48 protein-coding genes and 1 pseudogene (2 of these 49 only partly in view) are annotated in these 57,671 nt (G+C 58.7%); 18 read left to right on the forward strand and 31 right to left on the reverse strand.

Annotated features, from left to right (window positions below):
• The 15 genes from ybgF to HU754_RS23300 all read right to left on the reverse strand — a co-directional run.
• Positions 1 to 825: the 5' portion of a tol-pal system protein YbgF gene (ybgF, locus tag HU754_RS23230; RefSeq protein WP_186623892.1), read on the reverse strand. Its footprint begins 6 nt before the window's first position; 825 of the gene's 831 nt are visible here — the first part of the coding sequence; the start codon lies at positions 823 to 825; the stop codon falls past the left edge of the window.
• 6 nt (positions 826 to 831) lie between these two features.
• Complete coding sequence (gene pal / locus HU754_RS23235; RefSeq protein ID WP_003178634.1) at positions 832 to 1,329, reverse strand: peptidoglycan-associated lipoprotein Pal; 498 nt, start codon at positions 1,327 to 1,329, stop codon at positions 832 to 834.
• A 52-nt stretch (positions 1,330 to 1,381) separates the two neighbouring features.
• Positions 1,382 to 2,662 (reverse strand): Tol-Pal system beta propeller repeat protein TolB, encoded by a 1,281-nt coding sequence (gene tolB, locus HU754_RS23240; RefSeq protein WP_172828178.1) that lies wholly within the window; start codon positions 2,660 to 2,662, stop codon positions 1,382 to 1,384.
• A gap of 17 nt (positions 2,663 to 2,679) precedes the next feature.
• The gene (tolA, locus tag HU754_RS23245; protein WP_093430487.1) at positions 2,680 to 3,762 is read right to left on the reverse strand and encodes a cell envelope integrity protein TolA; all 1,083 of its coding nucleotides are present in this window, start codon (positions 3,760 to 3,762) and stop codon (positions 2,680 to 2,682) included.
• Entirely contained in the window at positions 3,762 to 4,214 is a 453-nt protein-coding gene (gene tolR / locus HU754_RS23250; protein WP_161806672.1) for a protein TolR, read from the reverse strand. The genes tolA and tolR overlap by 1 nt, the downstream gene beginning before the upstream one ends.
• Positions 4,215 to 4,237: 23 nt before the next feature.
• On the reverse strand, positions 4,238 to 4,933 hold the full coding sequence (gene tolQ, locus HU754_RS23255) for a protein TolQ (RefSeq protein ID WP_008080223.1): 696 nt from the start codon (positions 4,931 to 4,933) through the stop codon (positions 4,238 to 4,240).
• The gene (ybgC, locus tag HU754_RS23260; RefSeq protein ID WP_093430488.1) at positions 4,923 to 5,390 is read right to left on the reverse strand and encodes a tol-pal system-associated acyl-CoA thioesterase; all 468 of its coding nucleotides are present in this window, start codon (positions 5,388 to 5,390) and stop codon (positions 4,923 to 4,925) included. Before ybgC ends, tolQ begins: the two co-directional genes overlap by 11 nt.
• A gap of 127 nt (positions 5,391 to 5,517) precedes the next feature.
• Positions 5,518 to 6,579 (reverse strand): Holliday junction branch migration DNA helicase RuvB, encoded by a 1,062-nt coding sequence (ruvB, locus tag HU754_RS23265; RefSeq protein ID WP_007912736.1) that lies wholly within the window; start codon positions 6,577 to 6,579, stop codon positions 5,518 to 5,520.
• Entirely contained in the window at positions 6,580 to 7,188 is a 609-nt protein-coding gene (gene ruvA, locus HU754_RS23270; RefSeq protein ID WP_034153418.1) for a Holliday junction branch migration protein RuvA, read from the reverse strand.
• 114 nt (positions 7,189 to 7,302) lie between these two features.
• A complete protein-coding gene (gene ruvC, locus HU754_RS23275; protein ID WP_007962095.1) occupies positions 7,303 to 7,830 on the reverse strand; it encodes a crossover junction endodeoxyribonuclease RuvC in 528 nt (175 codons plus the stop codon).
• A 158-nt stretch (positions 7,831 to 7,988) separates the two neighbouring features.
• Positions 7,989 to 8,735 (reverse strand): YebC/PmpR family DNA-binding transcriptional regulator, encoded by a 747-nt coding sequence (locus tag HU754_RS23280; RefSeq protein WP_007912738.1) that lies wholly within the window; start codon positions 8,733 to 8,735, stop codon positions 7,989 to 7,991.
• Positions 8,736 to 8,864: 129 nt separating this feature from the next.
• Complete coding sequence (gene aspS, locus HU754_RS23285) at positions 8,865 to 10,640, reverse strand: aspartate--tRNA ligase (protein WP_186623890.1); 1,776 nt, start codon at positions 10,638 to 10,640, stop codon at positions 8,865 to 8,867.
• Positions 10,641 to 10,740: 100 nt separating this feature from the next.
• The gene (locus HU754_RS23290) at positions 10,741 to 10,962 is read right to left on the reverse strand and encodes an FmdB family zinc ribbon protein (RefSeq protein WP_093430491.1); all 222 of its coding nucleotides are present in this window, start codon (positions 10,960 to 10,962) and stop codon (positions 10,741 to 10,743) included.
• Positions 10,963 to 11,093: 131 nt separating this feature from the next.
• Positions 11,094 to 11,432: a ribbon-helix-helix domain-containing protein gene (locus tag HU754_RS23295; RefSeq protein ID WP_186623888.1), complete on the reverse strand. Its 339-nt coding sequence runs from the start codon at positions 11,430 to 11,432 to the stop codon at positions 11,094 to 11,096.
• A gap of 184 nt (positions 11,433 to 11,616) precedes the next feature.
• Positions 11,617 to 12,087 (reverse strand): Dps family protein, encoded by a 471-nt coding sequence (locus HU754_RS23300; protein ID WP_038366640.1) that lies wholly within the window; start codon positions 12,085 to 12,087, stop codon positions 11,617 to 11,619.
• Positions 12,088 to 12,399: 312 nt separating this feature from the next.
• Between HU754_RS23300 and HU754_RS29640 the strand changes: the two genes are divergently transcribed.
• A complete protein-coding gene (locus HU754_RS29640; RefSeq protein WP_007912746.1) occupies positions 12,400 to 13,002 on the forward strand; it encodes a cold-shock protein in 603 nt (200 codons plus the stop codon).
• A 71-nt stretch (positions 13,003 to 13,073) separates the two neighbouring features.
• Here HU754_RS29640 and HU754_RS23310 read toward each other — a convergent pair whose 3' ends face one another.
• Both HU754_RS23310 and HU754_RS23315 read right to left on the reverse strand, forming a co-directional pair.
• The gene (locus HU754_RS23310) at positions 13,074 to 13,280 is read right to left on the reverse strand and encodes a SlyX family protein (protein ID WP_123453616.1); all 207 of its coding nucleotides are present in this window, start codon (positions 13,278 to 13,280) and stop codon (positions 13,074 to 13,076) included.
• Positions 13,281 to 13,283: 3 nt separating this feature from the next.
• Positions 13,284 to 13,709: an HIT domain-containing protein gene (locus HU754_RS23315; protein WP_123453618.1), complete on the reverse strand. Its 426-nt coding sequence runs from the start codon at positions 13,707 to 13,709 to the stop codon at positions 13,284 to 13,286.
• Positions 13,710 to 14,604: 895 nt separating this feature from the next.
• Here HU754_RS23315 and HU754_RS23320 point away from each other — a divergent pair.
• On the forward strand, positions 14,605 to 15,900 hold the full coding sequence (locus HU754_RS23320) for an OprD family porin (RefSeq protein WP_186623886.1): 1,296 nt from the start codon (positions 14,605 to 14,607) through the stop codon (positions 15,898 to 15,900).
• 229 nt (positions 15,901 to 16,129) lie between these two features.
• On the opposite strand, the gene HU754_RS23325 is transcribed toward HU754_RS23320, so the two are convergent.
• Positions 16,130 to 16,972 (reverse strand): mechanosensitive ion channel family protein, encoded by an 843-nt coding sequence (locus tag HU754_RS23325; RefSeq protein ID WP_186623884.1) that lies wholly within the window; start codon positions 16,970 to 16,972, stop codon positions 16,130 to 16,132.
• 181 nt (positions 16,973 to 17,153) lie between these two features.
• The gene (locus tag HU754_RS23330) at positions 17,154 to 17,639 is read right to left on the reverse strand and encodes a YajQ family cyclic di-GMP-binding protein (protein WP_007912755.1); all 486 of its coding nucleotides are present in this window, start codon (positions 17,637 to 17,639) and stop codon (positions 17,154 to 17,156) included.
• 140 nt (positions 17,640 to 17,779) lie between these two features.
• Here HU754_RS23330 and HU754_RS23335 point away from each other — a divergent pair, with 140 nt between their 5' ends.
• Genes HU754_RS23335 through HU754_RS23345 form a run of 3 tightly spaced genes read left to right on the forward strand, consistent with a single transcriptional unit; the run spans position 17,780 to position 21,367 of the window.
• Positions 17,780 to 18,697, forward strand: a complete 918-nt coding sequence (locus tag HU754_RS23335) for a putative 2-dehydropantoate 2-reductase (protein WP_186623882.1) — start codon at positions 17,780 to 17,782, stop codon at positions 18,695 to 18,697.
• Positions 18,698 to 18,742: 45 nt separating this feature from the next.
• Positions 18,743 to 20,779, forward strand: coding sequence for a sensor histidine kinase (locus HU754_RS23340; protein WP_186623880.1), 2,037 nt, complete (start codon positions 18,743 to 18,745; stop codon positions 20,777 to 20,779).
• Between the two features lie 3 nt (positions 20,780 to 20,782).
• A complete protein-coding gene (locus tag HU754_RS23345) occupies positions 20,783 to 21,367 on the forward strand; it encodes a cob(I)yrinic acid a,c-diamide adenosyltransferase (RefSeq protein ID WP_186623876.1) in 585 nt (194 codons plus the stop codon).
• Positions 21,368 to 21,480: 113 nt separating this feature from the next.
• On the opposite strand, the gene HU754_RS23350 is transcribed toward HU754_RS23345, so the two are convergent.
• The 4 genes from HU754_RS23350 to secA form a co-directional block, all read right to left on the reverse strand.
• Positions 21,481 to 22,428: a Nudix family hydrolase gene (locus HU754_RS23350; RefSeq protein ID WP_186623875.1), complete on the reverse strand. Its 948-nt coding sequence runs from the start codon at positions 22,426 to 22,428 to the stop codon at positions 21,481 to 21,483.
• Complete coding sequence (locus HU754_RS23355) at positions 22,425 to 23,057, reverse strand: glutathione S-transferase family protein (protein ID WP_099757016.1); 633 nt, start codon at positions 23,055 to 23,057, stop codon at positions 22,425 to 22,427. Before HU754_RS23355 ends, HU754_RS23350 begins: the two co-directional genes overlap by 4 nt.
• A gap of 153 nt (positions 23,058 to 23,210) precedes the next feature.
• Positions 23,211 to 24,428 (reverse strand): bifunctional glutamate N-acetyltransferase/amino-acid acetyltransferase ArgJ, encoded by a 1,218-nt coding sequence (gene argJ, locus HU754_RS23360; protein WP_186623873.1) that lies wholly within the window; start codon positions 24,426 to 24,428, stop codon positions 23,211 to 23,213.
• Between the two features lie 122 nt (positions 24,429 to 24,550).
• On the reverse strand, positions 24,551 to 27,286 hold the full coding sequence (gene secA, locus HU754_RS23365) for a preprotein translocase subunit SecA (RefSeq protein ID WP_186623871.1): 2,736 nt from the start codon (positions 27,284 to 27,286) through the stop codon (positions 24,551 to 24,553).
• Positions 27,287 to 27,594: 308 nt separating this feature from the next.
• Between secA and HU754_RS23370 the strand changes: the two genes are divergently transcribed.
• The gene (locus tag HU754_RS23370) at positions 27,595 to 28,050 is read left to right on the forward strand and encodes a DUF721 domain-containing protein (protein ID WP_038366691.1); all 456 of its coding nucleotides are present in this window, start codon (positions 27,595 to 27,597) and stop codon (positions 28,048 to 28,050) included.
• Between the two features lie 80 nt (positions 28,051 to 28,130).
• Here the strand turns inward: HU754_RS23370 and HU754_RS23375 are convergent, their stop codons facing one another.
• Positions 28,131 to 29,618: a helicase HerA-like domain-containing protein gene (locus tag HU754_RS23375; protein ID WP_186623870.1), complete on the reverse strand. Its 1,488-nt coding sequence runs from the start codon at positions 29,616 to 29,618 to the stop codon at positions 28,131 to 28,133.
• Positions 29,619 to 29,807: 189 nt separating this feature from the next.
• Here HU754_RS23375 and HU754_RS29875 point away from each other — a divergent pair.
• The 5 genes and pseudogenes from HU754_RS29875 to gpgF form a co-directional block, all read left to right on the forward strand.
• A pseudogene (locus HU754_RS29875) lies at positions 29,808 to 30,839 on the forward strand (HAMP domain-containing protein); the annotation flags it as partial.
• Positions 30,840 to 30,932: 93 nt separating this feature from the next.
• Positions 30,933 to 31,697: a methyl-accepting chemotaxis protein gene (locus tag HU754_RS29880; protein ID WP_371043227.1), complete on the forward strand. Its 765-nt coding sequence runs from the start codon at positions 30,933 to 30,935 to the stop codon at positions 31,695 to 31,697.
• A 272-nt stretch (positions 31,698 to 31,969) separates the two neighbouring features.
• The gene (gpgS, locus tag HU754_RS23385) at positions 31,970 to 33,082 is read left to right on the forward strand and encodes an N-acetylglucosaminyl phosphatidylglycerol synthase (RefSeq protein ID WP_186623868.1); all 1,113 of its coding nucleotides are present in this window, start codon (positions 31,970 to 31,972) and stop codon (positions 33,080 to 33,082) included.
• The gene (gpgD, locus tag HU754_RS23390) at positions 33,075 to 33,851 is read left to right on the forward strand and encodes an N-acetylglucosaminyl phosphatidylglycerol deacetylase (protein ID WP_186623867.1); all 777 of its coding nucleotides are present in this window, start codon (positions 33,075 to 33,077) and stop codon (positions 33,849 to 33,851) included. The genes gpgS and gpgD overlap by 8 nt, the downstream gene beginning before the upstream one ends.
• Entirely contained in the window at positions 33,848 to 34,843 is a 996-nt protein-coding gene (gene gpgF / locus HU754_RS23395; RefSeq protein ID WP_186623866.1) for a glucosaminyl phosphatidylglycerol flippase, read from the forward strand. The genes gpgD and gpgF overlap by 4 nt, the downstream gene beginning before the upstream one ends.
• A 48-nt stretch (positions 34,844 to 34,891) precedes the next feature.
• Here the strand turns inward: gpgF and HU754_RS23400 are convergent, their stop codons facing one another.
• Positions 34,892 to 35,068, reverse strand: coding sequence for a hypothetical protein (locus tag HU754_RS23400; protein WP_186623865.1), 177 nt, complete (start codon positions 35,066 to 35,068; stop codon positions 34,892 to 34,894).
• An 84-nt stretch (positions 35,069 to 35,152) separates the two neighbouring features.
• Entirely contained in the window at positions 35,153 to 36,001 is an 849-nt protein-coding gene (gene purU, locus HU754_RS23405; RefSeq protein WP_007912774.1) for a formyltetrahydrofolate deformylase, read from the reverse strand.
• A 336-nt stretch (positions 36,002 to 36,337) separates the two neighbouring features.
• Between purU and mvaT the strand changes: the two genes are divergently transcribed.
• The gene (mvaT, locus tag HU754_RS23410; protein WP_007912775.1) at positions 36,338 to 36,715 is read left to right on the forward strand and encodes a histone-like nucleoid-structuring protein MvaT; all 378 of its coding nucleotides are present in this window, start codon (positions 36,338 to 36,340) and stop codon (positions 36,713 to 36,715) included.
• Between the two features lie 96 nt (positions 36,716 to 36,811).
• Here mvaT and sbcB read toward each other — a convergent pair whose 3' ends face one another.
• Positions 36,812 to 38,242 (reverse strand): exodeoxyribonuclease I, encoded by a 1,431-nt coding sequence (gene sbcB, locus HU754_RS23415; protein ID WP_095126197.1) that lies wholly within the window; start codon positions 38,240 to 38,242, stop codon positions 36,812 to 36,814.
• Positions 38,243 to 38,424: 182 nt separating this feature from the next.
• Here sbcB and HU754_RS23420 point away from each other — a divergent pair, with 182 nt between their 5' ends.
• Genes HU754_RS23420 through HU754_RS23445 form a run of 6 tightly spaced genes read left to right on the forward strand, consistent with a single transcriptional unit; the run spans position 38,425 to position 45,144 of the window.
• The gene (locus HU754_RS23420) at positions 38,425 to 39,150 is read left to right on the forward strand and encodes an RDD family protein (protein ID WP_186623863.1); all 726 of its coding nucleotides are present in this window, start codon (positions 38,425 to 38,427) and stop codon (positions 39,148 to 39,150) included.
• The gene (locus tag HU754_RS23425; RefSeq protein WP_186623856.1) at positions 39,147 to 40,124 is read left to right on the forward strand and encodes a stage II sporulation protein M; all 978 of its coding nucleotides are present in this window, start codon (positions 39,147 to 39,149) and stop codon (positions 40,122 to 40,124) included. Before HU754_RS23420 ends, HU754_RS23425 begins: the two co-directional genes overlap by 4 nt.
• Positions 40,111 to 41,658: a DUF4129 domain-containing protein gene (locus HU754_RS23430; RefSeq protein WP_186623854.1), complete on the forward strand. Its 1,548-nt coding sequence runs from the start codon at positions 40,111 to 40,113 to the stop codon at positions 41,656 to 41,658. The genes HU754_RS23425 and HU754_RS23430 overlap by 14 nt, the downstream gene beginning before the upstream one ends.
• Complete coding sequence (locus HU754_RS23435) at positions 41,655 to 42,818, forward strand: DUF4350 domain-containing protein (protein WP_186623852.1); 1,164 nt, start codon at positions 41,655 to 41,657, stop codon at positions 42,816 to 42,818. Before HU754_RS23430 ends, HU754_RS23435 begins: the two co-directional genes overlap by 4 nt.
• Positions 42,815 to 43,816 (forward strand): AAA family ATPase, encoded by a 1,002-nt coding sequence (locus HU754_RS23440; protein WP_186623850.1) that lies wholly within the window; start codon positions 42,815 to 42,817, stop codon positions 43,814 to 43,816. Before HU754_RS23435 ends, HU754_RS23440 begins: the two co-directional genes overlap by 4 nt.
• Entirely contained in the window at positions 43,813 to 45,144 is a 1,332-nt protein-coding gene (locus HU754_RS23445; RefSeq protein ID WP_186623848.1) for a DUF58 domain-containing protein, read from the forward strand. Before HU754_RS23440 ends, HU754_RS23445 begins: the two co-directional genes overlap by 4 nt.
• On the opposite strand, the gene HU754_RS23450 is transcribed toward HU754_RS23445, so the two are convergent.
• From HU754_RS23450 to HU754_RS23465, 4 genes are all read right to left on the reverse strand, one after another.
• Positions 45,145 to 49,188 (reverse strand): Ig-like domain-containing protein, encoded by a 4,044-nt coding sequence (locus tag HU754_RS23450; protein WP_225919935.1) that lies wholly within the window; start codon positions 49,186 to 49,188, stop codon positions 45,145 to 45,147.
• Entirely contained in the window at positions 49,181 to 53,287 is a 4,107-nt protein-coding gene (locus tag HU754_RS23455; protein ID WP_186623844.1) for a Tc toxin subunit A-related protein, read from the reverse strand. Before HU754_RS23455 ends, HU754_RS23450 begins: the two co-directional genes overlap by 8 nt.
• Positions 53,284 to 57,030 carry a Tc toxin subunit A gene (locus HU754_RS23460; protein WP_186623842.1) on the reverse strand — a complete coding sequence of 1,249 codons (3,747 nt, stop codon included), beginning with the start codon at positions 57,028 to 57,030 and terminating at the stop codon, positions 53,284 to 53,286. Before HU754_RS23460 ends, HU754_RS23455 begins: the two co-directional genes overlap by 4 nt.
• Before the next feature lie 144 nt (positions 57,031 to 57,174).
• Positions 57,175 to 57,671, reverse strand: partial view of an Ig-like domain-containing protein gene (locus HU754_RS23465; RefSeq protein WP_225919936.1) — the final stretch only. 2,641 nt of this gene lie beyond the right edge of the window; the window shows 497 of its 3,138 coding nt (coding positions 2,642-3,138); the start codon falls outside the window, past its right edge; it ends in the stop codon at positions 57,175 to 57,177.

The raw sequence follows: 57,671 nt of genomic DNA on the forward strand, positions 1-57,671 counted from the left end.
GCGTTGCAGATCACGTTGAGCCAACTGAGCGGCGGAGGTACCCGGATATTGGGCCACCACCTGCTGCAGAATGCCTTTGACCTTGTCGGTATGACCAAGGCGGCGCTCTACGTCAGCCAGCTTGTACAGCGAGTCCGGCACTTTAGCGTGCTTTGGATACAGCTGCGAAACCTTGGCGAAAGCCTGACCTGCACCTTGCAGATCGCCTTTGGCCAGATTGACTTCGCCCAACCAGTACTGGGCGTTGCCCGCGTATTGGCTGTTCGGGTATTTGCGCAGGAAAGCGGCAAAAGCCTGGCTGGCCTTGTCGAAATCCTTGGCTTTGATCAGGTCGAAAGCGGCATCGTAATACAGCTTTTCCTTGGCCGGATCACCCGGTTCGCTGCTTGCAGCAGGTGCCTGGGCAGCAGCCCCGGCGCCAGCAGCACCGGCAGCAGCACTTGCATCGCCACCGGCAGAAGAATTCTCAGGAGTCGCGGCAGGTGCAACGCCGGATCCTATGCGCCGATCAAGATCCTGGTATCGCTCCAGGGATTCCTGCTTCATGCGCGCAACCTGATTCTGCAGTTCTTCGATCACGCCTTGCTGGCGAGAAATCTGATCCTGCATCTGTTGCAATTGGTTGAACAGCATGCCTTGTGCCGAGGCAGGGGCCGAAGCCGCTCCCCCGGCATAGGCGCCGTTCGTACCGTAACCTGCAGGCGGATAACTGCTCCCGCTATTGTTATAACCGGAGTTGTCATCGACCACAGGAACCGCAGCCCACGCCGCAAGCGGCGCAAGGCTGAGAGCCAGAACAGTTACAGCACGACGGCACGTTCGCATATCGAATTACTTACGCAGTTCGACGCGACGGTTTTGAGCCCAGGACTGCTCGTCGTTGCCGGTAGCAACTGGACGCTCTTCGCCGTAGGAAACCAGTTCCAGCTGAGCTGGGGAAACACCTTGCAGTACCAGGTAGCGCTGAACGGCTTTCGCACGACGCTCGCCCAGTGCCATGTTGTACTCACGAGTACCACGTTCGTCGGTGTTGCCTTCCAGAACAACGCGAGCGCCGTTTGCTTTCAGGTCTTTGGCGTGAACGTCCAGAGCGCGCATGGCTTCTGGCTTCAGGTCCGAGCTGTCGTATTCGAAGTAGAAGGTGGTGATTGCGCGCAGAGCAGCTTCTTCGCTCAGGGAACCGTCAACGGCACCAGTGTTTGCGCCGTAACCAGCGTTTGGATCAACAGCGCCTTCACCGGCGTTGTCGCCGCCTTTGGACGAGCAACCTACAGCTACAGCCATGGCCAGAGCCAGCGCAGCAAATTTACCAAACTTCAGCATTTCCATCGTGAAACTCCTAATGAACCCCAGTGTGTTAAGTAAAACGTGTAGCGCCCGCTCACTTCAGGTAAGGGGACCAGGACGGTTCTCTGACTTCGCCTTGAGCGGTAGGAAGCGGGAGCCTAACGCGTCCATTAATGGACACGAGCATCAAGACTCCCCGGCCCTGTTGGCGGGTGGCGTAGATTACCATGGTGCCGTTGGGCGCAACAGTAGGTGACTCGTCCAGAGTGCTATCAGTGAGGATCTTTACACTCCCTCGCTGTAGATCCTGAGCTGCCACCTTGAAATTGGTGAAGCCATCCTGACGATGGATCATCACCAAAGTCTTTTCATCCGCCGACAGTTTCGGGTTGGCGTTGTAGTTACCGATAAAGGTCACACGCTCGGCACCGCCGCCACTGGCGCTGGTTTTGTAGATCTGTGGCTTGCCGCCGCGGTCCGAAGTGAAGTAGATGGTCGAGCCATCCTTGCCCCAGTACGGTTCGGTGTTGATGCCCGGGCCTGCGGTTACGCGGGTGATCTGGCGCGAAGCCAGGTTCATCACGTAAATGTCCGGGTTACCGTCCTTGGACAGTACGAACGCGAGACGATCACCGTTCGGCGACCAGGCTGGCGCGCCGTTCAGACCTTCGAAGTTGGTGATCTGCTCACGGCGACCGGTGTCGATGTTCTGCATGAAGATGCGTGGGCGCTTCTGCTCGAACGACACATAGGCGATGCGCTTGCCATCCGGTGCAAAACGCGGCGACAGGATTGGCTCACGCGATTGCAGCAAGGTCACGGCGCGAGCACCGTCGTAGTCAGAACGCTGCAGGGTGTAACGGGTGTTCTTCTCGGAGAAGCGCTCAGCCGTCACGTACAGCAGACGCGTCGAGAACGCACCTTCAATACCGGTCAGTTTCTGGAACGACTGGTCGGAGATGAAGTGCGCCATGTCACGCAGTTGCTCGGTGGTACCGGAAACACTGCCGTCTGCCACTTTCTGTTCGGTGGCCACGTTGAACAGTGCCCACTGCACCTGCAGGCGACCGCCGGCTGGCGCAATGCTGCCGACCATCATGTATTGAGCACCCACCGCCTTCCAGTCACGGAAGATGATTTCGCTCGGCTGGCTTGGCTGGCTGATCATGTTTTGCTTTGGAATCGGCGAGTAGTAGCCCGAGTTACGCAAATCGTTACCAATGATTTCTGCCATGTCGTCCGGCAGAACTGCACCGCCCTGCATGCCGAACGGTACAACGGCGATCGGAGTAGCCCGGTCGCTGCCGCTGGTAACCAGAATGTTCTTTTCATCCGCCATCGCGATCCCTGCCATGCAGCAGATCACGACCAGCATTCCTCGAAGAAGGTTTCTCACAAGGCTAGATCCTCAGGTGTGAATGTCATCTTGAATGAACGATACGGAGCGAAATCGCTCGGCTTCATTCCCTGCATTTCTGTCAAACGTCCAATATTTTTCACTGCCGCGACTGCCGACGCATCGAACGGACCATCGCCACTGGACTTGGCCACGCTGACCGAAGTCACCGTACCGTCCGGCAACATGCCGATCTGCAGCACAACCGTCATGCCTTTGCGTGCCGAAGGAGGACGAGCCCAACCTTCTGCCGCTCGCGCACGAATCAGGTCATCGAAACTGCCCGCGACTTCGTCACCCTGCTCATCGGCCAAGGCCTGCTGGCGCTGCGGCGTATCGGAAAGCAAATCGGCCAAGGCCTGAGCCTTTTTGTCTTCGGTCGACTTACGTGCCGCATCCTGCGCTTTCTTCTTCGCAGCATCGGCAGCAGCTTTCTTCTTCGCTTCGTCGGCGATTTTCTTCTTCGCCTCTTCAGCTTCAGCTTTCTTCTTGGCGTCTTCGGCGGCTTTCTTCTTCGCGTCTTCGACGATCTTCTTCTTGGCTTCTTCAGCAGCGGCTTTCTTGGCCTCTTCTTCAGCAGCCTTTTTCGCTTCTTCTTCAGATTTCTTCTTGGCTATATCAGCCAATTTTTTCTCTTCAGCCTTCTTGGCTTCGGCGGTCTTCTTGGCTTCGTCGGCTTTTTTGGCTTCGTCAGCCTTTTTCGCCTCGTCTGCTTTCTTCGACTCGTCGGCCTTCTTGGCTTCCTCGGCTTTTTGAGCCGCTTCTTCTTTCTTTTGTTCCGCAGCAGCCTTGATCTCTTCCTGCTCGACCTTCTTCTGCTCCATCTGTTCGACTTCGGTCTGGCGCGCGGCGGATTTCTTCGCCTCACCCGCAATCTTCTGATTGGTCTGGGTGGTTGCCTGACTTTTCGATTTCAGCTGGTAGAGGGTCGCCTGGACAATCGGTTTGGCCGGCGGCAGTTCTGGTGTAAAGGCAAAACTGACGAACAGCATGCCGAACACCAGCACGTGCAGGACAATTGCCAGAACACTAGGCCAGAAGTAGCTTTCCGAGGCGGACGGCTCTCGCTGTTGCTGCATCAGGGGGCCTCGGTAATCAAACCAACATTACCGACCCCGGCTTTCTGCAACCCGCCCATGGCGCCCATGACGGAACCGTAGTCGACGGTCTTGTCACCGCGGATGAAGACCTGGGTACGCTTGCCGCCTTCAGTGCCGGCACGAATGATCTTGGTCACCGCGTCGGTCATTTGCGGCAGAGTCATGGCCCTGTCCTGTTGCTTCTCGGTATCGACTTCGCTGCCAAGGTTCCAGTAGTAGGTCTTGTCAGCCTTGATCGAAATGGTCAGGACCTGAGTGTTGTTGTCCTGCGGCAAGGCTTCGCTGGAAACCTTGGGCAGATCAACTTTCACGCCCTGATTGAGCATCGGCGCGGTCACCATGAAGATAACCAGCAGCACCAACATCACGTCGATGTAAGGCACCACGTTCATCTCGGCAACCGGCTTGCGCTTTTTGCGAGCTCGAGCGATTAAAGCCATTGGAAATTACCTGCTTATTCTTCGCTGGTGTGCACTTTGCGGTGCAGGATCGCCTGGAATTCATCGGCGAAGGTGTAGTAACGGCCCAGCAAGGTTTCGCTGCGAGCGGCGAAACGGTTGTAAGCGATAACCGCAGGGATCGCGGCGAACAGACCGATCGCGGTGGCGATCAGGGCTTCGGCGATACCCGGGGCCACAGTGGCCAGGGTTGCTTGCTGGGCGCTGGCCAGCCCGCGGAAGGAGTTCATGATGCCCCACACGGTACCGAACAGACCGATGTACGGGCTGACCGAACCGACGGTGGCGAGGAATGGCAGGCTCTGCTCGAGTTTCTCTTCTTCGCGGGAAATGGCGACGCGCATGGCACGGGCCACACCTTCCATGACCGCTTCAGGGTCGACACCTGGCTGCTGACGCAGACGGGAGAACTCCTTGAAGCCGGCACGGAAGATCTGCTCCACGCCAGAATCCGGATCCGGGTTGCTGCCCGCCTGACGGTACAGCTTGGACAGGTCGATACCCGACCAGAAGCGCTCTTCGAAGCTCTCCAGGGCACGTCGACCGGCACGCAGCAGATTGCTGCGCTGAAAGATCATGATCCATGAGGTCACCGATGCGGCCACCAGGGTCAACATTACCAACTGCACCACGATGCTGGCATTGCTGACTAGGCTCCACATGGAGGAATGGTCGACGACGTTAGCTTCCACGCTTTATCTCCTGCTTTGAGTGTGTACCCGGGCCGACCGCGTCGGCGAAGGCCGCACGCAAGTCTTCGGGAAGGGCCCGGGGTTTCAAACTGTTAGTGCGCACACAGGCCACCAGAAACTGCCCTTCACAGAGCAGCACATTATCCGTTGCCCGCCTGACCTGCTGTTTGAAGCGCAGGCTGGCACGGTTCAATTCGATTACTTCAGCGCTTACCAGCAGTTCGTCGTCCAGTCGCGCCGGCGCGTGGTAACGCGCTTCGCTGGAGTGCACGACAAACAACAGGTCCTCCCCTGCCAGCTGCGATTGGGCAAAGCCCAGCTCGCGAAGCCGCTCGGTTCGAGCCCGTTCCATAAACTTGAGGTAATTAACGTAATACACGATGCCGCCCGCATCGGTGTCCTCGTAATAAACGCGACAACGATGTGCGAACGACTCAAGCCCGTTTTGCGCGCGCATACTCTAGTGCTTACTCCTCAGGTTGCCAATCCGGCCAGGCAACTGTTTTTCATGGTTTCAGGGCTTTACCGCAAAAGTACCGTCCTATGACCGTACAAACCCTGAATAAATCGACAAAAAATGTGTCTCAATCGTCCACGGCATCGAGAAACTCGTCTGCCACGGGCATTTCACCCATTCGTGACGGGATGTTTAAACCAAAGTGCAGGTACGCATGGCGCGTCACCACCCTGCCCCGTGGAGTGCGCATGATGTAACCCTGCTGGATCAGATACGGCTCCAGCACATCTTCAATCGTGTGGCGTTCCTCGCTGATTGCAGCGGCGAGGCTGTCGATACCGACGGGGCCGCCATCGAACTTCTCGATCATGGTCAATAGCAGGCGGCGATCCTGATGATCGAAACCGTGTTCGTCGACATCCAGCAGGTTCAAAGCCAGGTCCGCCACCGCTTTGGTGATATGGCCCTTGGCGCGCACTTCAGCGAAGTCGCGCACACGGCGCAGTAGACGGTTGGCGATCCGCGGCGTGCCCCGGGCGCGGCGCGCGATTTCGAACGAGCCTTCCGGATCCAGCGGCAGACCGAGGATGGCCGCGGAACGGCTGACAATCGTCGCCAGATCAGCCGTGCTGTAGAACTCCAGACGCTGGACGATACCGAAGCGGTCACGCAACGGGTTAGTCAGCATGCCGGCGCGAGTCGTCGCGCCGACCAGGGTGAATGGCGGCAGATCGAGCTTGATCGAACGCGCTGCCGGCCCTTCGCCAATCATGATGTCGAGCTGGAAATCCTCCATCGCCGGGTACAGCACTTCTTCAACGATCGGCGACAGACGATGGATTTCGTCGATGAACAACACATCGTGCGGCTCAAGATTGGTCAGCAACGCCGCCAGATCACCCGGACGCTCAAGCACCGGCCCGGAAGTGCTCTTGATCGATACGCCCATTTCCTGAGCGATGATGTTGGCCAGTGTGGTTTTACCCAGACCCGGCGGGCCGAAGATCAGCGTGTGGTCGAGGGATTCGCTTCGGCCACGGGCGGCCTGGATGAACAGCTCCATCTGCTCGCGCACGGTCGGCTGGCCGATGTAGTCGGCCAGGCTGACCGGGCGAATGGCGCGGTCCTGGACTTCTTCGCGCTCGCGCGGGCTGTGCGCGGCGGTGATCAGACGATCAGCTTCAATCACTTAAATCATTCCCTTCAGGGCGCGGCGGATCAGGTCTTCACTGCTCAAATTCTTGTCCTTGATGGCGGTAATCGCCTTGCTCGCTTCCTGCGGCTTGTAGCCCAGGGAAATCAGCGCGCTGACCGCATCGTTCTCGGCGGTGTTGACCGGCGCCGGGCCATCCGGCTGGTTCGGCACGAGCGCGAACATGGCTGGCGTAGTTTCCCAGGCCTTGAAGCGATCCTTGAGTTCGACCAGCAGACGCTCAGCGGTTTTCTTGCCGACACCCGGCACCTTGGTCAACGCCGAGGTGTCCTGAGACTGCACGCAGCGGATCAACTCGTCGACTTCCAGACTCGACATCAAGGCCAGGGCCAATTTTGGCCCGACACCATTGAGACGGATCAACTCGCGAAAAAAGTCTCGCTCACGCTTGCCGGCAAAACCATAGAGTAATTGCGCGTCTTCGCGTACGACCAAATGCGTGTGCAAGGTCAGCGGTTCACCGACCGACGGCAGGCGGTAAAGGGTGGTCATGGGCACTTCCAGCTCATACCCGAGGCCGTTTACATCCAGAATCAGGTGCGGCGGCTGTTTTTCAGCCAGGGTGCCGCGCAAGCGTCCAATCACGTTTCAGATCCTTGAGCGTTGGCCAGCCGTGGGCTGGCGACTGTCGAAAGGCGGATTTCGGGCCGACGACCCAGGCGCAAAAACCGGCTTTCAGGAAAATTGATGCTGATGCTATCAGAGACGCAGGCGCCCGCCACGACTGCGTGCCGTTCCCAGACCGTGCGGCAGCAGACTGGAACGTGTGTGCGCGTGGCAAATGGCAATGGCCAGAGCGTCAGAGGCATCGATTTGCGGTTTGCTGGTGAGTTTGAGCATGTGCATGACCATCATCTGCACTTGTTCTTTATTGGCGGCGCCAGTGCCGACCACGGCTTGCTTGACCTGCGTGGCCGTATATTCGGCGATCTCCAGGCACTCTTCCGCACCGGCGACGATCGCTGCACCGCGCGCCTGCCCCAGCTTCAGCGCCGAGTCGGCGTTTTTCGCCATAAACACCTTTTCGATGCCCATGGTCACCGGTCCGTAGGTCTGGATGATCTCGCGCACGCCGCGATAGACGATTTGCAGGCGTTCGTGCAGCTCGCCCGCACCAGTGCGGATGCAGCCGGATGCCACATAGATACAGCCGCCACGTCCGGTATCACGAACTATTCCGTAACCGGTGATGCGCGAACCGGGGTCGATACCAAGAATTAAAGTCATAACGCCTGCAGATTCGGTAAAAGCACGATTTTCAAATCAACCCATAACAAATGTGGGAGCGAGCCTGCTCGCGAAAGCGGTTTCATCATCAGCAACGATGTTGCCTGAAAATCCGCCTTCGCGAGCAGGCTCGCTCCCACATTGAATCGTAGCCGCTCTTAACCGAGCTGAGCGGCCACGTCTTCCGGAATATCCGCGTTGGAATAAACGTTCTGCACGTCATCCAGATCCTCAAGCATGTCGATCAGCTTCAGCACCTTCTCCGCACCTTCCAGATCCAGTTCGGCACTGGTGGTTGGCTGCATGACGATTTCCGCATCATCGCCCTTGAAACCCGCAGCTTCGAGCGCGTTACGCACGGCATAGAAACTGGTGAACGAGGTGAACACATCGATCGAACCGTCTTCGTGGCTGACCACGTCATCGGCATCGGCTTCCAGCGCCGCTTCGGTCAGTGCATCCTCATCAACGCCCGGTGCGAAGCTGATCTGGCCTTTGCGCTCGAACAAGTAAGCTACCGAACCGTCGGTGCCGAGGTTACCCCCGCACTTGCTGAACGCATGGCGCACAGCAGCGGCAGTACGGTTGCGGTTGTCGGTCATGCACTCGACCATCACCGCCACGCCGCCCGGGCCGTAACCTTCGTAGGTCAGCTCTTCAACGTTATCCGCTTCGGTGGCACCAGCGCCGCGCGCCACGGCACGGTCGATGATGTCGCGGCTCATGTTCGCGCTCAGCGCCTTGTCCAGGGCCAGACGCAGACGCGGGTTGGAACCCGGATCACCGCCGCCCTGACGGGCCGCAACGGTCAGTTCGCGGATCCACTTGGTGAAGATCTTGCCTCTCTTGGCATCCTGACGTTCTTTGCGGTGCTTGATGTTCGCCCACTTGGAATGACCTGCCATAACTCGCTCCGAATTCTCTTTGAAACGTTGCCCGCCCTGCTCATGCAGCGGCCAGCAAACAAAAAAATCTCGACCTGCTCTCTATAGAAAGAAAAAAGGCGCATCCGAAGATGCGCCTTCAGGCTCGTCTTACTCAGCCTTTGGCGTTTCGCGCAAACGAATGTGCAGCTCGCGCAGTGCCTTGGCATCCACCACACCCGGCGCTTGCGTCATGACGTCGGCGGCACTCTGGGTTTTCGGGAAGGCGATCACTTCACGGATCGACTGGGCGCCGGTCATCAGCATGACCAGACGGTCCAGACCGAAGGCCAGACCACCGTGCGGCGGAGCACCGTACTTCAGCGCGTCGAGCAGGAAGCCGAACTTCTCTTCCTGTTCCGCTTCATTGATACCCAGCAGACGGAACACCGCCTGCTGCATTTCCTTGCGGTGGATACGGATCGAACCGCCACCCAGCTCGGTGCCGTTCAATACCATGTCGTAGGCGCGGGACAGAGCGCCAGCCGGGTTGGTTTCCAGCTCTTCGGGAGAGCACTTCGGCGCGGTGAACGGGTGGTGCAACGCGGAGAAGCTGCCGTCGTCGTTTTCTTCGAACATCGGGAAGTCGACGACCCACATTGGCGCCCACTCGCAGGTCAGCAGCTTGAGGTCGTGACCGAGCTTGATGCGCAGTGCGCCCAAGGCTTCGCTGACGATCTTAGCCTTGTCGGCGCCGAAGAACACGATGTCGCCATCGACTGCGCCAACGCGATCGAGGATCACGTTGAGCTTGTCTTCAGGGATGTTTTTCACGATCGGCGATTGCAGACCGTCAACACCGGCAGCGCGCTCGTTGACCTTGATGTACGCCAGGCCCTTGGCACCGTAGATGCCGACGAACTTGGTGTAATCGTCGATCTGCTTGCGTGGCATGCTCGCCCCGCCTGGAACGCGCAGTGCGGCGATACGGCATTTCGGATCGTTGGCCGGGCCGCTGAACACCTTGAATTCAACTTCTTTCAGTTGATCGGCAACGTCGACCAGTTCCAGCGGGTTACGCAGGTCTGGCTTGTCGGAACCGTAGCGGCGCATGGCTTCTTCGAAAGTCATGTGCGGGAAATCGCCGAATTCCAGACCCAGCACTTCCTTGAACAGGTTGCGGATCATTTCCTCAGTCAGGCCCATGATCTCTTTTTCATCGAGGAAGCTGGTCTCGATGTCGATCTGGGTGAATTCAGGCTGACGGTCAGCACGCAGGTCTTCGTCGCGGAAGCACTTGGCGATCTGGTAATAACGGTCGAAACCGGCAACCATCAGCAGTTGCTTGAACAGCTGTGGCGATTGCGGCAGGGCGAAGAACGAACCGGCGTGGGTACGGCTTGGCACCAGATAGTCACGCGCACCTTCAGGGGTGGCACGGGTCAGGATCGGCGTTTCAACGTCGAGGAAGCCGTTCTCGTCGAGGAAGCGACGGATGCTGGTGGTCATGCGAGAGCGCAGACGCAGCTTCTCGGCCATTTCCGGACGACGCAGGTCGAGGAAACGATAACGCAGACGGGTTTCTTCACCAACGTCGGAGAACTCGTTCAGCGGGAACGGCGGAGTTTCCGACTCGTTCAGCACTTCCAGTTCATAACCCAGCACTTCGATCATGCCCGACGCCATGTTGGCGTTGGTCGCACCGGCCGGACGCAGACGCACCTTGCCGGTGATCTTCACGACGTACTCGCTGCGCACGCGATCGGCAGCGGCGAAGCTCTCGGCGCGATCCGGATCGAATACCACCTGGGCCAGACCGTCACGATCACGGATATCGAGGAAAATCACCCCGCCGTGGTCGCGGCGACGGTGAACCCATCCGCAAAGGGTAATTTCCTGGCCTTCCAGGCTTTCGTTCAGTTGGCCGCAATAGTGGCTGCGCATCATGATAATGGTTCGCTTCTCGTCATTCGATATTCGGTGGAGATCCCGTTGCTTTCAAAGCAATGCGGAAACTCACGCGTGTCGTTCAACCTGGGGTTGAACCCTAGTCAGATTTGTCGCCACCGGCCAGATTCTTCTTGGTCCCGGTCTTGAAATCGGTTTCGTACCAACCGCTGCCGCTGAGGCGGAAGCCTGGCATGGACAGCTGTTTCTTGAGCTCTGGCGCCTGGCAGGCAGGGCAGTCGACCAGCGGTGCATCGCTGATCTTTTGAATGGCTTCCAACTGATGACCACAGGAAGCACATTGGTAATCGTACATCGGCATGGGGGTGTCTCGGCGATCAGATTGCCACCGCGCGCAGGGCTTTGCGGCGAAAGAGCGGGATTATATCGATTAAATGCGGCCTGTGCAGCCGTAAGACTGCACAGGCCGAGACCTCGTTTGCAACCGCCGCTTCAGAGCGATTCGGCAGTTGCTGCCTGCTTGACGCCGTTCATGACGCACACCACACGCACCAGCGCGCTGAAATTTCTCACCCCGCCGTGACGCAGATGCACTTCGCGGTCAACGTGGGACAACAACGAGCTGATCGAACAGCAGTTATCTGCGGCCATATTGCCGAGGATGTTCCAGTAGACCCGCTCCAGCCGCAGGCAGGTCGCATAACCGTTCAGACGCACGGATCGTGACGATGGCTGAACCAGTGCCATGTCGAACTCGGTGACGAACGGATCAACTTTCAACTCATGGGGCAAGCCGACAATCCTGTCGCCTCGCCTGTCTCCCTCTGCCATATCGGTGACACTCCTTTGCCATCTCTGCTTGTTTGAAAAGTCACATCCTGTGGCTTTCATAAAAGCGCAGACACAAAGTTATAGCCAGACGACTTATTGACCGACACCGTAGGATAAGCCAACGACACAGGTAGGATTGCGGACAGCGCACGAGCACCGCTGGCGGGCCCGCGCGCTCGGGGGATTACGCTTCCAGCAGCGAGCGCAGCATCCACGCCGTTTTTTCGTGAACCTGCATGCGCTGGGTCAGCAGGTCTGCGGTCGGTTCATCGCTGACCTTGTCGAGCAGCGGGAAGATGCCACGGGCCGTGCGGGTCACGGCTTCCTGACCATCGACCAATTGTTTGATCATGTCTTCGGCACTCGGCACGCCCACCTCTTCCTTGATAGACGAAAGGCGCGCGTACGTGGCATAGGCGCCCGGCGCCGGAAAGCCCAATGCGCGAATACGCTCGGCGATCGAGTCCACGGCCAGCGCCAGCTCGTTGTATTGCTCTTCGAACATCAAATGCAGCGTACGAAACATCGGGCCGGTGACGTTCCAGTGGAAGTTGTGGGTTTTCAGATACAGCACGTAGGTGTCCGACAGCAGACGCGACAAGCCTTCGACGATGGATTTGCGATCTTCTTCACTGATACCGATATCGATTGCCATGTTTACCCCCTAACGGCGATTGAATTCATCCAACAGGTGCAGACCGACTCTAGCAAGCCTGCCGACACCCCGCAGCCCTGATCGGGTGCACACACTGCGACAAATCGACCGAGACGATGCCGCTGGCCGGGCTGATTTGAGTAGCCGCAGGCTTTGCTGTTAAATAGGCAGTGTGTCGCCATGCCCCATTTTTCGGGGCGTTGCGCATAGGCTGATGCCGTGAACGTGTCCACCGCCTCTTATTTTGTTCCGAAGCGAACCGTGCGCCTTCAGCTCTTCCTTGTGAGCCGTCATAAACGTGAGCCAATCAAAATGTTGAAAATCGTCCACCTGCTAATGGGCGCAGCGGCATTGCTGCTGTCGTTCATACCCAGCTTGAAATCCGAAGCCGTTCCCTACCTGCAACAACCCGATGCACTTTACCTGGCCTTTTTCGGCCTGCTGAACCTGGTGATTGCTCCAGTGATTCCTTTCTGGAACAAAGGCCCTCGTCAGCATCTGCAAAACCTGGTCAGCGCGCTGCTGGTACTGACCGTCGTCCTGCAAACCTTGACCCTGATCGCCCCGATGCCCGTCATCGCCGGTCAGCCAGCCGTGCTGTTCACTCTGGTGATCGCGCTGGTTGCCGTGGTCCTGCACCTGGCCGTCAGCTTCTATCGTTCTTCACCGGCTGCTGCTCCAACCAGCTATGACATGACCAATCGTGATACCGGTACCGTAAAGTGGTTCAACACCTCCAAAGGCTTCGGCTTTATCTCCCGCGATTCCGGCGATGATATCTTCGTGCACTTTCGCGCGATCCGTGGCGAAGGTCACCGCGTCCTGGTCGAAGGCCAGCGCGTGGAGTTCTCGGTAATGAACCGGGACAAAGGCCTGCAAGCCGAGGACGTGATCGCCGCGCTGCCGCGACGCTGATCCAGGCATAAAAAAACCGCGAGCAGCGTGCTGTTCGCGGTTTTTTTACGCCTGACGAAAAATGTCCAGCATCAATAATGTGGTGGCGGCGCGTCTTCTTCGAACGATTCAAACTGGCCGACCATTTCTTCCTGACGCTTGAGCAGTGCAGCCATCTGCAATTGCAGGCGCTCGACCACTCGCTGCTGTGCCACCAGCACGTCGTTCAACGCCTGAATGGTGTCATCCTGAAACGCCAGACGGCTTTCCAGATCGGTAACGCGTTGTTCCAGGCTCATGACTCAGCCCTCCACAAAGGTGAAATCTTCGGTTAATACCACGCGCAAGCGCTCGCGAATGGCAGCCACCTGTTCGTTGCTGTAGGGCCTGGCCGGATGTTTGCCCCACACTGGCGCCGGCCAGGCAGCGTCATCGCGCTTTCGCACGATCACATGCATGTGCATCTGACTGACAACGTTACCCAGGGTCGCGACGTTCATTTTGTCGGCATCGAACAAGTCTTTAAGCAACTCGGCCAGAGCCGTGGTTTCCAGCCACAGTTGCTGCTGATCGGCGACATCCAACTGAAACAACTCGCTGATATCGTCGCGGCGTGGCACCAGAATGAACCAGGGATAGTTGGCATCGTTGGACAACAGCAGCCGGCAGAGCGGGAAGTCGCCAATGGTAATCGTGTCCTGTTGAAGTCGTGTATCCAAAGCAAACACTGCGTGCACTCCCGGCGGTTCTACATCATTGAGCTTAGCGGCCTTGCCCAAGGGCAGCGCACCAAGCGACAGACCGGCAGCATACCTGTGAATGCGCCGACCTTCACGACAACAGGCCACTTGCCATTCTCCAGGCGCCCCGAGATGTGACACTTTTCACCGGCATGCACCAACTCAGTCCCTGGACTGATGACTGCCCACTGAAATGGCTGAAAAACCTGAGAGCGCTCACGACCACACTCCGGCTGAACTGTATGAATCCGGTACAGCCGGTAAATTTTTTTGCACCAAAACCGCACAACGCGTCTACGCTCAGTGCGACAGGCATCCGCCAAATACTCACCGGCGGGGTGAACCGGTAACGTTTTTTGTTGTCATGTGCCTGCTACGGTGTGGCAACACCATACGAACAATCGCGTCAAGCCCCAATAGAAATGGGCTTGGCGCCCCGTATTTATGAGGTTTTTACAGGTAAAGACAGGTGTTCAGAAAAATAACCGCACCGACATTGCGGTTTGTGCACGCTTGTTGCATTCGTACTCATATGGACTATAAGCGCACCACGGGAAGTGGGAGCCTTAAGCCCGACAAAAACAGTGGCAGGGTTGCCCGATGGAGATTCAAGTGTTTTGCCAGGGACTCTTTTTTAGCGATGCAAACGGCTAGAAAAACAACGAGAAAGTTGTCGGTCCGGTTGCATCGGTACTGTGAATTTGCGACATCTACAAAGCCAATTGCGACAGCGTCGTAAAGAAGGTGAAAGGTTAGATTCGCAAGTATCGCCAACAATGTCGGCGTGATATAAGTTTGCGCCGACACAAAAAGAAAGAGCCGCCCAGATAATAAAACAGGTGGGACGGCAGTACTCTTCTAAAAACCAAAGGAGCAAATCACGATGCGCGTGATGAAGTGGAGCATGATCGCCCTGGCTGTTGCAGCAGGCACCTCGCAGTTCGCAGTAGCGTCCTCTCAAGATGACGCGAAGGGTTTCCTGGAAGATCAGAGCCTGAATCTGAAAACCCGTCTGGAATACATGAACCGTGACTTCCGTAATGGTGCCGGTAATATTCAGACAGGTCCTACTACTTTTAAGAGCGGCTACCGTCAGGACACCGGTATCAGCCAACTGCTGACCTACGAGTCGGGCTTCACTCAAGGCACTATCGGTTTTGGTCTTGACGCGATGGCCATGGGCACCGTCAAGCTGGATGGTGGCGAAGGTCGTTCCGGTAACGGTCTGTTTGCCCGCAACGGCGACGGCGAGCCAGAAGACGCTCAAGGCAAAACCGGCGCAGCCATCAAATTCCGCCTCTCCGACACCACCCTGAAGTACGGTCGTCAATTCGTTGCCAGCCCAGTATTCGCGACCGATGACAGCCGTCTGCTGCCAGAAGTCGCTGAAGGTACCTTGCTCACCAGCAAAGAGATCAAAGGTCTGGAACTGACCGCTGGTCGCTTCACCGCGCTGAGCTCGCAAACCGGCATGGGCAAGGACAGCATCAACGGCAAGGGCCCTGGCCTGACCAGCGCCAACATCGCTGGCGCGACCTACCAGTTCACCGATAATTTCGTTGCCGGTGTTGCTGCGTCGGACGTTGATGACTACTTCAAGAAGCAATACATCAACGCCAACTACACCTTCCCGATCAATGACGATCAGTCGCTGAACATCGACTTCAACGGCTATCGCACCAAGGATCAGGGCCAGGCGCTGTACGGCGAACTGGACAACAAACTGTGGAGCCTTGCAGCGGCGTACAGCATCGGTGCACACAAATTCACCATCGCTCACCAGCGTTCCACCGGTGACACCAACTACCTGTACGGCGTGGACGGTAACAGCACGATCTTCGTAGCCAACTCCATCCAGATCTCCGACTTCATCGGTCGCGACGAGCGCTCCTGGCAGGCTCGCTACGACCTGAACATGAAGACCTACGGCGTTCCTGGCCTGAGCTTCATGGCGCGTTACGTCAAAGGTGACAACATCAAGACCTCGTCCGATACCGAAGGTAAGGAAAACGAGTTCAACTTCGAAACCAAATACGTACTGCAGGAAGGTCCAGCCAAGGACCTGTCGTTCCGCCTGCGTAGCGCGATCTATCGTGCAAACGGTGCGTACAACGCCGACTACACTGCCGACAACAATGACGTCCGTGTAATCGTTGAGTACCCGCTGCACATCCTGTAATACGGATGTAAATCGGCGTTACTTCAGAGCGTTGCTCTAATAGAAACCGTCTACCTGATTCAGGTAGGCGGTTTTTTTATGCCTGGCCCAACGGCATGCGAATCAAAAAAATTAGCCAGCTATCTATTAGCCAGCAAACTTTCAACACACACATAAAAAACCCAAGGCTGCGAACAGCACTTGGGTTTTTTCATTAATTAACTGACCGCGAAGCCAGGTATCAATGTTGTTACTGTGCAGCCGTTTCCTGAACTACGCGAATCACCCGTTGCGGAAACGGGATATCGATACCGGCCGTTTTTAAACGATCGCGGGACTGTTCGTTAAACATGAACATCACGTCCCAATAGTCTGCGGTTTTAACCCAGACACGCAGGGAAACAGTGATCGAACTGTCACCCAAGGTCGAAATCACGGCCTGTGGCGCCGGATCCTGCAATATGCGCTCATCCTTGGCCAGATCCAGCAGCACCTGACGGGCCTTTTGCAGATCGGCTTCATAATCCACACCCACATCGAACACAACCTTGCGGGTCGGCTGACGGTTGGTGTTGGTAATGATGCCATTCGACAGATTGCCGTTCGGCACGATGATGGTTTTGTTGTCACCGGTACGCAGCACGGTGTGGAAAATCTGGATGCTGTCGACTGTACCCGATACGCCTTGCGCTTCGATCCAGTCACCGATCCGGAACGGACGGAACAGCAGAATCAGCACGCCACCGGCGAAGTTCGCCAGGCTGCCCTGCAAAGCCAGACCGATTGCCAGACCAGCCGCACCGATCGCGGCAACGAAGGACGTGGTTTCAACACCGATCATCGAAGCGACGCTGACAATCAGCAGCACTTTGAGAATGATGTTCGCCAGGCTGCTGATAAAACCTTGCAGCGCCAGATCGGCATTACGCAGGGCCAGCAGACCACCGAGTTTTTGCGTGACCTTGTTGATCAGCCACCAGCCGATGGCCAGCGTGATCACTGCCAGCAGCACGCGGCTGCCGTATTCCATGATCATCGGAATCCACGCCTGGGACGCCTTGACCAGGTTGTCCACCTCAGCATTCAAATCCATGTTCTATCTCCTGATTTCCGGCCATTCGGCACGCGAAAAATAAGCGGCAGAAACCCGCCGGGTGTACACAAAACAATGTGGGAGCGAGCCTGCTCGCGAAGGCGCCGTGTCATTCAGCAATGAGTTGACTGACACACCGCCTTCGCGAGCAGGCTCGCTCCCACAGGTCATCTGACCGAGCTTAGTCGCGGAAGTTGTTGAACTGCAGGGGCATGCCGAATTCCTTGGCCCGCAGGGCCGCGATGGCCTCTTGCAGGTCATCACGCTTCTTGCCGGTCACGCGTACCTGCTCACCTTGAATGGCGGCCTGCACTTTCAGTTTGGCGTCCTTGATGTGGCCGACGATTTTCTTCGCCAGTTCCTTGTCGATGCCTTCCTTAAGTACCGCGTCCTGCTTCATCAGTTTGCCCGATGCGTAAGCGTCCTTGACCTCAAGGCACTGCACGTCGATCTTGCGCTTGACCAGCGCCAGCTTGAGGATTTCGATCATTGCTTCCAGCTGGAATCCGGCTTCAGCAGTCAGGCTGACGGTGAGGTCCTTTTCCTTGAACTCGAAGCTGCCTTTGCCTTTCAGGTCATAACGACGATCGAGTTCCTTCACGGCGTTCTCGACCGCGTTGGTGAGTTCGTGTTTGTCCAGTTCGGATACCACGTCGAACGACGGCATGTAATCTCTCCAATAAAAAGGCGCGCTCGATGAGGATGGAGCGCGCTTGGCTTGCGGTTAAAATCGGGCTCATTATAACGGGTCTTTTCCCACCGACACGGCGAGCCGCACATGCCTGTACGCAATCGAGCAAAAAACTGATGGCCACCCCCTGGCATGTTCTTGGCGCCGGCAGCCTCGGCACGTTGTGGGCCACACGTCTGGCGCGGGCCGGCCTGCCGGTCCGGCTGATCGTGCGTGACGCCGAGCGCTTGCGCAGCTATGAAGCCGTGGGCGGGCTGACGCTGGTCGAACAAGGTCAGGCCAGCACCTATGTCGTGCCCGGGGAAACACCCGACAGCCCCGAGCCGATCCGCCGTTTGCTGGTGGCCTGCAAAGCCTACGACGCCGAAAGCGCCGTCGCCCGCCTCGCCCCACGGCTGACTGCGGACGCCGAACTGATCCTCCTGCAAAACGGCCTCGGCAGTCAGGACGCCGTCGCCAACCGTGTACCGCTGGCACGCTGCATCAGCGCTTCAAGCACCGAGGGTGCCTTTCGCGATGGCGACTGGCGTGTGGTGTTCGCCGGTCACGGATTCACTTGGCTGGGCGACGCGGGCCATCCGGTCGCGCCGATCTGGCTGGACGATCTGGACGCGGCAAAGATCCCCCACGAATGGAGCACCGATATCCTTACGCGGTTGTGGCGCAAACTGGCGCTCAACTGCGCGATCAATCCGCTGACCGTGCTGCACCATTGCCGCAACGGTGGCTTGCAGGAGCACCATTGCGAAGTCGCCACCCTGTGCGCCGAACTCGCCGAATTGCTCGAGCGCTGCGGCCAACCCGCCGCCGCCGACAACCTGCAACAGGAAGTCGAACGGGTGATCCACGCTACGGCTGCGAACTACTCGTCGATGTATCAGGACGTCGCCAACCAGCGCCGCACCGAAATCAGCTATCTGTTGGGCCACGTCTGCAAAGTCGCCACGCGCCACCAGTTGAACCTGCCGCACCTCAATCGATTGCAGCAACGACTGGTCGCTCATCTGCACAGCCTCGGATTGCCCAGCGACTGAGCAGCGGCTACGCTGGCCACTTGTTCCTTTGTTGCGATAAACCTGATGCCATTGCGCCAGCGTCTCGAAAACCTGCCGGTCGGCCAGAAACTGCTGGCCGCCCTCCTGGTGCTGTTGACCACTGTATTGCTGGTCGCCAACCTGACATTTATCAGTGCCGCCTATTACATCTCTCAGGAAAGCATGGCACCACAGGCCTTGCAGACCATCGGCCGACTGATTTCCAACCCGAGCCTGGTCAGCGAAGCGCTGCAATCATCGCAAAGCGCCGAGCGTCTGCTCAAAGAACTCGACAGTTACTCACCGCTGCGCGCCGCCGCCCTTTATGACGGCAAGGGCGAACGACTGGCGCAAGTCCAGCGCGGCGACAAACTCAGCCTGCCAGAACGCTATCGGCACATCGAAGCGTGGCAACTGACCGAGTTTCGCAGCAACCAGTTGATCACCCTGCCCCGCCCCGGCACTGCGCCGGGCCATCTGTTGCTGGTCGCCAGCAGCGAGCTGCCGATGGCGTTCTACACCGGCACGCTGACCGCGAGCCTCGGTATCCTGATTTTCAGCGTGCTGCTGTGGCTGGTGATTGCCCGGCAGATCAAACGCCTGATCACCCGGCCGATTCATCAGCTTGAGGAATTGTCGCGCCAGGTCACCCGCGAAGAAAACTACGCCCTGCGCGCCTCGCGCGGTAATCATGACGAGATCGGCAGCCTCGCCGAGGCGTTCAACACCATGCTCTCGCGCATCGAAGCCCGCGAACAGCAACTCAAGCGCGCCCGCGACGACTCACAAGCGGCTTACGATCAGGCGCAGGGCCTGGCTGAAGAAACCCGCCACACCAATCGCAAACTGGAACTGGAAGTGCAGGTGCGCAGCAAGATCGAAAAGAAACTCACCGGTTTCCAGAACTACCTCAACAGCATCATCGACTCAATGCCCTCGGCACTGATCGCCCTCGACGAGCAGCTCTACGTCACCCAGTGGAATCAGGAGGCCAGCGCCCTTTCCGGTACGCGGCTGGACGAAGCGCTGAATCAACCGATTTTCCTCGCCTTCGAACCGCTCAAACCGTTTCTGCCGCAACTCAAGCAGACCGTCGAGCAGCACACGGTGGCAAAAATCGAGCGGGTAACATGGTTCAAGGATGAGGAGCCCAAACATTACGCGCTGACGTTCTACCCGCTGATGGGTGGCGCCGGGCGTGGTGTGGTGATCCGCATCGACGACATCACCCAGCGTCTGTCGCTGGAAGAAATGATGGTGCAGTCGGAAAAAATGCTCTCGGTCGGTGGCCTCGCCGCCGGCATGGCCCACGAAATCAACAACCCGCTGGGTGCGATCCTGCACAACGTGCAGAACATCCGTCGACGCCTGTCCGCCGACCTGCCGAAGAACCTCGAAACCGCCGAGCAACTGGGCATTGAACTGGACACGGTGAACCGCTATCTGCAAGGTCGCGAAGTGCCGCAACTGCTCGATGGCATTCAACAGGCCGGCGCTCGCGCTGCGAAAATCGTCACCCACATGCTCAGCTTCAGCCGCCGCAGTACCCGGCAAATGGCGCCGTGCGATCTGCCGGCACTGATCGATCAAGCCGTGGAAATCGCCGGCAACGACTTCGACCTGGCCATCGGCTTCGACTTCAAGGGCCAGGCGATCATCCGTCAGTTCGACCCGGCGCTCGGCCCGGTACCGGGCACCGCCAACGAACTCGAGCAAGTGCTGCTCAACCTGTTGAAAAACGCTGCACAGGCTATTCACCAGCGCGAAGACGACAGCGAGCCGGGGCGAATCATTCTGCGCACCAGGCTTAATCCGCCGTGGGCCGAAATTCAGGTCGAGGATAACGGCATCGGCATGAGCGAGAGCGTGCGCAAACGCACCTTCGAGCCGTTCTTCACCACCAAGGAAATCGGCCAGGGCACCGGGCTTGGCTTGTCGGTGTCTTACTTCATCATCACCAACAATCACAAAGGGCAGATGGAGGTGCAGTCAGCACCGGGCCAGGGCACGTGTTTCACCTTGCGCCTGCCGCTGACGCAACCACTGCCCCTTGCTGCCGAAACCAATCCATTATCGAGGTAACCCATGGGCTTTCGCCTGTCGAAAATCTACACCCGCACCGGCGACAAAGGTGAAACCGGCCTGGGCGATGGCCGCCGCGTCCCCAAGGACCATCCACGCGTCGAGGCCATTGGCGAGGTCGATACGCTGAACAGTCAGGTCGGCGTGTTATTGGCCGGGTTGATTGCCGAACGCGAAACGTATCCGGGACTGAATGAACTGATCGAGGTGTTGGCGCCTTGTCAGCATCGCTTGTTTGATCTCGGTGGCGAGCTGGCCATGCCGGCGTATCAGGCGTTGAATGCGGCGGAAATCGAACGCCTGGAAACGGCGATTGACGTGTGGAATGAGGAGTTGGGGCCGCTGGAGAATTTCATTCTTCCGGGTGGGTCGATGCTGATTGCGCAGGCGCATGTGTGCCGGAGTCTGGCCAGGAGTGCCGAGCGGCGTTGTCAGCATTTGAATGCGATCGAGCCATTGGCCGGGGTTGGGTTGGCGTATATCAATCGGTTGTCGGATTTGTTGTTTGTGGCGGCGCGGTTGATTGCGCGGCGGCAGGGGGTTGCGGAGATTCTTTGGCAACCGGCGGTCAAGCCTGCAGAAATCTAGCGCCTGAAAGATCGCCTTCGCGAGCAGGCTCGCTCCCACATTTGATTGCATTCCAACTGACGAAATTCGATCAACTGTGGGAGCGAGCTTGCTCGCGAAGAGGCCAGCAGCCTTTACAGAGAATCAGGCCAGAACGCGCGAATCCCCGCCACGCCTTGTGCACCAACGCCCCAGGCTTTTTCGCGCTCGGCCGGGCCAACCCCACCCAACAGAAACACCGGCTTGCTGAAACCTTCGATCAACGCTCCAGCATGTTCCCAGCCCATCGGCTGCGCATCCGGATGGGTCAAAGTCGGCTGCACCGGCGACAGCGTGACGAAATCCACACCCATCTGTTCCGCCAGCGCCAGTTCTTCAGCGTTGTGGCACGACGCCGCCAACCAGCGCTCCGCCGGCAACGGCCGCCCCGCCGCTGCGTATTTGCGCAATTGTGCAGAAGTGATGTGCCATCCGGCAGACGGGAAATCGCCGAGCCACTCGAACGGACCTTTGATCATCAACTGCGCCTTGCCCGCGCACAGCCCGGCCGCATCGACCGCCAGATCGCGATACTTGGGGTCATAGCCGTTCGGTGCGCGCAGCTGGATCAGTTTGATCCCGCCGGCAATCGCCTTCTGGATACCGCGCAGCAACGCCGGCGTTTCCAGGTCCTCCGGCGTAATCAAGTACTCCGCAGGCAAACGCGCGGCGGCAACGATCGGCTGGTTGGCGGCCGGGAATTCGTAGCTCGCCAGTTCCTTCGCCGTGACCCAGGCCAACGGCTGCCCTTCGGCACCGTGCGGTTCGCCGGTGAAGGCCGAGACTTCCCAGACATCCAGCAATACCTGTTTGTCGGGGTAATCGTGACGCACTTTGATCAGCGGGCGGGCTGAGCTAACTACTATGCCCAACTCTTCGTGCAGCTCACGGGCCAGTGCGCTTTCGACCGACTCGTCGGCCTCGACCTTGCCGCCGGGAAACTCCCACAGACCACCCTGATGCTGGGTGTCGGCGCGGCGGGCGATGAGGATTTTGCCACTGTTGTCACGAATGACCGCAGCGGCGACGTGTACACGTTTCACGGATTCAACTCCTCCAGTCCAGCCTTCTGCCATGCCTTGAAGGCCGGCCATTGGTAGACGGTTTCAACATAGGCTTCGTCGGCGGCCGGCAGCGTCACCTGATAGGTGCGCAAACGCACGGCAATCGGTGCGAAGAAGGCATCGGCCAGACTCACCCGACCAAACAGGTACGGCCCGCTCTCGGTCGCGGCGGCGCGGCATTCGGCCCACAGTGCGAGCATGCGTTCGATGTCGACCTTCACTTCTGGCGGCACCGGGTTCAGCGGCGCGTCATGATTGAGGTTGAAGGGCATGTGATTGCGCATGGCGAAAAAGCCGCTGTGCATTTGGGCGCAGGCGGATCGCGCCTGGGCACGGGCGAATATATCTGTCGGCCAGAGTTGCTCGGACGGAAACTGCTCGGCGAGGTACTCGGCGATGGCTAATGAGTCAGCGATGGTGCCGCGCGAGGTTTGCAGCAGCGGGACCTTGGCGGTCGGCGAGTGCTTGAGCAGCAGCGCGCGGGTGTCGGGCTTGCCGAGTTTGATCAGTTCTTCGCTGTAGGGTGCGCCGGTCAGTTCAACGGCCAGGGCGGCGCGTAGGGACCAGGAGGAAAGCAGTTTGTCGCCGATGATCAGGTGCAGGGACATGGTGTGGCGCCTTTTCGTCAGAGGAGAAACCTGGAGACTTGCATTCTTTGAGCTGCCGTCTTCGCGAGCAGGCTCGCTCCCACATTGAATCGTGTTGCCACAAATCCTCTGTGGGAGCGAGCCTGCTCGCGAAAGTAGCGACCCGGTCTTGGATCAGGTGCGGTATTCAGCGTTGATCTTCACGTATTCATGCGACAGGTCAGTGGTCCAGATGGTTTCGCTGCAATCGCCGCGACCCAGCTCGATACGGATGGTGATTTCTTCCTGCTGCATCACCGCCGAGCCTTGCGCTTCAGTGTAGGTCGCCGCACGGGCGCCACGGCTGGCAATGCACACGTCGCCGAGGAACACGTCGATCTTGCTCACGTCCAGATCCGGCACGCCGGCGCGGCCGACGGCGGCGAGGATACGGCCCCAGTTCGGGTCGGAGGCAAACAGCGCGGTCTTGATCAGCGGCGAGTGCGCCACGGTGTAGCCAACGTCCAGGCACTCCTGATGGTTGCCGCCGCCATTCACTTCCACGGTGACGAACTTGGTCGCGCCTTCGCCGTCACGCACGATGGCCTGGGCCACGTCCATGCACACTTCGAACACCGCTAGCTTGAGTTTGGCAAACAGCTCGCCTTCGGCACGGGTGATTTCCGGCAGTGCAGCCTTGCCGGTGGCAATCAGCATGCAGCAGTCGTTGGTCGAGGTGTCGCCGTCGATGGTGATGCGGTTGAACGACTTGTTCGCACCATCGAGCATCAAGCTGTGCAGGACGTCGCGGGAGACTTTGGCGTCAGTGGCGATGTAACCGAGCATGGTCGCCATGTTCGGACGGATCATGCCCGCGCCTTTGCTGATGCCGGTCACGGTGATGGTCACGCCGTCATGCTCGAACTGGCGGCTGGCGCCCTTCGGCAGGGTGTCGGTGGTCATGATCCCGGTGGCAGCGGCTTCCCAGTTGTTTTCCGACAGATCATCCAGTGCGGCTTGCAGCGCGCCTTCGATCTTCTCGACCGGCAGCGGCTCGCCGATCACACCGGTGGAGTACGGCAGAATCTGGCTGGCATCAACGCCAGTCAGCTCGGCCAGTTTGGCAGTGGTACGTTCAGCGGCGGCCAGGCCAGGCTCGCCGGTACCGGCGTTGGCATTGCCAGTGTTGGTCAGCAAATAACGCACGGCGTTCTGCACGCGTTTTTTCGCCAGGATCACCGGAGCCGCGCAAAATGCGTTCAAGGTGAACACGCCCGCCACGGTCGAGCCTTCGGCGCAGCGCATCACAACGACATCTTTGCGCCCGGGGCGCTTGATGCCGGCCGAGGCAATACCGAGTTCAAAACCGGCAACCGGGTGCAACGTTGGCAAAGGACCAAGACCAACAGCCATGAATGCGCTCCTTACTCAATGATGTCAGCACCGTCACTCGCAGCGACGGTGGTTTAAATGGCAAAACGCCGCGACGGCAGGAGCCGGTCGCGGCGCGGGTATTTCAGCAGTTGAAACGGGGTTTACTGGATCTGCCCGTGGCAATGCTTGAATTTCTTGCCCGAACCGCAGTAGCACAGTTCGTTGCGGCCCAGCTTCTGCTCGTTGCGAACCGGCGCGGTAGCGAGGGCCACATCGACCTCTTCACCCAGTACATCCGGTTGCTCCAGACCAGGGGCCTCGGCGTGTTCGAACTGCATGCGGGCGGCCAGTGCTTCGGCTTCCTGACGCAGACGTTGCTCTTCGGCTTCCGGATCTTCGCGGCGCACCTGAACGTGCGACAGCACACGGATCGAGTCGCGCTTGATCGAGTCGAGCAGTTCGGAGAACAGCGTGAACGACTCGCGCTTGTATTCCTGCTTCGGGTTCTTCTGAGCGTAACCACGCAGGTGGATACCGTGACGCAGATGGTCCATGGTCGACAGGTGGTCTTTCCACAGGTCGTCCAGCACGCGCAGTACGATTTGCTTCTCGAACGAGCGCAGTGCGTCGGCACCGGCCTGGTCTTCTTTCTCGTTGTACGCCGCCATCAGCTCGGTCATGAGCTTCTCGCGCAGGGTTTCTTCGTACAGGTGATCGTCTTCGTCGAGCCACTGCTGGATCGGCAGTGTCACGCCGAAGTCGCTGGCAATCGAAGCTTCCAGACCGGCCACGTCCCACTGCTCAGGCAGCGACTGCGGCGGAATGTGCGCGCTGACGGTGGCGTTGAGCACGTCCTGACGGAAATCGGCGATGGTTTCACCGATGTTGTCGGCGGCCAGCAACGTGTTACGCATGTGATAGATCACTTTACGCTGTTCGTTGTTGACGTCATCGAACTCGAGCAGTTGCTTACGGATATCGAAGTTGCGGCCTTCAACCTTGCGCTGCGCCTTCTCGATCGCGTTGGTCACCATGCGGTGTTCGATCGCTTCGCCCGGCTGCATGCCCAGGGCTTTCATGAAGTTCTTCACTCGATCAGAAGCGAAGATACGCATCAGGCTGTCTTCCAGCGACAGGTAGAAGCGGCTGGAACCGGCGTCACCCTGACGGCCGGCACGGCCACGCAGCTGGTTGTCGATACGACGGGATTCGTGACGCTCGGAGGCAATCACCTGCAAACCGCCGGATTCCAGCACTTGCTGGTGGCGCTTCTGCCAGTCGGCCTTGATCTGGGCAATCTGCTCAGGGGTCGGGTCTTCCAGCGACGCGACTTCCACTTCCCAGTTACCGCCCAACAGGATGTCGGTACCACGACCGGCCATGTTGGTGGCGATAGTCAGGGCGCCCGGACGACCGGCCTGCGCGATGATCTCGGCTTCTTTTTCGTGGAACTTGGCGTTCAGAACCTTGTGTTCGATGCCTTCCTTCACGAGCAATGCGGACATGTGCTCGGAGGTTTCGATGGTGGCAGTACCCACCAGCACCGGACGGCCGGCCGCCATGCTTTCCTTGATGTCCGCAACAATGGCCGCGTACTTCTCTTCGGCGGTCAGGAACACCAGGTCGTTGAAGTCTTTACGCGCCAACGGTTTGTTCGGCGGAATGACCATGACTTCCAGGCCATAGATCTGGTGGAATTCGAACGCTTCGGTGTCGGCGGTACCGGTCATGCCGGACAGCTTGGTGTACAGACGGAAGTAGTTCTGGAACGTGGTCGACGCCAGGGTCTGGCTCTCGGCCTGGATGTTCAGGCCTTCCTTGGCTTCGATGGCCTGGTGCAGGCCTTCGGACAAACGACGACCCGGCATGGTACGACCGGTGTGTTCGTCGACCAGTACGACCTGACCATCCTGCACGATGTATTCAATGTTGCGATTGAACAGCTTGTGCGCACGCAGACCGGCATACACGTGGGTCAGCAGGCCCAAATTGTGTGCCGAGTACAGGCTCTCGCCTTCAGCCAGCAGGCCGACGCGGGTGAGCATGTCTTCGATGAACTGGTGACCGGCTTCGTTGAGTTCAACCTGACGGGTCTTCTCGTCAACGGTGTAGTGGCCTGCCTTGGTGACTTCGCCTTCGACTTCTTCAACGTGCAGTTCCAGCTGCGGGATCAGTTTATTGATCTCCATGTACAGCTTGGAGCTGTCCTCGGCCTGACCGGAAATGATCAGCGGGGTACGCGCTTCGTCGATGAGGATGGAGTCGACTTCGTCGATCACGGCAAAGTTGAGTTCGCGCTGGAATTTTTCTTCCATGCTGAACGCCATGTTGTCGCGCAGGTAGTCGAAACCGAATTCGTTGTTGGTGCCGTAGGTGATGTCGGCGGCGTAGGCCAGACGCTTCTCTTCCGGCGGCTGGAACGGCGTCACGACGCCGACGGTCAGGCCGAGGAATTCATACAGCGGGCGCATCCAGTTGGCGTCACGACGCGCCAGGTAGTCGTTCACCGTCACAACGTGCACGCCCTTGCCGGACAATGCGTTGAGGTAAACACCCAGGGTCGCTACGAGGGTTTTACCCTCACCGGTGCGCATTTCGGCGATCTTGCCTTCGTGCAAGGTCATGCCACCGACGAGCTGTACGTCGAAGTGGCGCATACCCATGATGCGCTTGCCGGCTTCGCGGGCGACCGCAAAGGCTTCTGGCAACAGCTTGTCGAGGGTTTCCCCTTTGGCGATGCGGGCCTTGAACTCAGCGGTCTTGGCGCGCAATTGATCGTCCGAAAGGGCCACCATTTGCTCTTCGAAGGCATTGACGAGCTGCACCGTCTTGAGCATGCGTTTGACTTCACGCTCGTTCTTGCTTCCAAAAAGTTTCTTTAACAAAGGCGCAAACATATCGGCAGGATCTTCCACACTAAAGGGATGGAGGGCGGCCCCGTGAGCGTCGCCCGTGCAGCCCTCATGGCCGCATGCGAACGAGCATTCTACCCGGAAACGGAAGTGAGGAAAGTGGCGATGTTCCACGATGCTGGCACTGCGCTTTGACGGGGCTCACTTAAAATAGGGGCGTTTTGCTCAACTTCAAGTCATACAAGGCAGAAGTTAGTCGTTGATTTAATGGGCAAAGCGAGGGCAAAAGCAATGGGCGAGTGATTTCGGCCTTTCTGCTACCATGGTGTTTCTGTTACTTCAGGTGTTCGATCATGGCATTTCGCCCTCTTACGGCCAGAGCACCCGCCGTTCTCCTGCGCGAAGCCAAGCCGCTCAAAGCCATCCTCGGCCATGCCCAACGATTGGGGCATTTGCAGCGTCTGCTCGAAAGCCAACTGCAACCCGCCGCCCGTGAACATTGCCATGTAGCGTCGTGGCGTGAGGGCAGTCTGTTGCTGATTGTCACCGATGGCCATTGGGCCACACGTCTGCGCTATCAGCAAAAACGCTTGCAGAGGCAGCTGCAGATGTTTGATGAGTTCGCCAGTTTGACGCGGATTCTGTTCAAGGTGCAGCCGCCGACCGTTCAACGCGGAGCGGCCGGGCACACGATGGATTTGTCGACGGATGCAGCGGCGACGATTCAGGCCACGGCGGACGGGATCACTGATCCGGGTTTGCGCGCGGCACTGGAACGACTGGCGGCGCACGCCAAAGCCAAGACCTGAGCGCTATCCGAACGTGAATAATTATTTAATGTGGGAGCGAGCCTGCTCGCTCCCACATTCTGCTCGCCAATACTTCAGTTTTAACGGCGTTTGCTGCCTCCGAGTAATGAGCCCATCAAGCCGCGCACCAATTGCTTACCGAGGTTATTGGCAGCCTGGCGCATCGCCGACTTCAGCGCCTGCCCGGCTGCCGTCCCGAGAAACTCCCCTGCCCTGTCGGCCAGGCTCGGCTCTTCAGCAGTTGGCTTACCCGCTGGCACCTCGGCCTCCGGCGCCAGCCCTTTACGCCCCATCAGAATTTCATACGCCGACTCACGATCGATCGGCTTGTCATAGCGGCCCTTGAACGGCGAACCGGCAATCAGCACGGTTCGTTCGGTCTCGGTCAGCGGCCCGATTCGCGATTGCGGTGGCGCGACCAGCACGCGCTGAACCATCTCCGGCGTGCCTTTCTCGGTCAGCGTGCCGACCAGCGCCTCACCAATCCCCAACTCGGTCAGCACCGAAAGGCTGTCAAACGCCGGATTCGGTCGGAAGCCGTCCGCCACCGCGCGCAGGGATTTCTGCTCTTTGGCGGTAAAGGCGCGCAAACCGTGTTGAATGCGTAAGCCAAGTTGCGCCAGCACGTCATCGGGCAAGTCCGCCGGCGATTGCGTAACGAAGTACACGCCAACGCCTTTGGAACGGATCAGCCGTACCACTTGCTCAAGTCGCTCCTGCAAGGCCTTCGGTGTATCGCCGAACAACAAATGCGCCTCATCAAAAAACAGCGCCAGCAGCGGTTTGTCGGCATCGCCGCGCTCGGGCAATTGCTCGAACAGTTCAGCCAGCAGCCACAACAGGAATGTCGCGTAGACCTTCGGCGCCTCGTGCACCAGACGGCTGGCATCGAGCAAATGAATGCGCCCGCGACCATCGGCGGTCGGTTGCAGAATGTCTTCAAGTTGCAGTGCCGGTTCGCCGAACAAGGCTTCGGCGCCCTGCTGCTCCAGCGTCGCCAAGCGACGCAACAGCGCCTGACTGGAACCGGTGGTCATCAGCGCCGCGTCTTCGCCCAACAGCTGCGGGTTTTCCTTGAGGTGATTGAGCAGCGCTTTCAGATCCTTCAAGTCCAGCAGCAACAGGCCTTCGCGATCGGCGACCTTGAAGGCGGCATATAGCGCCGACTGCTGACTGTCGGTCAGTTCCAGCAGGCTGCCGATCAGCAACGGGCCCATTTCGCTCAACGTGGTGCGCAACGGATGACCGGACTCGCCGTGGATGTCCCACAAGGTCACCGGATAGGCCTGCGGCTTGTGGTTGAGCCACGGCATCCCGGCAATGCGCTCGGCCACCTTGCCCTGCGGATTGCCCGCCGCACCGAGGCCACACAGATCACCCTTTATGTCAGCGGCAAATACCGCGACCCCGGCGTCGCTGAACGCCTCGGCCAAACGCTGCAAGGTGACGGTTTTACCGGTACCGGTGGCGCCCGCGACCAGTCCGTGGCGGTTGGCCAGGCGCATGGCCTGAGCGATCTGTTGGCCTGCGAGGTCGGCGCCGATTACGAGTTGCGAGGAGTCAGGCATTTTGTCACCCAATGGTTAATCTTTGATTCTGCATGGCCGATAAAGAAGAGTGAGAGACCCGACCACAAGTCAGGCCGGACATTTCCCTAAGGAGAGACGGAAATATCAGCTTGTTTTCACCCTTGCCCATTTTGCGCGCTTCTATAAAAGCACGCCCTGGACATTAAGACCTTAGCGGAACCCCAAGCCATGAACAAAAATCTGCGCTTCAGCCATAAAATTTTGCTTGCCGCCGCCCTCATCGTCATCGCCGCCTTCGCCTCGTTTACCTTGTACAACGACTGGTTGCAGCGCAACGCGATCCGCGATGACCTGAACAACTATCTCAACGAGATGGGCGAGGTCACTGCCGGCAATATCCAGACCTGGCTCAGCGGCCGCATTCTACTGATCGAGAACGCCGCCCAAAACATCGCCATCAACCCCGAGCCCGCCAACGTCGCCAGTCTGCTGGAACAGAAAAGCCTGACCTCGACGTTCATGGCGACCTATCTGGGCGATGCCACCGGGCACTTCACCATCCGTCCGGACACCAAGATGCCCGACGGTTTCGATCCGCGCGTGCGCCCTTGGTATAAAGGTGCCGAGGGAAGCAGCACCTCAACCCTGACCGAACCGTACATCGACGCCGCTACCGGCCAGTTGATCATTTCCATCGCCACTGCCTCGAAAAAGGCCGGCCAGAGCGTCGGTGTGGTTGGCGGCGACCTGAGCCTGCAATCGCTGGTCGACACCCTCGCCGCCCGGGATTTCGACGGCATGGGTTATGTGTTCCTGGTCAGCGCCGACGGCAAGATCCTCGTGCACCCGGACAAGGCCTTGGTGATGAAATCACTGAAGGAAGCCTATCCACAGGACACCCCGCGCATCAGCAGCGACTTCAGCGAAGTCACCGTCGATGGCAAGACCCGCATCGTCACCTTCGCGCCGATCAAAGGCCTGCCGTCGGTGAACTGGTACATCGGCCTGTCGGTGGACAAGGATCAGGCCTTTGCGATGCTCAGCGAATTCCGCACCTCGGCAGTGATCGCGACCGTGATTGCCGTGGCAATCATCATTGCCCTGCTCGGCATGCTGATCCGTATTCTGATCCAGCCGCTGCACGTGATGACCCGCGCCATGGAGGACATCGCCGATGGCGAAGGCGACCTGACCAAACGCCTGACCATCGTCAATAACGATGAATTTGGCGTGCTCGGTACCGCATTCAACCGTTTCGTCGAGCGTATTCACGGCTCGATCCGCGAAGTGTCGTCGGCCACCGGCCAGGTTAACGAAGTCGCCCTGCGCGTGGTCGCGGCATCGAACTCGTCGATGTACAACTCTGATCAGCAAGCCTCGCGCACCAGCAGTGTCGCCGCGGCGATCAACCAGCTCGGTGCCGCGGCGCAGGAAATCGCCCGCAACGCCGCCCAGGCTTCGAATCAGGCCAGTGACGCGCGCGGTCTGGCTGAAGACGGCCAGCAAGTGGTGGATCGCAGCATCAAGGCGATGAATCAACTGTCGAGCATGCTCAGCGCGTCGAGCAGCAACATCGAGTCGCTGAATAGCAAAACCGTGAACATCGGCCAGATTCTCGAAGTGATCACCAGCATTTCCCAACAGACCAACCTGTTGGCGCTCAACGCGGCCATTGAAGCGGCACGTGCCGGTGAAGCCGGCCGGGGTTTTGCCGTGGTGGCGGATGAAGTGCGCAATCTGGCGCACCGCACCCAGGAATCGGCGCAACAGGTGCAGACCATGATCGAGGAGCTGCAAGTCGGCGCCCGTGAGTCGGTGAGTACCATGAGCGACAGTCAGCGTCACAGCCAGGACAGCGTCGAGATTGCCAACCTTGCCGGGGAGCGCTTGAACAGCGTGACCCAGCGCATTGGCGAGATCGACGGGATGAACCAGTCGGTGGCCACCGCGACCGAAGAGCAGACGGCAGTGGTGGAGTCGATCAACGTCGATATCACCGAGATCAACACGCTGAACCAGGAAGGCGTGGAGAACTTGCAGGCGACGTTGCGCGCGTGTTCGGACCTGGAGCAGCAGGCTTCGCGTCTGAAACAACTGGTTGGCAGTTTCCGCATCTGAGATCAAAAGCCTACCCCCTCACCCCAGCCCTCTCCCCCAGAGGGGCGAGGGGGAAAGGAAGCCGATCGGGGGATTTTCCAGACCTGAGTTCGACTCAGGTCTCTCAAGTCGGTATAACTCCAACATCCACCTCGGTCAGTCCCCTCTCCCTCCGGGAGAGGGTTAGGGTTAGGGTGAGGGCGCTCTTCAGCTCCACCGCGCAATCCCGACCGAACATCTATTCTTGATAAAGGTCAACCAAGGGAGAACTACGCAACGGAGGGTTGATCACCGTGCATATCGCCGACATCACCATGTTCTACGCCCCGGCCAGCGGCGGCGTGCGTACTTATCTGGATGCCAAACACCGCCGGCTCGGAGTCAAATCCGGTACCCGCCACAGCCTGCTGATTCCCGGTGCGCACTTCGGCGAACACGACGGCGTTTACACGGTTCCCGCCCCCGCCCTGCCCTTCGGCAAAGGCTATCGATTCCCCCTTCGCCTCGCGCCATGGCGAAACGTCCTGCAGGATTTACAGCCCGATCTGATCGAAGTCGGCGACCCTTATCTGACCGCCTGGGCCGCCCTTGATGCGCGACGACAGCTGGATGTGCCGGTAATCGGTTTCTATCACTCGGACCTGCCCTTGCTGATCGGCAATCGCATGGGCCATTGGGTCACACCGAATATCGAGGCGTATGTCACCAGGCTTTACGGCAACTTCGATCGGGTTTTGGCACCCAGTCAGATCATGGCCGACAAGCTCAGCGGCCTCGGTGTACGCAATGTGTTCGTGCAACCGCTGGGCGTCGACCTGCAAACCTTTCACCCCAAAGCCCGCGACCCGCAACTGCGTGCAGAACTGGGCATCGCCGAAGACACCCGGCTGCTGATTTTTGCCGGGCGCGGCTCGAAAGAGAAAAACCTGCCGGTATTGCTCAAATGCATGCAACGCCTCGGCCCGCGCTATCACCTGCTGCTGGTCGGTTCGTCGATGCCCACCGCCGTGCCGGACAATGTCAGCGTGATCGATGAATTCTGCCCCGCGCAACGCGTCGCGCAGTTGATGGCCAGTGCCGATGCCTTGCTGCATGCCGGCGACCAGGAAACCTTCGGCCTGGTGATCCTCGAAGCCATGGCCTGCGGCATTCCCGTGGTGGCCGTGGCCGCCGGGGCTTTCGAAGAGATCGTCACTGATTCCTGCGGCCTCCTGTGCGCACCGAACAACCCGCAAGCGATGGCCAATGCCGTGCGCGAACTGTTCAGTCGCGGCGGTAGCAAACTTGGCACACAGGCGCGCCAGCATGTCGAAACCCACTATGCGTGGGATACGGTGGTCGACAGTTTGTTGGGCCACTATCACGCCGTACTCGGACATACGCTGCCCAAGGTGGCCAATGGTTGAATCGATGAACAACCGCGCCGTCTTGCTGGTGCTGCACGACGTCGCTCCGTCGACGTGGGCGGATTACCAGCCGTTTGTCGAGGCCGTCGACGCCTTGGGCAACGTACCGATGACGTGGTTGGTCGTTCCGAATTTCCACCGGCACAACGCCCTCGACGATCACCCGGCATTTTGCCGACGGCTCGATGAGCGCGTCGCCCGTGGCGATGAGTTGGCGTTGCACGGTTATTTCCACGATGACCAGGAGCCCGGCCCGACGACGCCGCACGACTGGTTCATGCGCCGCGTTTACACCCATGAAGGCGAGTTTTACCGTTTGTCCCGGGAAACCGCCCTCGCCCGCCTGCGCACCGGCATCGAAGTCTTCCAGCGCCACGACTGGCCGCTGCACGGTTTCGTTGCCCCGGCGTGGTTGATGAGCGACGGCACCCGCCAGGCCCTGCGCGAGTTGCCCCTGTGCTACACCAGCGATCCGCAGCATCTGTATCGGTTGCCGGATTTCACCGCGATCGATGCGCCGGGTCTGGTCTGGAGCGCTCGCAGCGCCTGGCGAAGGGGCCTGTCGAAGATTGTCAGCGAGCAGCGTCAACAGCGTTGGCGTCGGGCGTCGGTGATTCGTCTAGGCTTGCATCCCGTGGACATGCGCCACGGTTTTTCCCGTGATTACTGGCTGCACACCCTCGAACGACTGCTGAGCGAAGGACGCGTACCGATGACCAAAATCCACTGGCTCGCCCAACAGCGCGGTCAACTGGGAAGCGCCGCATGAGTCGCGGCATTCTCTTGCTGATCGGCCTGCTCGCGGCGGTGCTGATTCCGGTTGTGCTGGGTGGCGGCGACACCTGGGCGCGGCTGCAGAGTTTCCCGTTGCACTGGCTGTTGATCATGTTCGGCATGATCCTGCTTTGCTGGGGCATCAATACCTTGCGTCTGCGCCTGCTACTCGGTGATCAGCGCGAGCGCGTCACGCCGCTGCAAAGCCTTGGTGTAGTGATGGCCGCCGAATTCGCCTACTGCGCGACTCCCGGTGGCAGCGGCGGGCCGTTGACGATCATGGCCCTGTTGGCCCGCTCCGGCGTGCGGCCGGCCCGGGGCAGCGCGGTGTTTGCCATGGATCAGCTCAGCGATTTGCTGTTCTTTCTCTGCGCCCTCAGCGGCATTTTGATTTATGCGCTGTTCCAGCACCTCAGCGATCGCCTCGAGTGGTTGCTGACCGTCAGTGCGATTTCGCTGTTCGGCGGTTTATTCAGTTGTGTGCTGGTCGCGCGCTATCACCGCACCCTGATTCGCCTGAGCGGTCGCCTGCTGGCAAGGATGAACGTCAAGGCCAGTACCCGCCGCCGCTGGGCGCGCAAGTTGCTGCATTTTCTCGCGGCATTTACCGATACATTGAAGTTGCCCTGGCAAACATTGATCAAAGTATTCGCCCTGACGTGTGTGCATTGGTTGCTGCGCTACAGCGTGCTGTATCTGGCGCTACGCGGCCTGGGCGCGGACTTGCAGTGGGCGTGGAGTTTTCTGGTGCAGATGCTTTCGCTGGGCGCCGGGCAATTCAGCCTGCTGCCGGGCGGCGCGGGGGCGGCGGAGTTGACGTCGGCAGCGTTGCTGGCGCCGATGGTGGGGAAATCCACCGCAGCGGCGGCGATTCTGATTTGGCGGGTGGTGACGTATTACTTTTATCTGCTGGTCGGGGGGCCGGTGTTTTTGTTGATGCTGGGCCGACCGCTGTTAAGGAAACTGATGAAGGTGGGGCAGGCTTGATCGTCCGGTCGCGGCCCGAGCCTTCGGCTGCGCCTGCATGATCGCGCTTCAGCCATCGTCCTTGTTGTCGTTGGACTTCTCTTGCAATTGTTCCCACAACTCCGCAGCGCCGGGAAACTCGGTGCCATCCTCCGGGCCCATGTCCTCGGGATCATATCGACTCAAACACCCTTCGCCCAACGTCGCCGGCGCTTTGGAAGTGGCTTTGTCCAGTGGATCGGCCATGGCTTATCCTCACAGCTGAAATGAAAAAGGGTCTGGACGATTGAACGCCCAGACCCTTGGTTTTTCAAGCCCGTGGGATTGAGATCAGAACACCACAGTCTTGTTGCCGTGCACCAGCACGCGGTCTTCGAGGTGATAACGCAGGCCACGAGCCAGCACCATCTTCTCGACGTCACGACCGAAACGCACCATGTCTTCGATACTGTCACTGTGGCTGACACGCACCACGTCCTGCTCGATGATCGGGCCGGCGTCCAGTTCTTCGGTCACGTAGTGGCAGGTCGCGCCGATCAGTTTCACCCCACGCAGCGACGCCTGGTGATACGGCTTGGCACCCACGAACGACGGCAGGAAGCTGTGGTGAATGTTGATGACCTTGTGCGCGTATTCGCGGCACATGTCTGGCGGCAGGATCTGCATGTAACGCGCCAGGACCACCACTTCGGCATCGTGCTGTTTGACCAGACGCGACACTTCGTCGAAGGCCGGTTGCTTGTCCTGCGGATTGACCGGGACGTGGTAATAAGGAATGCCGTGCCACTCGACCATGCTGCGCAGGTCGTCGTGGTTGGAAATCACGCAGGAGATTTCGCAGTCCAGTTCATCGCTGTGCCAGCGGTGCAGCAAGTCCGCGAGGCAGTGCGATTCGCGGCTGGCCATCAGCACAACGCGTTTTTTCTGCTCGGTGTCGGTGATGCGCCAGTCCATCGAGAACTCTTCGGCGATCGGCGCAAACTTCTCGCGCAGCACTTCAATACCGAAAGGCAGCGAATCGGCACGAATTTCGTGACGCATGAAGAACCAGCCCACCTGGTTGTCCGAGTGGTGGCTCGCTTCGGTGATCCAGCCGTTGTGGGCTGCCAGAAAATTACTGACTTTGGCAACAATGCCAACGCGGTCCGGGCAAGATATCACCAGCCGAAAAGTGCGCATGAGGGGGAAACTCCAGAACTTCGCAAAGGCCGCCATTCTAGCGGCTGCGCAGGAAAACTGCAGTATTGATCAGCAACGGGAGGCGCCAGGCTCAGTGCTACGGATTCTTGATGAGTAGCCGACAGACTGGTGCTGATCCTGCGGGATCGCTTGATCAGACAACTGTGAATATCTGTGATGACTCGATCACACTATTTAACTGAATATTCAATAGAGAGCAGTTTCTCGTAACTAATTTAAATAAAAACCCCGGTTAAATGTTTACTTGATGAAACAGCCTGACTATTATTGCGGCACTGTCCCCCTGCCATCCCGCACTCTACTAAGGTAGTAATCATGTCCTTGATCAACGAATATCGCGCCACCGAAGAAGCCATCAAAGAGCTGCAAGCCCGTTTGAAGAACCTGTCCCAAGACGACAAACTGCAAGCCGAGCTGGAATTCGAAGGCAAACTGCGCACCCTGATGGGCGAATATTCCAAATCCCTGCGTGACATCATCGCGCTGCTGGATCCGGAAGCTAAAACCAAAGCAGTACGCGGCGGCGCAGTAAAAACTACCGGCACCAAGCGTGCTCGCAAAGTTAAACAATACAAAAACCCGCACAACGGCGAAGTCATCGAAACCAAAGGTGGCAACCACAAAACTCTGAAAGAGTGGAAAGCCAAGTGGGGCGGTGACGTGGTTGAAGGCTGGGCTACCCTGCTGGGCTAAGCCGCAACGTCTTCGCAGAGCGATCCGCGAAAAACAAACGCCAGCGAATGCTGGCGTTTTTTTATGCCCGGGATTTAAGCCCGGTCATGTTCGATTTCAAAGATTCAAACGTTTGCGCAATGCCTGGACATAATTCTGCCATTCATTGAGCACCTCACTCTGCATCGGCGTGGCATTAATCGACCATTGCTCGGCCGCCTCGGTAAAAGATTTCAAGGTATTCGGTGCGCCGCACTCAGGCGTGGACAAACGCTGCTGACAAAATATTCTCCAGCGTTCTTGCTCTTCGAAATTCAACGTCTCGGGAAAGTTGCGTGCGCGATATCGAAAGAGTAATTCAGGCAAACGTTCGTCATCGAAAGGCCATTGCTCTTGCGCTAGTTGTGCCGGGTCAGCGCTCCTCACTTGCTCACATAGACGTCGGTCACGGTCACCGATAAATCCGTCGTACAACTGTTGTTCCGGATCCTCGCTCGGAATGAAATCTTCGCTGACATAAATCTCTGCAACTTTATCTTTCCAAACTTGCTGTGCGTCAGTTAGCCGCAGTGCTCGCTGTTGATAAAGCGCCATGTCCAGCCCCAGACGTTGCTGATCCTGCGCACGCAAAACCGCAAGCGGCGCCACCACCGGACAACGGTTGATGTGAATCAGCTTGAGCGGCACCGGCAATTCGCCTTCCAGCAAATCATCACGACGCGTGTACAAACGCTGGCGCAGGGTTTGCGCGTCCAGATCGAGCAAACCCTGCGGGTCGAGGTGCAGATCGCAGACGATCAGGGCATTGCGGTTTTTCGGGTGCCAGGCCAACGGCAGCACCACACCGACATAACTGCGCGCGGCCGAGAAACGCCCGGAAATATGCACCAGTGGCTGCAGCAGACGAATCTGATCCATGACCTTTTGCTTGCTGCGCAACTGGAACAGCCAGTCATAGAGTTTTGGCTGTTTCTCGCGGATCAGCCGGGCCAATGCGATGGTGGCGCGAACGTCTGACAAGGCTTCGTGGGCGTGGCCATGATCGATGTTGTTCGCCGCTGTCAGGCGTTCTAGCTTGAGTGTCACCCGGCCTTCGTCATCTGTCGGCCAGACCAGACCGTCCGGGCGCAACGCATAGGCGGCGCGCACCACATCAATCAGATCCCAACGGCTGTTGCCGCCCTGCCACTCCCGGGCGTACGGGTCGAAAAAATTGCGATACAGGCTGTAACGGGTCATCTCGTCGTCGAAGCGCAGGGTGTTGTAACCGGCGCCACAGGTGCCGGGGGCCGCCAGCTGGGCATGCACCCGCGTCATGAAATCAGCCTCGCTCAAGCCCTTTTCGGCGAGCTGGCTCGGGGTGATGCCAGTGATCGCGCAGGCCGCCGGATGCGGCAGGATGTCTTCGCTGGGCTGGCAATAAAGATTGACCGGCTCGTCGATTTCGTTGAGCGCATGGTCGGTGCGGATCCCGGCCACCTGCAACGGGCGGTCGTTACGCGGATTGATGCCAGTGGTTTCGTAGTCGTACCAGAAGATTGAAGTCACGGGCGGTTTCCTGAACTGAAGATCGGCAAAGTCTAGGCGCTCGACCGCGCTCGCGGCCAGCCTCGCGTCATTCAAACACTTCGGACTTCACGATGTGCAATACATAGTTATGTCGTTTTCCCCCGAGAGGCTGCTAGCATCGACCTCACTTGCACCCCGAACAGGCGAACACCAGGTAGCCCATGCTCGAGACCACAGCACCGCCAAGGAAAGCACCGCTGGCCCCGCCGCTGGATACGCGGCATCAGGTCGAAACGCCGGAAGGCATCGACCTGCCGTTGCGTCCCGCCGGGTTAATGGTGCGTGCCGTAGCCTTTGCGATCGATCTGGCCCTGCGCGGCGTGATCATGGGGGTGCTGTTCATCGCCCTGGCGTTTCTCGGCAAGCTCGGCATCGGCCTCGGTTCGTTGCTGCTGTTTGCGATCAGCTGGTGGTACATGGTGCTGTTCGAAGTGCTGCGCCAGGGCCGCTCGCCGGGTAAACAGTGGATGGGGCTGCGTGTGGTGCACGATGACGGCACCCCGGTTGGCTGGTCGGCCTCGCTGCTGCGCAACCTGCTGCGCTTTGTCGATCTGCTGCCCTTCGGCTACTTCCTCGGCACCCTCAGTTGCCTGCAACACCCGACCTTCAAACGCCTTGGCGACATCGCCGCCGGCACATTGGTGGTCTACAGCGAACGCCCGCTGACTCGCCCGCAACTGCCTGAAGCCGAACCACGGCGTTCGCCCGTCCCCCTGACGCTTGCAGAACAACGCGCCGTGCTGGGTTTTGCCGAGCGCCAAGGTGAATTATCGCCTGCACGTATCAATGAACTGGCAGCCCTGCTCGCCCAGCCATTGCACATTTCTGCGCCCAAGGCTGTGGCTGAACTCAATGGCATCGCTCGCGGCTTGTTGGGCCCGACATGAAGCAAAGTCTTTTCGAAACGCGGCACAAGGCCGAATGGGAGCGTTTTGCGCTAGCCCTTGAACGCCTTGAGCGCGGCAAGGAGACCTCGCAAGTCGCCGGTTTCCCCAAAGCCTACCGCCGGCTTTGCCAGCATCTGGCGTTGGCGCAGGATCGCGGCTACAGCAGTTTCCTCATTGATTCGCTGCAACAACAAGTGCTGCGCGGACATCAACAGCTTTACCGTCACCGCAGTCGACTCGGCGCCAATCTGCTGAGTTTCATCCTCGCCGACTTCCCCCGCCTGGTCCGTGCCGAATGGCCCTTTGTGCTGGTCGCCAGCCTGCTGTTCTTCGGCAGTCTGATCGGCGTCGGCGTGTTGGTGTATGTATTTCCCGAACTGGTCTACAACCTGATCCCCGCCGATCAGGTGCGCGAGATGCAAGGCATGTACGACCCGGTCGCCGGCCACCTCGGACGCCCCGCCGAACGTGCGGCCAGCGAAGACTGGGTAATGTTCGGTTACTACGTGATGCACAACATCGGCATTGCCTTTCAGACTTTCGCCAGTGGCTTGTTGCTAGGCGTCGGCAGTGCGTTCTTTCTGTTCTACAACGGCATGGTCATCGGCGCGGTCGCCGGGCATCTCAGCGAGATCGGTTTCGGCCAGACTTTCTGGTCATTCGTCATCGCCCACGGCGCCTTTGAACTCAGCGCCATCGCCCTCGCCGGGGCGGCGGGCCTTGAACTCGGCTGGGCGTTGATCGCGCCCGGGCGGCTGACCCGCAGCGAAGCGCTGAAACGGGCGGCGCGCAAGAGCGTATTGCTGGTCTGCGGGGTGATGTTGTTCCTGTTGATTGCCGCGTTTATCGAAGCCTATTGGTCGTCGAAAACCAGTGTCACACCTTTGACCAAATATCTGGTCGGCGCCGCGCTTTGGACGTTGGTCGCGGTCTATCTGTTGTTCGCTGGAAGGACCCACCATGCGCCTGAGTGACGCCACCGTGGTGATCCGTCCGCGCACGACCTGGGAAGCCATGGACCTCGGCGTGCTGATGAGCCAGCAACATCGGCGTCTGCTGATGACCAGTTGGGCGATTGTCACCCTGCCGCTGTTCGCTTTGCTCAGCCTGTTGCTATGGGACTCGCCGTCGCTGGCGGTGTTTATCTTCTGGTGGCTGAAACCGGCGTACGAACGTCTGCCGCTGTACATCCTGTCGAAAGCGCTGTTTGGCGAAACACCTACACTCAAGCAAGCTCTGCGCGAATGGCCGCGCCTGCTCAAACCGCAACTGCTGGCCAGCCTGACCTGGCGCCGCCTGAGTTTCAGCCGCAGTTTTCTGCTGCCGGTGGTGCAACTCGAAGGCCTCGATGGCAGCACCAGGCAACAACGCCTGCACGTGCTCCTGCAACGCAACGCTGGCGCCGCTCAGTGGCTGACCATCATTGGCGTGCACCTGGAAACCGCGCTGTGGATCGGCTTGATGGTGCTGTTCTATATGTTGCTTCCGGAGCAAATCGAAACGGATTGGAGCTGGCAGTCACTGATTCTCGCGGCGGATCAAGACTGGCACTGGCTCGAACACCTGACCAATGCTTTCTACGCGCTGGTGCTGGTGGTGTGGGAGCCGGTCTATGTCGCCTGCGGCTTCAGCCTTTATCTGAACCGGCGCACACAACTGGAAGCATGGGACATCGAATTGGTGTTCCGCCGATTGCGCCAGCGTCTGAACAACGCTGTGTTGGGACTGCTGCTGGCGGTCTTTCTGGTGCTGCCGAATATGCCATCGACCTGGGCGGCCGAGCCTGATGACAGTCCGCAGGCACCGCGTTTGTTGAATCAACCACTCACCAGCCAGGCCTCACGGGACAGCATCAAGGCATTGCTTGAACAGCCGCCGTTCAAGAACAAGGAAGTCGTCACCCGCTATCGCTTTGGCGACGACCCGGAGAAACCTGCCGAAGCGCAGAAGCCGGGTGAAGCGCCACATTGGCTGAAAACCCTGCTGGACTGGCTCGACGGGCAACACTTCAATGTGCTGGCGAAGATCATTGAAGTGTTGCTTTGGGGCACGGTGATTGCTGCGTTCGGCTGGCTGATCTGGCGTTATCGCGACTATCTCCAAGCGTTCGTCAGCCGCCGTCCGAGACTGCCTGCCAAACGGAAACGCGCGCTGCCGCAACAAGCCTTCGGTCTGGACTTGAACCGCGACACCTTGCCTGACGACATTGCAGGCAGCGCCGAACACCTCTGGCAAAGCCAACCTCGTGCAGCGCTGGGCCTGCTGTATCGAGGGCTGCTCAGCCATCTGCTCGACGACTTCGATATGACCCTGAAACCCGCTGACACCGAACTTCAGGTGCTGGCGCACGTTGAACAATTGCAACGCCCGGAACTGCTCGCCTTCAGCCGCAGCCTGACCACCCATTGGCAGAACATGGCCTATGGGCATCGTGTCCCGGCAGCCTCCCTGAAGCAGGAGCTGTGCGATGGCTGGCGCGCCTTGTTTGGTCCCGGAGCCGCCCGTTGAATCGCCGGACACTGTGGTGGGTGGCTGCGTTGATAGCCCTGTTAATCGGCACGCTGAGCGTGTTCCTCTACCTCAACGCCACGCCTTATCAGGAAGAAGTCGATCACGGGCCCTCGCCCGCCGCGCAAGCCAATCCGTATCTGGCCGCCGAGCTGTTTTTACGTGAACGCGGGCTCAACGTCAGCCATGCCGAAAGCCTCGCGGTACTCCCGGACATTGACCCACGCAGCCACACGTTGCTGTTGTTCAACGACCGCTCACGCATGACCCCGCGTCAGGTTGACCAAGTGTTGAACTGGACCCGCGCAGGCGGGCGGCTGGTGTTCGTCGCCGAGTCGCTGTGGGATGAGCAGAGCAAACAAAGCAACGATCTGTTGCTCGATCGCGTGCAACTGCATCAATCCCTGAGCAAGGATCTGAAAGATTTACCCGCAGACACTGAACCAGAGCGCTTCCCGCAACTGACCAGACTTTATCTGGAAGACGAAGACGCACCGGCCTACGCTGGCTTCGACACCGACTTCCACCTCGACGACCCGCAGAATCTGGCGCAAGCCTGGGCCAACAGCGCCAAGGCCACGCACATGATGCAGCTGCCCTACAGCCTGGGCACGATCACCGTGGTCACCGACGCCGAGCTGTGGAAGAACAAGACCATCAGCCAATACGACAACGCCTGGCTGCTCTGGTATTTGAGCGCCGACACCGACGTCACGTTGATCTACAACACCGAGCACGATGGCCTGCTGACCTTGCTCTGGCGCTACTTCCCGCAAGCCATCGTCGCTTTGCTCGCGTTGATCGGCCTGTGGCTCTGGCACGTCGGCGTACGTCACGGCCCACTGCAATTACCCACCCCGAGTGGACGCCGGCAATTGCAGGAACACCTGCGCGCCAGCGCCGATTTCCTGTTGCGCCACAACGGCCAGCAGGCGTTGCTGCAAGCACTGCAACAGGACGTTCTGCGCCGTGCCCGTCGCCGTCACCCCGGCTTTGACCAATTGAACGTTGCCGAACAGTGGCTGGCATTGTCACGCCTGACCCGACAACCCACCCGCGCCATCAGCCAGGCCCTGAGCCCGGTGCCGGATCGGCGCCTGTCCAACGCCGATTTCTGCCGCCAGGTCGCCCACCTGCAAACTTTGAGGAACACGCTATGACTGAACAGATCGAGCCCGGCAGCGCCAGCCACGCCGCCCAGCAACGCCAGCGTGCCAGCCAGTTGGCGCAAGCAGTACGTGGCGAATTGCAAAAAGCGTTGATCGGCCAGAACCAGGTGATCGATGACGTGCTGACGGCGCTTATCGCCGGCGGTCACGTGCTGCTCGAAGGCGTGCCGGGACTGGGCAAAACCCTGCTGGTGCGCGCATTGGCCCGTTGTTTCGGCGGCGAGTTTGCACGGATTCAATTCACCCCGGACCTGATGCCCAGCGACGTCACCGGCCATGCCGTGTACGACCTGCAAACCGAGCAGTTCAAGCTGCGCAAAGGCCCGTTGTTCACCAATCTTCTGCTGGCCGACGAGATCAACCGCGCCCCGGCGAAAACCCAGGCCGCCTTGCTCGAAGCGATGCAGGAGCGCCAGGTCACGCTCGAAGGTCGCGCCCTGCCGATCGCGCAACCGTTCATGGTTCTCGCCACGCAAAACCCGATCGAACAGGAAGGCACTTATCCCCTGCCGGAAGCCGAGCTCGACCGGTTCATGCTCAAGGTGCGCATGGACTACCCCGACGCCGATCAGGAGCTGAACATGGTGCGCCAGGTCTGCCGCTCGACCCGCGCCGACATGCTCGATGTGCAACCGCTGCGCACCGTGTTGCAGGCCAAGGATGTGCAAGCCCTGCAACGGATTGCCAGTGATTTGCCACTGGACGATCAGGTTCTCGATTACGCCGTGCGCCTGGCGCGCGCCACGCGCACCTCGCCGGGGCTGACCCTGGGCGCTGGGCCGCGCGCCTCGATTGCTCTGGTGCGTTGCGCCCGTGCCCGCGCCTTGTTGCGTGGCGGCGAGTTCGTGATTCCCGACGACATCAAGGGCTGCGCGCTGGCCGTGCTGCGCCATCGCGTACGCATCGCGCCGGAGCTGGACATCGAAGGCCTGCAGGTCGATCAGGTACTCGCACAATTACTCGACCAAGTTCCGGCGCCGCGCCTGTGAAACCCTCGCGCCTGCTGTTGATCTGGCTGGCCTTGCTGCTGCTCATCGGCATTGTGCCGGGCACGTTGCGCGCACTGGAGATCGATATCCCGGCGAGCCTGATATCGATCAACTGGGGATTGCTGCTCGCGCTGCTGGCTCTGGCGGCGCTGGATGCGTTGCGTCTGCACCGTTTGCCAACACCGCGCATCACTCGGCAGATGCCCGGCAGCCTGGCACTCGGCCGTTGGAGTGAGGTGCGCCTGGAAGTCGAACACGACTTCAGCGAGCCGATGCACATTCAACTCTTCGACCATCCGCCAGAAGGCCTGAGCTTCGAAAACCTGCCGTTGTCGATTGAATTGCAACCCGGCCAGCGCAGCCTGCTCGGCTACCGTCTGCGCCCGCTCAAACGCGGTCATTTCAACTTCACCCAGTGCGAAATCAACCTGCCCAGCCCCTTGGGATTATGGTCAGGCAAACGCTTGCTCAGGGTCAGCGACCAGACCCGCGTCTACCCCGACTTCGCCCGGCTCTACGGCGGTGAGTTGCTGGCGGTGGACAATTGGCTCAGCCAGCTCGGCGTGCGCCAACGGCAACGGCGCGGTCAGGGCCTGGAATTTCACCAACTGCGCGAATTCCGTGAAGGCGACAGCCTGCGCCAGATCGACTGGAAAGCCACCGCACGCCAACGCTCACCGATTGCCCGTGAATATCAGGACGAGCGCGATCAGCAGATTATCCTCATGCTCGACTGTGGCCGACGCATGCGCAGCCAGGACGATGAACTGTCGCACTTCGACCACGCGCTCAATGCCTGCCTATTGCTCAGTTATGTAGCCTTGCGTCAGGGCGATGCGGTGGGTTTGAGTACCTTCGCTAGCGAACACCCACGCCATCTCGCGCCGGTCAAAGGCAGCGGCCAATTGAACGTGCTGCTCAACACGGTTTATGACCTCGACAGCACGCAGCGCCCTGCCGATTATCAGGCCGCCGCCAATCAACTGCTGACGCGACAGAAGCGCCGGGCCTTGGTGGTGCTGGTAACCAACCTGCGCGATGAGGACGATGAGGAACTGCTAAGCGCGGTCAAACGCCTGAGCGCACAACATCGGGTGTTGGTGGCCAGTCTGCGCGAAGAAGCGCTGGACACGTTACGCCAGACCACGGTGCAAACGCTGCCCGAAGCGCTGGCTTACTGCGGCACGGTGAGTTACCTGAATGAGCGGGCAGAACTCCATGAGCGGTTGAGCGCTCATGGCGTTCCGGTGGTGGATGTCCGGCCCGCAGAACTGGGGGCCGAACTGGTGACGCGGTATCTCAGTTGGAAAAGAAGTGCGGCGCTTTGATCATCTCTCGATCCGCACGTGCACAGATCCGCTGCTCGAGGTACCGTCAGGATTCTCGACTTTGACGTCAAGGGACACGGTTTCCGACAGATCCATCACCCTCCAAGAGGTTTCGTATTTACCGTTGCCATTTGTACTGTAATCAATGAATGGCCTGCCGTTAATGGAGACAAGAATTTTCCTTTTCGGCATCGGTTCTCCAGAAGCCTTGTCTACGATCAACGCAGTCATGGTTACCCAGTCGTTCACGAAAGCCGGATTCGGCGCAGCGACGACGGACTTCACAACTGCAGGACGTTCAGTGACAGTCAACCGCAGCGTTTCCACATCCCAGCCAGCCAAGCCGCCCTTTACCGACGCCCACAACGCTGCCTCACCTGCAGAGCCCAAGACAAAGCGCACCGTTGCCATCCCATCGGTACCCGTCAGTGTTGCCGGTAAAGATGTGTTGTTGTATTCCCACATCACTTCGACATTAGCCAAAGGCTCGCCGGTATTGGCTGAAACCACCAAAGCCTGAGCTGAAATTTCTTGCCCCGGATAACCGGTCAGATCATCGCTGAACAGTTCCTTGATCTGTCGAGGTTCATGCAGGAAATACGGCAACGAAATCGATTCCGAATACTGCGTGTCCCCCACCGTCGCGGTCAGTTGCGCCGCTCCGGGCGTCTTGGGCACAAAGCGGATCCGCGCCACGCCGTAGAAGTTGGTGGTCGTCGTCACCTCGCCAAGATCCGCACTGCGCCAGACAACGTTCATCCCCGCCATCGGCCTGCCACTGATGGCCGAAACAATGGTGATCTGCTCGGACACAGCCTCGCCCCAGTACAGCGTCTCGCTAACCCGCGAACGCTCGGCGATTTTCACCACTTGGGTGCCTTCGCCCACCGACATTGCATTGACAGGTGACCATCGAGCCAGGCTTTCGCAGGCCAGAAACAAGCCGAAACTGCCGTTACGCTTGTCATCGACCATGAAGGAATCGGTGAATCCCGCCTCGCGGCTGAAAACTCTTGGCAAACCGAGTACGGGCTGAGTAAAACGAATGCCGAGTGCCTCAGGTCCGGTGCCGACCATGCCCAACGTCAACTTTCGACCGGACAAGAAGGTGTCTTGTGGGGCAGTTACATCGATTCTATGGGTCAGTTTGCGACGCGCAAAACCAGTGTCCTGGCCGAAAGGCTGTGCAGGTCCGTTGTCCATACTGAACTGCAATCGAGCCCACGGATCGTCGGCCAGCGAACAGACCTCCATCGAACGTGTATCTGTAGCATTGTCATACGGACTGGTGACAGACACTTCAACCATTGCCGATCCGCCTGTGGTTGCCCCATACGCAAAGCCTGCCCAGCCATCGTCAGCAGTCACATGTTCTTCAGAATGACCATCCACCTTCCACTGCGTTGGCACTTGAACCATGGCAGCTTCCGAGAAATCCGAACGTACTTTCGCCCACATCCATGCTGGGTCCTGACCCACGATCGGGAAAACGGCAGACTCACGTACGGTTTCAATGCTGAGTTTGTTGTGGCCCAAGTGCATTCTGGTGACATCCGTCGAGCCAGCCCCCCCCGTCAAGAATTTCAGACCGAACGCCCCGCCCCCCTGACTATCGGAACAATCCAGTGTCCAGGTCATGCCACTTTCATCAATAACATTGTGGCTATGTGGAGGCGGGTCGAGAACGATGTCCATCTCTGACGCTGGAGTTCCGGACCATTGCAAATCCATGGCAAGCCCCACCAGGGCACTCAGTGCGTTGGTTCTGAAAATATACCGGTGTACGGCACCCAGGCAGGGATACAGCAACTGACCTCGGTCGGTGCTCATATGATCCAGTTCCAGAGTGAACTCATCGTAAATATCCGGTGAAACCAAGCGGCCGAGCAACTCTCGATCTTCCAGTGAATCGGTCAACAACCGCAGTCCGAACATGCTGCTGCGGCTCTTGGCGAATTCAGAACTCAGAGTCCAGATCAGCGGTTCATCTGCCCGCAATACCCTGGGCTCGCCAAGTTCACTCACCACCAGCCCGATGCCTGGGTCGTCAATGCCCCATGCCAACGTGATTTCCTGGCCGATAAGAGGACTGTCGGCGAGAGCAGTAACCACCAGGGAATGGGTCAGGCCTCGTTTGCAGACAACCCCTAGATCCTGGTTGACCAGACCACGATCAAATGTGATGTTGACCTTGTCCTTCCATGAACTCCTGGCAATCGCGGTCACGCTAAATTCGCACTCATGCGACTCGGCCGATTCATGCGCTCGCACCGCCGCGGTGATCGCATGAATCCCGTGTTCTCTGGTGTAAAACTTCAGGCTCCCCCAACCACCGCTTCCCGTTTGGCTCTGCACGACGCTTTCGGCCATTTGCCACTCGACCAGCGCACCGATCACCGGTTCGCCGTCGCCCTGATCAGTAACATGCACCACTTGCAAGCGCAGGTACGCACTTTCGTGTTCCTCCACCACCGGACTATTCTCGGCCTGACGCACCTCTTTGATCCTGATCCTGTTGCGCGCCAGCGACATACGTTTTCTGGGCGACGGCAACAACAGCTTCGAGCAGACCAGTGACAACTCGAATATCCCGTCGCGCCGGTCTTCGCAGTTCAGCGTCCAGGATGCAGTGCCCCCTCCATCGATCGGCATGAGAACCGATGTTTCCAGTGGCGGACTGACCACGACACCCAGTTGCCCAGGCTTGTCACCGTGCCAATGCAGATAGAAGTCGCTGCCTCGCAGACGACTGTTGGCCGCCAGCATTACATCAATGAAATGGGTAGAACCCCGGTTCGGATAACTGTTATCAATCCAGTCCCTGATTTCGTTGTTTTCACGGACAGTCAACCGTGCCCACGGATCCTCGCCCAGTACCAGTACGTCAAACGTCTGAGTCCACACACCCTGCTCGTAATAAAAGCTGACCACAGAGGCTTCAATAACGAAGTCCCCTGCTGCCTTCGCCTCATAATCGAAGTAAGCCCAACCTTGTTCATCAGTAACGGTGGCCGCCAACACCCCGTGCTCGGCGGTCGCCCAGTTCACCGTAAGCCCGGCAAATGGCTGGCCGGTGTAATACGACGCTACTTGCACACCCAAACGGACACTTTGCTCAATCAACGGGTAGTAAGCGGCCTCGACCACCTCACGAAAAATCAGTCGATGATGCCCCAGCGATACGGGGATCTCGTAGGTCTGCGCGGTGTAACGGTTGCGCAAGCTCAGGGTGAATTCGTAGTCCTGATCATCGATTAACGGGCAATCAAGCGTCCATGGCACGTCCAGCGATTGCGGGGAGTCCCAAGCAGGCGTCGCGACAATCGCGCCCTGCGGGTTATTGTCGATGCTCAATGCAACCGGGGTGCCGTCCCAAGGGTTATCCGGCACAGGTACAAAACCGAGTACGTGGGGTGTGATCAATGCGTCGCTGCCAAAAGCTCCACCCCTGCTGGCGCCCTGACACAGGTATATTTTGCGCAAGGGCAGGAACGACATGCCGTCCAGCTCAATTTCCTGCAACTCAAGTGGCGCGAGTTTCAACTCGACTTTGACGCGTGTAACCCAGAGTTCGCCATTTGGACTCGAAGACTCTGTCGAGCTGTATATTTCGATGCGCAGCGGCTTTGAGCTTGAGATGTCCGATGTCAGTTCCACTTCATGCAGAGTCGGACTGAAACGCCTCTCTGGCCCTGATCCGAAACCCTCGCGCTGTTGTGCCTGATCAGGTTTACCCACGGGTTTGAGTTCGATGCGGTAATGCTCGATTTCTCCCTGAGAAATCCTCACCCAGCCTGATTGGCTGAAACTGCTTTCCCACAGAAAACTCAGCCAATAAGCACCATTGCCATCAGGATCTCTGGGAAGTGTGACGTCCTGCGTGACACCCGCGCCCTTCGGCGCTTTGATGTGCTTGACAGGCGTGTTGTCGTAATACGCCAGGCCTATGGCAACCGCCCCCGTTTTTGCCCAACAATCGAACCTTTCTTCGAAATCACCGTTGCACACCAGGTTTTCATTCACCTGAACGATAGGATTATTCATGACTGCGCACTCCCTTGCCCTTGCCGGCCAGGCCCTCTTGTGCTGCATTGACCAACTCCTTCACCGAATCGGTAAACGACTGATCTCCGCTCTTGCACGTGTAGCGAATGCGCAAAATGAAATCGTTCATCGAGCGCAGCGTGGCCTCCTGCGGCGGTTCTTTATGCCATGGCCATTTCAGCTCCCAGGCGGACACCACACCGGTATTTTCAAATGGATAGAGCAAACCTTCGTCTGGCTTCGCCGCCGCCATGCCGTTGTCGGCAATACCCACCGACAGGGCGATCTGCTGGCCCGGACGCAAGTTGAACAGCACATCAGAAGGGGCCACTACCCCAGGACCAGGATTGTGCAAGTACTGCACTGACTGCACCGAAGCCCGGCTGGCGGTCATGCTGCCGACCTGCAGCAAGGTCGCGCGCACGTCCTCGAAAGGCCCCGTCAGCACTGGCAAGTCGACTTCCACCGAACTGATCTGCCGGCAGAAATGTCCCGGATAGTCCCGATCGAACAGCAGTTGGGTGAGTTTGAATTCCAGCGAGCCGTTCGTCTGCAATTGCGCCAATGCAGCCTCCCAACTACCAACGCCCTGAGGGTCAGTTGCGTCATTGAACAGGCGACGCAACGAGATGGTTTTCACCAGTTCCAGACGCCGCTCGGTGCGTTGCAAGTACTCACGTTCCATACGCAGCAGGTACGCGCGCAGATGCTCGCCAGCAGTCAAACCGTGGCGTTGATCCTGCCAGACCTGCGGCAAGGGAATATGTGAGTCGTAATCGCCGGTTTCGGCGCTCATCGCCGCTTGTGCGCTAAGGCACAGACTGACTACTGCGTCGTAAGCCTGATAGTGCAAGGCCTTGAGCTGGCCCAGCATCCAGCCGAACAATTCGGCATTGGTCGCGCGTTTTTTCAGATAGTTGTACATCGTCAACGCCTGAGCGTTAGCTCGTAGCGTTTGCGCGAGGTTGGTTCTGGCCGCATCAATCGCATGGTTCTGCGCGACGATTTGCGCATCGATGGCCGCAATTTCTGCCAGCGCCTGATCGCGTTGCAGCCCCCATTCATTGCGGCGACGGCGATAGCCTTCGGTGGTAGCTTGCTTGTCGGCATCGATTTGCAGCATCGACGAAGCTATCTCCAGGCCAAAGCAGATGGCATCGGTAACTTTGTCGATACGAAACCCGCCGTTCGCCATACCGAAGATATTGGGCGCGGCCGCCAAGGCCGCGCCTACCGGTTTGAGGATTTTGGCAGTCAGCGCCAGCTCTTTGGACTGGTCCAGGTTTGCCATGACCTGATATTCGACAGCCGACACGTTTTCGTCATAGCGAGCTGCGTAAGCAGCAGCCCGTTCCCGAGCCACTGTCCGGCTCTGCTCAAGCGCCGTCATGCTCGCCTCCAACTGAGCGATGGATTGCTCCTGCATGGTTTTGGCGTAGTTACCCAACTCCACCAGATGGTTTTGCTGCAGCTCTTCCTGCTCGGCACGATCACGCCGCTCAAGCAGATTGAGTACCTGGCTGCCGTAATCCTGCAAGGCCTGCACCGCACGCAAGGCAACCTCGAAGATCGTGCGCCAGCGAAACGCAATCACCACCAGCCGTCCGCCCATCGGTCTGGCGCCACCGACACCACCTGCGGCCAGAGCGCGCAGCAATTGGTTCGGGTCAGTCGGTGGGTTGAACAACGGCAGGAGCATGGGCTTGCCATCAATGGTCAAGTTGTTGCGCAAGTTGTTCATGCGGTACTGCGGCTCGTTGAACCGCGCGAGCAACTCATCATTGATGGGTGCCCTGAACGGCGGACACCCCAACATGCCCAGCATGGGAGCCGTATCGGAGCCGCCCGGAACATCTGCCAGGCTGTAATTCAATGTCTGCTCGAAAGCTTCCAGAGCCGTACGCGTGCAACTTTGGGCCAGAAGGTTCTCCAGCGTCGCGGTCTGCCACAAGTTCACCGTTTGAGTCAGAGGCGGTTTGCCCATCAATGATCCCGCTTGTACATAGCACAGCTTTGCCGCCACCAGGCTTTCGCGGGTCAGTTGGCGGTAATGCCAGTCCCCCCAGGCCATGAGGTTCTTCACATATTCGATGAACATCAGCAGCCTCAAATGCACAGGCGCCGAATATCCAATCGCATCCGGGTCGGCGGGCGCCGCGGCTTCACAACCGGCATGCCCCAGATCGTTGATCAAGGGGCGGCAGCGCCAGAAACGTGGTTTCTCGGGTACCGAGTTGCTATCGGCAGGGGCCCGGGGATCGAAAATGAAATGCAACCACGTCTGTGCTTCGGCAAACCGCTCTTCATCACGCAAGCGTGTCGCGATCAAATGCGGCAGATGGAAAAACAGCTCCCAGAAAAACAGACCGTTGGCACCGTCGAAAGCGCCATTGCGTTCCGTGAAATCAACATCGGTAGGCGGCGGCTCTGACAGATGCTGGGAGTCCCAATTAATCAGCGTCGCAGGAGAGACAGTGGAGCGTGTGACCAACTCGGGACCGAACAGCGAATTGAGCCGAACGTAGCGCAACGCCCAGTCATCACCGAGTTGAAAGTCGAGGAACTGGGCGGCATCCGTGGTGTTTTTAAGCAGCGTTGGCGCGCGGAAATACGGGAGATCGACAATCGTCAGAGCAAACTGTTTACCGCCAAAGCCTTCAGTATCATTCCTTAGAGTGAACTTGACGTTGTTCCAGGTCCCCTTTGGTCGAGTGAAGGTACCCAAAAAATTCATTGTCCAACCGCCGGCTGTAGGCACCGAACGCATCACCGGCACCGGGTCACCACCGGCGGAATTCTCCAACTGCAAGGTGAAGTTTGTATTCTTCTCTGACAAACCTGTGGGCCTGCAAAAGCCCTCAACCGTCAGCTCGTCTTTGTCACCCACTCGCATGGCGAAGACGTTCAGCCCCAGAAAAGCTGCCATGGAGCCTGACGGTGACTCACTTGGGACCACAGTAACCTCAAGACCCAAGGGGTGCTGAACCGTCAAGGCAGAAACAAATCGATCATTCTTGGCCATCTCCAGCCAGGTACCACCGTCTTCAACAACGGGGCGCATCAGCACATCGATGATCGCGGTCTCGTTCAAGGCAGCTGTGCCGGTTTTATCATTGTCCAGCAATACCCCGAGCTTGCCTTTGGGATTCTGAGAGTCGACCCACACGGTTGCAATCAGCCAGGCACCCGCAGAAAGATCCTCATCAAACTCGCCATGGTGTAAATTCAAAGGCGCCGACCACTGGCCGTTCTGCCTCATGAAGGCCACATTGATATCCAGCTGATGGGGCACGAATCGGGATCTGTCGTCCTTTGAGGGATCCGCGGGGACGGCTTTGATGATCTCGCCGACCTTGTCCCGCCACTCCGCCCAGACCAGACACAGTCGGCCATTCCAGACCACCGGACGCATGTCCAGCACCCGCCCGGCAGGTTGAATATCCACCGCTTTCCATTCACTCCACGCCGCCGGGTTGACGGCCACACACGTGGGCGTGATCTCGATTTGCGCCTTGCGCCAGAAGTACTGGAACGGCGGCACCCGCTGACGCCCGACAAAGTAATAATCGGCGCGCTCCGGGGTCGTGCCGTCCATGTAGCCACTGACAACATCCAGGTCGCAGATCTGTTCGAAGGCTTGCAAGTAATCCTGTAGCGCGGCTTGAACCGAATCGCTGTTCAAACGGGCCTGGTTGAGGTTGTTTTCAAGGGCCTTGAACAGATCCGTCTTACGCTGACGGACGAACGGATTGATGTAGTTTTCCGGGTAGAGCGCGATCATCTGCACTGCGGCCCAGTCCGAGTAGTTGTTGTACAGCGCCCAGTTTTCCAGCTGCTCATAGGGAAACTCGTGGTTTTCGAAACCGGGCTCCATTTTGTTGTACACCGCACTGATATATTGCTGCGCACAACTGATCGCTTCGGCAACCCCCGACGTCTGCACACGAGCACTGTCCAACGGGTCGATGCGCAGCAATTCGAACACGTCCTCCGGGGTCTGCAAAGGCGGGTAACGCTCCGCCTTTACTTGCCCGATGCAATACTCAAGCAACGCGGTACGACGTTTTTCCTGCAACAGGCCAATGTTGTTCGATGTCATGATCCTTGCTCCGTGGAAGAGGTTCCCGAGTCACTGGCGGAAGGCGTTGACGCTTGTTCAAGCGAGTGGCTGCGGCCTTGCGTCACCCCAAACCTGATGGGTTCGAAGAGTGTCCCCAAGCCGCTTGCCAGGCTGCGTATACCGACTTCGAATTCACCGCTGAAATCGCTGGTGATATAAACCGTGGTTTGACCTTGCTGATTGGTGAAACCCTGTGCCGGACGGATCGTTGGCCTTTCTTCGGGATCTGTTTCTACCTCCCAGGCCCAGTCCACCAGCATGTTGGCCCCAAGGTTTCCGTACTGGTCCACCATCGTGGCGTAGAGTGTGATTTCCTGACCAAGCGGCACGACCTCCGTTGGCACCGGAGACATAAGCCCGGTCGGGAAATTCATGCTCTCGGCGTGGGCGATGACGTCGATGCTCACTGCCCACTCAGGCTCGAGCAGGCTCAGGGAAAAATAAAGGCTGTCCGTGCCCAAGACTGTGCCCGGAAAATACTCAGCCGTGAGGACTCCTTCGGGATCGGTGATGCCTGATCTGATGGTCCCTAGCTCGGAGTGCCAATCAACAGCGATGCCTTTCAACGCTGCACCTCGGGCGTCGGTGAGCGTCATCGTAATGATCGCTTTCTCATCTTTTTTACTAGCGAAGACTTCCGTCGGTTCTACTGCGCAAGTCATCCTGACCAACTGCTTCAGTTCGCCCGGTGCTTGCTCGACAGGCACACGCGTCTGGGTCTGACTGAGCAAAGCCAGTTCAGCTGCCTGGGCATAGGCCTCGCTGGCATCGGTTGTCTCCGGCAAGGTACCGATCCGCAAAATGGTCCGGGCATCCATACCGGTCTGCATCGACAACTGGTAAACGCGTATCAGCAGATCCAGTTGTTCCAGGGTTTTCAACACTTGGGTTTCAGGATCGATATGGCGAACACATTCGCTGACTTCCTGCGCGCTCCAGGCAAAGAATTCAGCCAGTTTGATGGCAGCTGCCTGCTGCACCACCCGCAATGCATCCTCGCTGGGTCGGGCAGGAAGCGAATGGACCTGACGCAGATAGTCCAGCAATTTCTGTTCCGGCTGTGCACTCATGCTGAACGCGCGGGTCAGCGTGGTCATCGCGTAAAGTATGCGCACCGAGAACACATATTTTTGAGAGGGATCGATGATGATGATGCTTTGGTCGACCCACGCCTCATATCCATAATCCAGATAATCCTGGAGCAGGGCCGCACTCAAACCCAGCATTGAAACGACTTCGGCGCGCTGGCGCACAACAGCCAGCAATTCGAGTAAAGGATCTGAAGGTTCGTCGCGCCTGCGCTGCGTCGCTGGCGGTTCGAGGTCAGTGCGGTCATACACTTGGCGCAACAGTTGGTACACCGAAGCATCGACCCAGTTCAGCACCAGAACGGCCAATTCGCCCTCGATGCCGGCGTAGACTGCCAGCGACTCCCTGACCAGCGACACTTGAGCGTCTCTGGCCTGCAGAAGAACGGTGAGCATGATCTCGGCCAAGACGCTGACCTGGGCCTCCTCAATGTCCAGGCCGTTCCTGACGGCCCATTCGAGCTTCTCGCGGGCAAAGGCCGAATAATCCTCCGGCGTCATGGCAGTGGCCAGTATCAGGCCATTGGCATCGACAACCGGCGCCAGCCCCTCACTGTCAATCGACAGTAAATCCAGCCAGTCGCTCTCTCCGGCCGGCGGAATACCGGCTACGAGAAAAGAATTATTGGATAACCGCGCGCTGGGCAGGAGGGTGCCGATCTTGTCGAAGAACTGCTGGTCCTGCTGGGAGAAATCGCTCAGACGCAGTGGTGCACTCACGTGCTGCAACATCCACAGCACCGACATGTTGCTTTGCTCGCACCATTGCACGCAGGCCTGCATGGCTTCGATCAGGCTCAGCACACCCGGATCGCCAGAGGTGACGTCAATGCGGCTGTCATCAACCGCCACGTCGACAATACGCGGCTTGCCAGCCAGCCCTTTGAGCCAGGTTTCTCCCCCCAGCACACTGAGCATCAACACGCCTTCGACCGGCGTGATATTCAACAGCCGGGGCAGTTTTACCAGACGGTAAAAACTGGAAATGACCGGCGCACTGCGCACCAGATTATCGGTAAGATCATGAGCCTGGGCTATCGCCAATGCCAGGTAGTGGTAAGTCTGAAGATCAATACCCAAACCACTGCATAGCTGGCTGACCGTCAGATTGTCTTGATCCGATGTCGGTATCAGCGCAAACGGTGTGCCGTCGAGTCTCAGCGGCTCGCGATAATTGTCTTGATTGTTGAAGACCTGATCGAACTGCGACAGTGCGTCACCGCGACCGTACAGTGACAGTTCATCGAGAAACACGGCGAAATCCGCTGCCGTGCAGTTGTAGCGTTCACGCAGTCGCTGAAACAGACCCAATGCATGGATCACGTTGACCGAAATCGCCCACACCTCAGGCTTTTCGGCTCCACGCGCTTGCGCCCTGATTGCTGCCACCAACAGAGCGTCAGTCTGCTCAGGGGACAGATTCAGCCATTTGTCCAGGCGCAACTTGCGGTTGAGTCGATCAAATGTATTCAAGCCTCTTGGGGTATTGGGATTAACGATTATCCGATGAAAATTTTTCCCTGACTGCGTGGTGATACCGATAGCGGGGTGAGCATTATCATTGATGTAAACCGAGCCGGATCGGCCGCCTTCCGGGACATCGGGCTCACTGGAGTATTTCACATTGGCCGAACGTCGCGGCGCGTAGTCCCCGACCGAAAAAAGACTTGTAATCTCCTCGGCAACAAGATTCGTACGTTGAGCCAGATAAAATATCTGATTGAGATTCAGATACTCAGTGTCTTCTGTGCCAAAGTTCTCCAGATAGAACTGATGCATATCTTCGGGATATGTGTATTCCTCAGTAAGCAGCCGCTGCTGGTAAGGGCCCAGCCGAGAGGCATGCGCCAGAGCAGCAGCGGCAAGCCTGGTCAGGGGCGCGGAGTGCAAGAAGTTGGGGAATTTGCCGTCAACGATGTTGGCAAAATCCCCCACTGATCGTCCGCTGAAACCCGCAACCCCATCAACCGTGACCCAATGCTGGTAATACGGCAGACCGTTGGGATAGCGTGCTGTGATCAATGCCTGTTCAATTGGAACCACCGTGTTCGCAGCGATGAACGCCTGTAGCACGCGTACGATCACGTCGACTGATGACTCCGGCGCGTTCACCGCTTTACTGTCGACCGTCAACGTCATCAAATCCGTGCGACGCTCATGCAACGGCAGCTTGCTGTCGTCACCAACGGATTCGATCAAGTCGCGAATCAAGCGATACAAGAAGACCAGATACGCCGAAGGCCCGAACATGGACTCCAGAGAATCCGAGGGGCACTTGGCTCTCAATTGCAGATCGAATATTCGCTCCAGTTGCGGCCCGTCATCAACGAGCGACATCAAACCACTGGACGGTCCTGTCGACCCGGCGTTGTCCCTCTTCACAGGATGTTCAATAAACCGACGCCGCACATAGCTCGCCAGGCTGTTGGCCCGGCGCAAAAAGCGTCGCGCCTCTTCCTGCTCAAGTCCGTACTCGCCGACCAGCAACGGAATACCCTTTTCGACCAGTGGGAAAAACGATCCCCCCTCCTCAACGTAACTCCAGAGTTTCGAAAGCCGGTTTTGCGCAGTGGACGTTTGCTGACCAAACAGCTGAATGAACAACTGCGCAGCGGGACGGAGTGAATCAGCCATGGTCACATTCCTTGAGTCGATAACGGGCCCGGTCCGCCTGACTGTCTTGTCAGGCGGACCTAGCTTTCCATAAGGATTTAGCGCTTGAACGCAGCAGCCGCCAACTGTCAGAAGTGACAGGTTTAATGCCCGTTCATCGGAAATTTACAAGCGTGATTTATCCGTCGGTGCTGATTCGATTTCAAACCGCTCACTGGCGATCCAGTCGGAACCCAGCGGATCGCTATCGCTTGGTTGCAGCTTGAAACGGCACCAGTTGCCACCCAACGGTAGCGCTTGGTCAGACAGGCCTTGCCAGTCAGGGTCGACCTGAATCGACGCTGCCCATGTCTTGTCCGGGTTGAACGGGTCGACCAGAACACCGACACCTTGACGGCCCGTGCCGGCAAACAGCACCGGGTTGCTGACCCAGCGTCCCGGCGCGGGTATCTCAATGGTGGGCAGATAAGTTGCCAGCTGAACCGTGCGTTTCGCGCTATCGGATTCAAACCCTTCGTAAGCCGCCACAACTTCCAGCTCATGATTGCCTTCGTTTTGCCCAGGCTTCAGCGTTACCGACCACGTCCGGTTTTCCCGCACCTCGGCGCTTGCCTGGTCGCTACCCAGCGTCACGGTCACGGTGTCGCCGGGCGTCGCGAAAC

The organism is Pseudomonas zeae, assembly GCF_014268485.2.
Lineage (GTDB): Bacteria > Pseudomonadota > Gammaproteobacteria > Pseudomonadales > Pseudomonadaceae > Aquipseudomonas > Aquipseudomonas neuropathica.

What these genes read in the sequence shown, in the direction of transcription:
- pal (WP_003178634.1), bottom strand. Translation starts at nt 1,329, where the DNA reads ATGGAAATGCTGAAGTTTGGTAAATTTGCTGCGCTGGCTCTGGCCATG.
- tolB (WP_172828178.1), bottom strand. Translation starts at nt 2,662, where the DNA reads ATGCTGGTCGTGATCTGCTGCATGGCAGGGATCGCGATGGCGGATGAA.
- tolA (WP_093430487.1), bottom strand. Translation starts at nt 3,762, where the DNA reads ATGCAGCAACAGCGAGAGCCGTCCGCCTCGGAAAGCTACTTCTGGCCT.
- ybgC (WP_093430488.1), bottom strand. Translation starts at nt 5,390, where the DNA reads ATGCGCGCGCAAAACGGGCTTGAGTCGTTCGCACATCGTTGTCGCGTT.
- ruvC (WP_007962095.1), bottom strand. Translation starts at nt 7,830, where the DNA reads ATGACTTTAATTCTTGGTATCGACCCCGGTTCGCGCATCACCGGTTAC.
- HU754_RS23280 (WP_007912738.1), bottom strand. Translation starts at nt 8,735, where the DNA reads ATGGCAGGTCATTCCAAGTGGGCGAACATCAAGCACCGCAAAGAACGT.
- aspS (WP_186623890.1), bottom strand. Translation starts at nt 10,640, where the DNA reads ATGATGCGCAGCCACTATTGCGGCCAACTGAACGAAAGCCTGGAAGGC.
- HU754_RS23290 (WP_093430491.1), bottom strand. Translation starts at nt 10,962, where the DNA reads ATGCCGATGTACGATTACCAATGTGCTTCCTGTGGTCATCAGTTGGAA.
- HU754_RS23295 (WP_186623888.1), bottom strand. Translation starts at nt 11,432, where the DNA reads ATGGCAGAGGGAGACAGGCGAGGCGACAGGATTGTCGGCTTGCCCCAT.
- HU754_RS23300 (WP_038366640.1), bottom strand. Translation starts at nt 12,087, where the DNA reads ATGGCAATCGATATCGGTATCAGTGAAGAAGATCGCAAATCCATCGTC.
- HU754_RS29640 (WP_007912746.1), top strand. Translation starts at nt 12,400, where the DNA reads ATGTTGAAAATCGTCCACCTGCTAATGGGCGCAGCGGCATTGCTGCTG.
- HU754_RS23310 (WP_123453616.1), bottom strand. Translation starts at nt 13,280, where the DNA reads ATGAGCCTGGAACAACGCGTTACCGATCTGGAAAGCCGTCTGGCGTTT.
- HU754_RS23320 (WP_186623886.1), top strand. Translation starts at nt 14,605, where the DNA reads ATGCGCGTGATGAAGTGGAGCATGATCGCCCTGGCTGTTGCAGCAGGC.
- HU754_RS23325 (WP_186623884.1), bottom strand. Translation starts at nt 16,972, where the DNA reads ATGGATTTGAATGCTGAGGTGGACAACCTGGTCAAGGCGTCCCAGGCG.
- HU754_RS23330 (WP_007912755.1), bottom strand. Translation starts at nt 17,639, where the DNA reads ATGCCGTCGTTCGACGTGGTATCCGAACTGGACAAACACGAACTCACC.
- HU754_RS23335 (WP_186623882.1), top strand. Translation starts at nt 17,780, where the DNA reads ATGGCCACCCCCTGGCATGTTCTTGGCGCCGGCAGCCTCGGCACGTTG.
- HU754_RS23340 (WP_186623880.1), top strand. Translation starts at nt 18,743, where the DNA reads ATGCCATTGCGCCAGCGTCTCGAAAACCTGCCGGTCGGCCAGAAACTG.
- HU754_RS23345 (WP_186623876.1), top strand. Translation starts at nt 20,783, where the DNA reads ATGGGCTTTCGCCTGTCGAAAATCTACACCCGCACCGGCGACAAAGGT.
- HU754_RS23355 (WP_099757016.1), bottom strand. Translation starts at nt 23,057, where the DNA reads ATGTCCCTGCACCTGATCATCGGCGACAAACTGCTTTCCTCCTGGTCC.
- argJ (WP_186623873.1), bottom strand. Translation starts at nt 24,428, where the DNA reads ATGGCTGTTGGTCTTGGTCCTTTGCCAACGTTGCACCCGGTTGCCGGT.
- secA (WP_186623871.1), bottom strand. Translation starts at nt 27,286, where the DNA reads ATGTTTGCGCCTTTGTTAAAGAAACTTTTTGGAAGCAAGAACGAGCGT.
- HU754_RS23370 (WP_038366691.1), top strand. Translation starts at nt 27,595, where the DNA reads ATGGCATTTCGCCCTCTTACGGCCAGAGCACCCGCCGTTCTCCTGCGC.
- HU754_RS23375 (WP_186623870.1), bottom strand. Translation starts at nt 29,618, where the DNA reads ATGCCTGACTCCTCGCAACTCGTAATCGGCGCCGACCTCGCAGGCCAA.
- HU754_RS29880 (WP_371043227.1), top strand. Translation starts at nt 30,933, where the DNA reads ATGTACAACTCTGATCAGCAAGCCTCGCGCACCAGCAGTGTCGCCGCG.
- gpgD (WP_186623867.1), top strand. Translation starts at nt 33,075, where the DNA reads ATGGTTGAATCGATGAACAACCGCGCCGTCTTGCTGGTGCTGCACGAC.
- gpgF (WP_186623866.1), top strand. Translation starts at nt 33,848, where the DNA reads ATGAGTCGCGGCATTCTCTTGCTGATCGGCCTGCTCGCGGCGGTGCTG.
- HU754_RS23400 (WP_186623865.1), bottom strand. Translation starts at nt 35,068, where the DNA reads ATGGCCGATCCACTGGACAAAGCCACTTCCAAAGCGCCGGCGACGTTG.
- purU (WP_007912774.1), bottom strand. Translation starts at nt 36,001, where the DNA reads ATGCGCACTTTTCGGCTGGTGATATCTTGCCCGGACCGCGTTGGCATT.
- mvaT (WP_007912775.1), top strand. Translation starts at nt 36,338, where the DNA reads ATGTCCTTGATCAACGAATATCGCGCCACCGAAGAAGCCATCAAAGAG.
- HU754_RS23420 (WP_186623863.1), top strand. Translation starts at nt 38,425, where the DNA reads ATGCTCGAGACCACAGCACCGCCAAGGAAAGCACCGCTGGCCCCGCCG.
- HU754_RS23425 (WP_186623856.1), top strand. Translation starts at nt 39,147, where the DNA reads ATGAAGCAAAGTCTTTTCGAAACGCGGCACAAGGCCGAATGGGAGCGT.
- HU754_RS23430 (WP_186623854.1), top strand. Translation starts at nt 40,111, where the DNA reads ATGCGCCTGAGTGACGCCACCGTGGTGATCCGTCCGCGCACGACCTGG.
- HU754_RS23440 (WP_186623850.1), top strand. Translation starts at nt 42,815, where the DNA reads ATGACTGAACAGATCGAGCCCGGCAGCGCCAGCCACGCCGCCCAGCAA.
- HU754_RS23450 (WP_225919935.1), bottom strand. Translation starts at nt 49,188, where the DNA reads ATGAATAATCCTATCGTTCAGGTGAATGAAAACCTGGTGTGCAACGGT.
- HU754_RS23455 (WP_186623844.1), bottom strand. Translation starts at nt 53,287, where the DNA reads ATGACATCGAACAACATTGGCCTGTTGCAGGAAAAACGTCGTACCGCG.
- HU754_RS23460 (WP_186623842.1), bottom strand. Translation starts at nt 57,030, where the DNA reads ATGGCTGATTCACTCCGTCCCGCTGCGCAGTTGTTCATTCAGCTGTTT.